Annotated in this window: 43 protein-coding genes; 33 read left to right on the top strand and 10 right to left on the bottom strand. The window is 40.6% G+C overall.

Features of this window, described 5'->3' with window-relative positions:
* The first annotated feature begins 679 nt into the window (after positions 1 to 679).
* The 27 genes from V7K45_RS03275 to V7K45_RS03405 all read left to right on the top strand — a co-directional run bounded on the left by V7K45_RS03275 (position 680) and on the right by V7K45_RS03405 (position 40,562).
* Positions 680 to 9,364: an amino acid adenylation domain-containing protein gene (locus V7K45_RS03275; RefSeq protein WP_335000335.1), complete on the top strand. Its 8,685-nt coding sequence runs from the start codon at positions 680 to 682 to the stop codon at positions 9,362 to 9,364.
* A gap of 252 nt (positions 9,365 to 9,616) precedes the next feature.
* On the top strand, positions 9,617 to 10,279 hold the full coding sequence (locus V7K45_RS03280) for a hypothetical protein (RefSeq protein ID WP_335000337.1): 663 nt from the start codon (positions 9,617 to 9,619) through the stop codon (positions 10,277 to 10,279).
* Between the two features lie 195 nt (positions 10,280 to 10,474).
* Positions 10,475 to 11,053: an adenylyl-sulfate kinase gene (cysC, locus tag V7K45_RS03285; protein ID WP_335000339.1), complete on the top strand. Its 579-nt coding sequence runs from the start codon at positions 10,475 to 10,477 to the stop codon at positions 11,051 to 11,053.
* 22 nt (positions 11,054 to 11,075) lie between these two features.
* Positions 11,076 to 13,238, top strand: coding sequence for a Rieske 2Fe-2S domain-containing protein (locus V7K45_RS03290; RefSeq protein ID WP_335000341.1), 2,163 nt, complete (start codon positions 11,076 to 11,078; stop codon positions 13,236 to 13,238).
* Positions 13,235 to 14,290, top strand: a complete 1,056-nt coding sequence (fni, locus tag V7K45_RS03295; protein WP_335000343.1) for a type 2 isopentenyl-diphosphate Delta-isomerase — start codon at positions 13,235 to 13,237, stop codon at positions 14,288 to 14,290. Before V7K45_RS03290 ends, fni begins: the two co-directional genes overlap by 4 nt.
* Before the next feature lie 23 nt (positions 14,291 to 14,313).
* Positions 14,314 to 15,222: a DMT family transporter gene (locus V7K45_RS03300; protein ID WP_335000345.1), complete on the top strand. Its 909-nt coding sequence runs from the start codon at positions 14,314 to 14,316 to the stop codon at positions 15,220 to 15,222.
* A gap of 52 nt (positions 15,223 to 15,274) precedes the next feature.
* On the top strand, positions 15,275 to 15,883 hold the full coding sequence (locus tag V7K45_RS03305; RefSeq protein WP_335000347.1) for a LysR family transcriptional regulator: 609 nt from the start codon (positions 15,275 to 15,277) through the stop codon (positions 15,881 to 15,883).
* A complete protein-coding gene (locus V7K45_RS03310; RefSeq protein ID WP_335000349.1) occupies positions 15,876 to 16,583 on the top strand; it encodes a cupin domain-containing protein in 708 nt (235 codons plus the stop codon). The genes V7K45_RS03305 and V7K45_RS03310 overlap by 8 nt, the downstream gene beginning before the upstream one ends.
* 13 nt (positions 16,584 to 16,596) lie before the next feature.
* Positions 16,597 to 17,391 carry an SDR family oxidoreductase gene (locus V7K45_RS03315; protein WP_335000351.1) on the top strand — a complete coding sequence of 265 codons (795 nt, stop codon included), beginning with the start codon at positions 16,597 to 16,599 and terminating at the stop codon, positions 17,389 to 17,391.
* 74 nt (positions 17,392 to 17,465) lie between these two features.
* Positions 17,466 to 22,406, top strand: a complete 4,941-nt coding sequence (locus V7K45_RS03320; RefSeq protein WP_335000353.1) for an amino acid adenylation domain-containing protein — start codon at positions 17,466 to 17,468, stop codon at positions 22,404 to 22,406.
* Positions 22,407 to 22,518: 112 nt separating this feature from the next.
* Positions 22,519 to 23,295 carry an SDR family NAD(P)-dependent oxidoreductase gene (locus tag V7K45_RS03325; protein ID WP_335000355.1) on the top strand — a complete coding sequence of 259 codons (777 nt, stop codon included), beginning with the start codon at positions 22,519 to 22,521 and terminating at the stop codon, positions 23,293 to 23,295.
* A gap of 32 nt (positions 23,296 to 23,327) precedes the next feature.
* On the top strand, positions 23,328 to 25,157 hold the full coding sequence (locus V7K45_RS03330; RefSeq protein WP_335000357.1) for an ABC transporter substrate-binding protein: 1,830 nt from the start codon (positions 23,328 to 23,330) through the stop codon (positions 25,155 to 25,157).
* 121 nt (positions 25,158 to 25,278) lie between these two features.
* Positions 25,279 to 26,259: an isopenicillin N synthase family dioxygenase gene (locus V7K45_RS03335; protein ID WP_335000359.1), complete on the top strand. Its 981-nt coding sequence runs from the start codon at positions 25,279 to 25,281 to the stop codon at positions 26,257 to 26,259.
* A gap of 37 nt (positions 26,260 to 26,296) precedes the next feature.
* Entirely contained in the window at positions 26,297 to 27,283 is a 987-nt protein-coding gene (locus V7K45_RS03340; protein WP_335000361.1) for an isopenicillin N synthase family dioxygenase, read from the top strand.
* 64 nt (positions 27,284 to 27,347) lie between these two features.
* The gene (locus V7K45_RS03345) at positions 27,348 to 28,529 is read left to right on the top strand and encodes a hypothetical protein (RefSeq protein ID WP_335000363.1); all 1,182 of its coding nucleotides are present in this window, start codon (positions 27,348 to 27,350) and stop codon (positions 28,527 to 28,529) included.
* Positions 28,530 to 28,588: 59 nt separating this feature from the next.
* Positions 28,589 to 30,097 (top strand): MBOAT family O-acyltransferase, encoded by a 1,509-nt coding sequence (locus V7K45_RS03350; protein ID WP_335000365.1) that lies wholly within the window; start codon positions 28,589 to 28,591, stop codon positions 30,095 to 30,097.
* Positions 30,098 to 30,127: 30 nt separating this feature from the next.
* Positions 30,128 to 30,850, top strand: a complete 723-nt coding sequence (locus V7K45_RS03355) for a class I SAM-dependent methyltransferase (RefSeq protein ID WP_335000367.1) — start codon at positions 30,128 to 30,130, stop codon at positions 30,848 to 30,850.
* 23 nt (positions 30,851 to 30,873) lie between these two features.
* Positions 30,874 to 32,712 (top strand): carbamoyltransferase family protein, encoded by a 1,839-nt coding sequence (locus tag V7K45_RS03360; RefSeq protein WP_335000369.1) that lies wholly within the window; start codon positions 30,874 to 30,876, stop codon positions 32,710 to 32,712.
* Between the two features lie 5 nt (positions 32,713 to 32,717).
* Positions 32,718 to 33,125 carry an SxtJ family membrane protein gene (locus V7K45_RS03365; RefSeq protein ID WP_335000371.1) on the top strand — a complete coding sequence of 136 codons (408 nt, stop codon included), beginning with the start codon at positions 32,718 to 32,720 and terminating at the stop codon, positions 33,123 to 33,125.
* Positions 33,125 to 33,289 carry a DUF5989 family protein gene (locus V7K45_RS03370; protein WP_190233927.1) on the top strand — a complete coding sequence of 55 codons (165 nt, stop codon included), beginning with the start codon at positions 33,125 to 33,127 and terminating at the stop codon, positions 33,287 to 33,289. Before V7K45_RS03365 ends, V7K45_RS03370 begins: the two co-directional genes overlap by 1 nt.
* Positions 33,290 to 33,299: 10 nt before the next feature.
* Positions 33,300 to 34,589 (top strand): SGNH/GDSL hydrolase family protein, encoded by a 1,290-nt coding sequence (locus tag V7K45_RS03375; protein WP_335000375.1) that lies wholly within the window; start codon positions 33,300 to 33,302, stop codon positions 34,587 to 34,589.
* A 25-nt stretch (positions 34,590 to 34,614) separates the two neighbouring features.
* A complete protein-coding gene (locus V7K45_RS03380) occupies positions 34,615 to 35,703 on the top strand; it encodes an SGNH/GDSL hydrolase family protein (RefSeq protein ID WP_335000377.1) in 1,089 nt (362 codons plus the stop codon).
* Between the two features lie 38 nt (positions 35,704 to 35,741).
* On the top strand, positions 35,742 to 36,701 hold the full coding sequence (locus V7K45_RS03385; protein WP_335000379.1) for a hypothetical protein: 960 nt from the start codon (positions 35,742 to 35,744) through the stop codon (positions 36,699 to 36,701).
* Between the two features lie 69 nt (positions 36,702 to 36,770).
* On the top strand, positions 36,771 to 37,697 hold the full coding sequence (locus tag V7K45_RS03390; RefSeq protein WP_335000381.1) for a hypothetical protein: 927 nt from the start codon (positions 36,771 to 36,773) through the stop codon (positions 37,695 to 37,697).
* 27 nt (positions 37,698 to 37,724) lie between these two features.
* The gene (locus tag V7K45_RS03395) at positions 37,725 to 38,408 is read left to right on the top strand and encodes a radical SAM protein (RefSeq protein ID WP_335000383.1); all 684 of its coding nucleotides are present in this window, start codon (positions 37,725 to 37,727) and stop codon (positions 38,406 to 38,408) included.
* A gap of 76 nt (positions 38,409 to 38,484) precedes the next feature.
* Complete coding sequence (locus V7K45_RS03400) at positions 38,485 to 39,492, top strand: isopenicillin N synthase family dioxygenase (protein WP_335000385.1); 1,008 nt, start codon at positions 38,485 to 38,487, stop codon at positions 39,490 to 39,492.
* Between the two features lie 116 nt (positions 39,493 to 39,608).
* The gene (locus tag V7K45_RS03405; RefSeq protein ID WP_335000387.1) at positions 39,609 to 40,562 is read left to right on the top strand and encodes an isopenicillin N synthase family dioxygenase; all 954 of its coding nucleotides are present in this window, start codon (positions 39,609 to 39,611) and stop codon (positions 40,560 to 40,562) included.
* 27 nt (positions 40,563 to 40,589) lie between these two features.
* Here the strand turns inward: V7K45_RS03405 and V7K45_RS03410 are convergent, their stop codons facing one another.
* A complete protein-coding gene (locus tag V7K45_RS03410) occupies positions 40,590 to 41,423 on the bottom strand; it encodes an aldo/keto reductase (protein ID WP_335000390.1) in 834 nt (277 codons plus the stop codon).
* Between the two features lie 201 nt (positions 41,424 to 41,624).
* Between V7K45_RS03410 and V7K45_RS03415 the strand changes: the two genes are divergently transcribed.
* The 3 genes from V7K45_RS03415 (at position 41,625) to V7K45_RS03425 (ending at position 46,447) form a co-directional block, all read left to right on the top strand.
* Complete coding sequence (locus V7K45_RS03415) at positions 41,625 to 42,899, top strand: glycosyltransferase family 4 protein (protein ID WP_335000392.1); 1,275 nt, start codon at positions 41,625 to 41,627, stop codon at positions 42,897 to 42,899.
* A 2-nt stretch (positions 42,900 to 42,901) separates the two neighbouring features.
* Positions 42,902 to 44,263 carry an MFS transporter gene (locus tag V7K45_RS03420; protein WP_335000394.1) on the top strand — a complete coding sequence of 454 codons (1,362 nt, stop codon included), beginning with the start codon at positions 42,902 to 42,904 and terminating at the stop codon, positions 44,261 to 44,263.
* Between the two features lie 183 nt (positions 44,264 to 44,446).
* The gene (locus tag V7K45_RS03425; RefSeq protein WP_335000396.1) at positions 44,447 to 46,447 is read left to right on the top strand and encodes an ABC transporter ATP-binding protein/permease; all 2,001 of its coding nucleotides are present in this window, start codon (positions 44,447 to 44,449) and stop codon (positions 46,445 to 46,447) included.
* A 132-nt stretch (positions 46,448 to 46,579) separates the two neighbouring features.
* Here the strand turns inward: V7K45_RS03425 and V7K45_RS03430 are convergent, their stop codons facing one another.
* The 4 genes from V7K45_RS03430 to V7K45_RS03445 form a co-directional block, all read right to left on the bottom strand.
* The gene (locus V7K45_RS03430) at positions 46,580 to 47,254 is read right to left on the bottom strand and encodes a response regulator transcription factor (RefSeq protein WP_335000398.1); all 675 of its coding nucleotides are present in this window, start codon (positions 47,252 to 47,254) and stop codon (positions 46,580 to 46,582) included.
* Positions 47,255 to 47,307: 53 nt separating this feature from the next.
* Entirely contained in the window at positions 47,308 to 48,726 is a 1,419-nt protein-coding gene (locus V7K45_RS03435) for a sensor histidine kinase (RefSeq protein WP_335000400.1), read from the bottom strand.
* A gap of 40 nt (positions 48,727 to 48,766) precedes the next feature.
* The gene (locus V7K45_RS03440; RefSeq protein ID WP_335000402.1) at positions 48,767 to 49,501 is read right to left on the bottom strand and encodes a DUF4079 domain-containing protein; all 735 of its coding nucleotides are present in this window, start codon (positions 49,499 to 49,501) and stop codon (positions 48,767 to 48,769) included.
* A gap of 188 nt (positions 49,502 to 49,689) precedes the next feature.
* Positions 49,690 to 50,070: a hypothetical protein gene (locus V7K45_RS03445; protein WP_335000404.1), complete on the bottom strand. Its 381-nt coding sequence runs from the start codon at positions 50,068 to 50,070 to the stop codon at positions 49,690 to 49,692.
* 252 nt (positions 50,071 to 50,322) lie between these two features.
* Between V7K45_RS03445 and V7K45_RS03450 the strand changes: the two genes are divergently transcribed.
* A complete protein-coding gene (locus tag V7K45_RS03450) occupies positions 50,323 to 51,351 on the top strand; it encodes a DMT family transporter (RefSeq protein WP_335000406.1) in 1,029 nt (342 codons plus the stop codon).
* 227 nt (positions 51,352 to 51,578) lie between these two features.
* Here V7K45_RS03450 and V7K45_RS03455 read toward each other — a convergent pair whose 3' ends face one another.
* A complete protein-coding gene (locus V7K45_RS03455) occupies positions 51,579 to 51,716 on the bottom strand; it encodes a hypothetical protein (RefSeq protein WP_335000408.1) in 138 nt (45 codons plus the stop codon).
* Between the two features lie 3 nt (positions 51,717 to 51,719).
* The gene (locus V7K45_RS03460) at positions 51,720 to 53,057 is read right to left on the bottom strand and encodes a hemolysin family protein (RefSeq protein ID WP_335000410.1); all 1,338 of its coding nucleotides are present in this window, start codon (positions 53,055 to 53,057) and stop codon (positions 51,720 to 51,722) included.
* Positions 53,058 to 53,396: 339 nt separating this feature from the next.
* Between V7K45_RS03460 and V7K45_RS03465 the strand changes: the two genes are divergently transcribed.
* Positions 53,397 to 53,693 (top strand): hypothetical protein, encoded by a 297-nt coding sequence (locus V7K45_RS03465; RefSeq protein ID WP_335000412.1) that lies wholly within the window; start codon positions 53,397 to 53,399, stop codon positions 53,691 to 53,693.
* Positions 53,694 to 53,727: 34 nt separating this feature from the next.
* Here the strand turns inward: V7K45_RS03465 and dinB are convergent, their stop codons facing one another.
* A complete protein-coding gene (gene dinB / locus V7K45_RS03470) occupies positions 53,728 to 54,870 on the bottom strand; it encodes a DNA polymerase IV (RefSeq protein WP_335000414.1) in 1,143 nt (380 codons plus the stop codon).
* A 156-nt stretch (positions 54,871 to 55,026) separates the two neighbouring features.
* Here dinB and V7K45_RS03475 point away from each other — a divergent pair, with 156 nt between their 5' ends.
* Positions 55,027 to 55,959: a GIY-YIG nuclease family protein gene (locus V7K45_RS03475; RefSeq protein WP_335000416.1), complete on the top strand. Its 933-nt coding sequence runs from the start codon at positions 55,027 to 55,029 to the stop codon at positions 55,957 to 55,959.
* Between the two features lie 228 nt (positions 55,960 to 56,187).
* Here the strand turns inward: V7K45_RS03475 and V7K45_RS03480 are convergent, their stop codons facing one another.
* Both V7K45_RS03480 and V7K45_RS03485 read right to left on the bottom strand, forming a co-directional pair.
* Positions 56,188 to 56,796 (bottom strand): TetR/AcrR family transcriptional regulator, encoded by a 609-nt coding sequence (locus tag V7K45_RS03480; RefSeq protein WP_335000418.1) that lies wholly within the window; start codon positions 56,794 to 56,796, stop codon positions 56,188 to 56,190.
* A gap of 113 nt (positions 56,797 to 56,909) precedes the next feature.
* Entirely contained in the window at positions 56,910 to 57,413 is a 504-nt protein-coding gene (locus V7K45_RS03485; RefSeq protein WP_335000420.1) for a GNAT family N-acetyltransferase, read from the bottom strand.
* Between the last annotated feature and the right edge of the window lie 258 nt (positions 57,414 to 57,671).

The raw sequence follows: 57,671 nt of genomic DNA on the forward strand, positions 1-57,671 counted from the left end.
AGAGTTAGGCATAGCATAGTTTACTGCCACAGGCATCTCAACTACGCTCCTGGCGTAACCAGGAACAAACTTCATTAGCGATCGCAATACTTCATCAAGAATAATCGCCTGCCCCGTTCCGACAATGTTTAATAGCTTTAAAATCTGTAGCGCTTATACTGTATGGCTTAGAGCTTTTCTTAGTGCCATTCCCTTATAAGCACTGGGTGTACCCTCCCAAACACATCGGTTTGAGGCCAAACGCAGCAACAAGTCTACCTCATCTTCATGTTCATGACTATAGCTATATCTACTTAACTTTCTTAACTTTCTTAACTTTCTTAACTGTTTTATTGAATGTCTTCTTAAGTGTCTTAACTGGTATTGCGTTTTATTTAAAAAACTGGGATGATCTGTTTATCAATAACTGCAAAAAAAGTTAATAAAACTTGTAATCTCCAATTCTACTAAAGATATTTAACTCTACCTATAAATGTATAGTTTTTAACTAAATATCAGTACAGTGCTTGAAAACTTTTTGGTATTAAAAAAATGAATTGTGGTCATGTTAAATCGATGCTTTACGATCTGGCTAAAAGCATAAATCGATTTTTTAATTCCTTGTTTTAAGACTGATTAACCTGCTTTTGTTATCAAATAATTTCTTTTAATGTAGAAGTAATTACTGAGAATCAGTTTTATGGCTCGACAAAATTTATTAAAACATATACCTGAAAAGAAAATTGTTATTACGGCGACGTTTACAAGTGAACCAATTGAGGATTTGTTATCATATTGGTTTCAAGAGATAGGAATTAGTTATTTAATAGAGTTTGCTCCTTACAATCAGGTATTTCAAGAACTTCTCAATCCAGCCAGCCTTCTGACTAACAATCAAAATGGAGTCAATGTAGTTTTGGTTAGGTTTGAGGATTGGGAAGGAACCAAGAATCGTCTGCAATTAAGAGTTGACGATTATCTAAAAGAACAAATTTTTGGCGATCGCTTACGCCACAACTTACCAAATCACTTAGAAATAGCTCACCTTAACCAGTACGAAACCGAGTATCTGTATCAAGAAATTTTTGGCGATCGCGTCTATTTAAAGCATGGAATTGTCTTCAATGAAGACGACTGTATAATCGATGTCGGAGCAAATATTGGTCTATTTACCTTATTTGCCCAGCAAAAATCCCCAAAAGGGACTATTTATGCTTTTGAACCTGCACCCCATGCCTTTGACAAGCTACAGACTAATGCAAAGCTTTACTGTCAAAATACCCATCTTTTTAACTGCGGATTAGGTGGCGAGTCCAGAGAAGAAACCTTTACTTTTTACCCTCGCTCCTCAGTTTTTTCAAGTTTTGCAGCTGATACAGAGCAAGATGAAAAGGCTATTCGCTCAGTCATTATTAATATGCTGCAACGCGATAATTCTCTAGATGAAGAGTCGTTAGAACGCCTAGCTGATCAATTTCTCAAGGATAGACTAGAGCGAGAAACTTATCAGGCTCAACTGCGAACTCTATCAGAAATTATCGAAGAATACAAGATTGAAAAGATTGATTTGCTGAAACTAGATGCTGAAAAAAGCGAGTTAGCAATTCTCCAAGGTATTCAAGACAATCACTGGCCACTGATTAAACAGATAGTCATGGAAGTACATGACCAAGAAGGCAGTACGCTTAAACAGGTCATGCGTTTGCTTGAAGACAAAGGCTTTAAATTTGTTGTAGATGAAGAGTCTCTGTTGCACGGTTCAGGACTCTTTAATATTTATGCTACTCGCCTCAACCAGAACCACAACCCAGGATCGCAGCAATTCGGAAAAGACTTAGCTCAAATAGAGCAAACTGTTAAGGATTTTGGCAGTGCTTTGAAAACTGCAACGACGCGATCGCGAATTCCTTACTTGGTCTGTATATGTCCTCCCTCTCTAACAAAAGATGCAGCAGATAACACTTTACATGAGAGAATGCAGGAACTGTTAGCAGATGATCTCAAAGATGTTAGTGGTATGTATCTGATAAAAAGTCAAGAATTGACCAGTACTTACCCAGTAAAAGAGTACTATGACCCTTATGGTGACGAACTAGGACATATTCCTTACACGCCGACCTTTTTCTGTGCATTGGGGACAATGCTGGCGCGGAAAATCTTTGCTTTGAAAAGCTCTCCTTACAAGGTGATTGCTCTTGACTGCGACTACACCCTATGGAGTGGTGTTTGTGGGGAGGATGGAGTTTCTGGAGTAAAAATTGATCCACAATTTCGAAGGCTACAAGAATTTATCGTCGCACAGCAAGCAGCAGGAAAGTTGATTTGTTTGTGTAGTAAGAATCAAGAAGAGGATGTATTCGCAGTTTTTGACCAGCATCAAGATATGGTGCTTAAGCGCCATCATCTCGTCAATTGGCGCATTAACTGGCAATCGAAATCGGAGAATTTGAAAGCTTTAGCTGACGAACTGCAACTGAGTTTAGATAGCTTCATCTTCATTGATGACAATCCAGTTGAGTGTGCTGAAGTTAGAGCAAACTGTCCAGAAGTCTTGACATTACAACTTCCTCAAGAGTGCGAGACGCAAAGCTATCAGCCTTCGGCTGTACGTATTCCGCAATTTTTACAGCATATTTGGGCTTTCGACCAACTCCAAACTACTCAAGAAGACCAACAAAGAACTAATCTCTATCAACAGAATGTCCAACGCCAGCGTTTGCAACAGGATTCTCTTTCCTTTACTGATTTCTTAGCCCAACTGAACTTAGAAATTGAGATTTCGCCAATGCAAAACGAGCAACTTTCGCGGGTTGCTCAACTTACCCAACGTACCAATCAGTTTAACCTCACAACAATCCGACGGTCTGAGGTTGAAATTCAACAACTTTGTAATTTAGGAAGGTTAGAGTGTCGGGTGGTCAAGGTAAAAGACCGCTTTGGAGATTATGGCTTAGTCGGTCTGCTCTTGTTTGAATCTCAAGAAAATGCACTATCTGTAGACACATTTTTGCTTAGTTGTCGGGTGCTTGGTCGGGGTGTGGAGCATAAAATGCTTGCCTATTTGGGAAATCTTGCTCAAGAAAGAGGATTAGAACGAGTCGAGCTTTTCTATACACCTACGGAGAAGAATCAACCAGCTTGGAATTTTCTGGTTAGTGTTGGTAGAAAATTTCAGCAGGAGAAAGATGGTGGTTGGTTATTCGAGTTTCCATCTCAAACCGCATCCGAAAGCAATTTATTACTTATATCCGATGTAGATACCGTAGTTAAAGAAGCTGATGAGAGTCTAGTAAAAGTAGCCTCGTCCAAATCCAATAAAGTACTAATATCCGATGTTGATACAGTAGATAACAAGTTAGAGCAAGAAGCAAAATCTGGATCTGATAGCTCGGTAAAAATAGCCTCCTTTGCAGACTTCTTTGAGCGCATTGCTCGGAATCTTTACAGTCCCGAACTCATCCTCAAAGAGATTGCATCCCGACAACAGCGCCAACGTCCTCAGTTAGATATAGAATTTGTTGCTCCTCGCACTCCTATAGAGAAGGCGATCGCACATTTATTCGCAGAAGCCCTCAAACTAGACAGAGTGGGTATTGATGATAACTTCTTTGAACTAGGTGGCGATTCGATTCGGGGAGCGATTCTGATTAATAAACTGCAAGCACAACTAAATGAGATTATTCATTTTGTTGTTCTATTTGATACCAAGACAGTTGCTAAACTAGCAGCTTACATAGAAGAACACTACCCACAAACAGCAGCAAAACTCCTGGGTAAGGAAATAACTGCAATTAATGAGTCACCACAAGAGCGCATCGATGAAGCTAAAGTTTTGCAAATGCGATCGTTGATTCCCTCCATTGCTCCCCCAATAGATGACGACGCAATCAAAAACCCGCCAGCTATCTTTATCCTCTCGCCTCATCGCAGTGGTTCTACCTTACTCCGCGTCATCCTGGGGGGAAATCCCCAATTGTTCGCGCCTCCAGAATTGGAACTGCTGACGTTCAACACACTTGGGGAACGAAAAGCAGCATTCTCTGGACGTTACAGCTTTTGGGCGGAAGGGACAATTCGGACAATTATGCAAATCCGTGGGTGTAGTCCAGAAGAGGCGATCGCACTTATGGAAGAATTAGAAGCGAAAAATATCACCACAAAGCAGTTCTACCAACTTATACAGCAATGGCTGGGCGATAAAATCTTGGTAGATAAAACCCCCTCCTACTCCATAGATTTAGAAACCCTCAAACGAGCGGAAATAAACTTCCAAAACCCACTCTACATACACCTTGTGCGTCATCCTTATGCAACGATGCGCTCTTATGAAGAAGCTAGAGTAGAGCAAACATTTCCATATCAACATCCCTTCAATAGACGAGAACTCGCTGAACTCGTTTGGTTAATTAGCCATCAAAATATTCTCGAATTCTTGCAACAAGTTCCCCAAGAACGCCAGTATCAAGTCAAATTTGAAGACATAGTTAGCCAGCCACAGACAAGTGTTGAGGGCTTATGTCAATTTTTAGGGGTGGAATTCCATCCTGATATGCTGCAACCATACAAAGAGAAAAAGCAGCGCATGACCGATGGGATCTATACCCAATCTAGAATGGTGGGGGATGTGAAATTTCACGAACATCAGGGCATTAATGCTAGCACCGCAGATAGTTGGAAGCAGTATTACACCAGCGACTTTTTAGGCGATGCGACTTGGCAAGTAGCAGAGTCTTTGGGATATCAAAGAAATAACCGTGCTATTGCGAAAGTTCGTCGGGGAAATCAAACAGAATCTCAAACATTCCCGCTTTCTTTCGCCCAACAGCGCCTATGGGTTTTAGCGCAATTAGAGCCGGACAGTCCTTTCTACAATATGTTTAAAGCTGTTCGTCTTAACGGGCGTATAGATATAGAAGTTTTAGAACGCAGCCTCAACGAAATTATCCGCCGCCACGAAATTCTACGCACCACTTTTAGCGCGGTGGAAGGAACACCTGTACAAGTAATTGCTCCCCAGGCAACGATGAAACTCTTGGTTGTAAACTTGCAACAATTGTCAGGACAAGAACAGTCAGAACAATTGCAACTTTTAGCAACCCAAGATCAATTACAACCCTTTGACCTCACTAAAGGACTGTTGCTGCGAGTCACCCTAGTACAACTCAAGTCAGAGTCTTATGCTTTGTTATTGACCATGCACCACATCATTGGTGATGGTTGGTCAATGGGAGTATTCATCAAAGAATTGTCGAGTTTGTATCAAGGTTTCTTGGTTGGCAAACCTTCTCCCCTCCCACAACTACCGATTCAATACGCAGATTTTACGATTTGGCAACGCCAATGGTTGCAAGGGAAAGCACTAGAAACTTCAATCAATTACTGGACGCGACAATTAGCAGACGCACCACCTCTTTTGGAACTACCTACTGATAGGGCCCGTCCTTCCGTGCAAACTTTCCGAGGATGGTGTTTTTCCTTCCAGCTAGATGCAAAACTGACGGCATCGCTAAAAGAACTCAGCCACAAGTCAGGAACCACCCTGTTTATGACTTTGATGGCAGCTTACGCTACTCTACTATTCCGTTACAGTGGTCAGCAAGATATTCTGCTAGGAACACCGATCGCTAGCCGCAACCATCAAGACATAGAAGGGTTAATTGGCTTTTTTGTCAATACCTTGGTGATGCGAACTCGACTAGAAGATAATCCGAGTTTCTCAAAACTACTAACGCAAGTACGTTCTACTTGCATGGATGCTTACGCTAACCAAGACGTACCCTTTGAACAAATTGTCGAAGCTTTGCAAATAGAGCGTAGTCTCAGCCATAGTCCCCTATTTCAGGTGATGTTTGCATTGCAGAATGCTTCAATGGAGCAATTAGAAACGCCTGAATTAGCGATCGCTCCTCTACATCTAGATAACGTCAACGCGAAGTTTGACCTCACATTACAAATGTGGGAAACAAACACAGACGAAGGAAACTCTTTAGAAGGGTTTTGGCAATACAACACCGATTTATTTGATGAAGATAGAATCGCCCGGATGACTGCTCATTTCCAGACATTATTAGCAGGAATTGTGGCGAATCCTCAAGCATCAGTAGGTACATTGCCATTGCTAACTGAGCGTGAACGTCATCAATTGCTAGTGGAATGGAATGATACTTATAGACCATATCCCGATACTAAATGTATCCATCAAGTGTTTGAGGAACAGGTAGAACAAACACCAGATGCGATCGCTGTGGTGTATGAGGACGAGTCGCTGACATACCAAGAGTTGAACGCTCGCGCCAATCAATTAGCGCATTATCTGCAAAGCTTGGGAGTCGGAACAGAAATATTAGTGGGAATTTGCGTCGAGCGCTCCCCACAGATGATTATCGGAATGCTGGCAATACTCAAAGTGGGTGGTGCTTATGTTCCTTTAGACTCCAGCTATCCTGAAGAACGCTTGGTTTATATGCTGAATGATTCTCAGGTATCAATACTACTGACTCAAGAACAGTTATCAGCACAGATGCCGAAAACTAACGCTAAAGTAGTATATTTAGATACTGATTGGGATGATTTAATTAGCAAATATAGCCATGAAAATCCCACCAGCAAGGCATTGAATCATAACCTAGCTTATGTAATTTATACCTCTGGTTCTACAGGAAAGCCTAAAGGCATAACTGTTACTCATCAAGCTGTGAATCGGTTAGTTTGTAACACTAACTACGTGAAGTTAACAGCTAATCACCGAGTTGCTCAAGCCTCGAATGCAGCTTTCGATGCTGCTACCTTTGAAATTTGGGGAGCTTTACTTAATGGAGCTAGGCTAGTAGGTATTACTAAAGAAGTCCTGCTTTCGCCGCCGCAACTTGCTACAGAACTGCAAGACCAGCAGATTGACTTTTTGTTCGTCACAACAGCTTTATTCAATCAGTTGGTAAGTCAAGTACCAGGAATCTTTAAAACTCTAGAAACCGTTCTATTTGGTGGAGAAGCGGTTGAGCCAAACTGGGTAAGAACATTATTGCAAAATCAGCCTCCAAAGCGACTGCTGCACGTTTATGGCCCAACAGAAAATACTACTTTCTCTTCCTGGTACTTAGTGCAGGAAGTACCAGAACGTGCAACAAACTTGCCAATTGGGAAACCAATTGCTAATACGCAAATCTATATTCTGGATCGTCATCTCCAACCTGTACCGATTGGCGTTCCTGGTGAACTATGTATTGGAGGTGATGGTTTAGCCAGAGGTTATCTCAATCGCCCAGATTTAACTGAGGAAAAGTTTATCTCAAATCCCATTGCTGAAGCACAATTAACTTCTAGCAAAAAGTTGTACAGAACAGGAGACTTAGCTCGTTACTTACCTGATGGAAATATTGAGTTTATTGGTCGTATTGACAACCAAATAAAAATACGTGGCTTCCGAATTGAACTTGCAGAAATTGAGGTTGTTTTAACTCAACATCCCCAGGTAGGAGATGCCATTGTGATTGCTAGGGAAGATAAGCCTGGTATTAAGAGTTTGGCAGCTTACGTTGTTTCAGAAGGAAAACAGCCTAGCAGTAGCGAGTTGCGATCGTTCCTCAAGGAAAAGCTTCCCGACTATATGATGCCTGCATCTTTCACAGTTCTAGAAGCTTTTCCGATTACACCCAATGGCAAAGTAGACCGCCGTGCTTTACCAGTACCATTTGAGTTTGATAACTCGACTGGCTTTGTCTCTCCCCGCACCCATGCCGAAAAAATCTTGGTAAAAATTTGGCAAGATGTTTTACGATTAAAACAAGTTTGTATTCACGACAACTTTTTTGAATTGGGTGGCGATTCCATTATTGGAATCCAAATTATCGCCAAAGCAAATCTTGCTGGATTAAAACTAACTCCAAAACAGCTATTTCAGCACCAAACTATTGCTGAGTTAGCTGCTGTAGCTGTGACAACTACCTCTAAGGAGGCAGAACAGGGCTTAGTTAAGGGCATTGTTCCCTTAACACCGATTCAGCATTGGTTCTTTGAGCGAAATTTACCCGAACCCCATCACTTTAACCAATCTGTTCTGCTAGAAGTTCCGCCAAATATCCAACCGGAATTACTAGAGGAGGCATTACAAAAGTTACTGTACCATCACGATGCTTTACGGCTGCGGTTTGTGCAGCAAGCAGCGCGATGGCAACAGTACAACAGTGATGTGTGCGATGCAGTATCTTTAGCAATTGCTGATTTATCCAACCTTTCTCAAGCAGAACAATCAAAGGCAATTGAGTTAAAGGCAGATGAAATACAGCGATCGCTAAATTTAACAGGTGGGCCGTTGCTGCGGGTTGTACTATTTAACTTAGGCAAATCTTCCCCTGGACGGTTGCTCATCGTCATCCATCACTTGGCTGTAGATGGGATTTCCTGGCGGATTTTGCTAGAAGATTTAGCTGAGGCATACAAACAGTTAGATAGTGGGAACAACATCAAACTCCCTGCAAAAACAACTTCCTTCAAAGATTGGGCAATCCGATTGCAGGATTATGCAGGCGCTCAAGGACTGCACTCAGAGCTAGATTACTGGCTGCACTCAAGGTTATTCGCAGTTGCTCCTTTACCGTTAGATTATCCTGCTGTTGCCTCAGCAAACACTGTCGGTTCAAGTCAGATTGTCTCTATATCCCTGAGTGTAGAACAGACTTGCACCCTTTTACAGGATGTTCCTGGAGCCTACAACACTCAGATTAACGATGTACTCTTGACTGCACTAGTGCAAAGTTTTGCTGGATGGACAGGCTATGACTCCCTACTGATTGAATTAGAAGGTCACGGACGGGAGGACTTATTTGAGGATATAGACTTATCCCGTACAGTAGGCTGGTTTACCAGTTTATTCCCCGTTTGCTTAAAACTCGGAAGCCTTCACCATCCTGGAGAGGCTCTCAAGTCGGTCAAAGAGCAACTGCGACGCATCCCCAACCGAGGTATTGGCTATGGCATTCTGCGGTATCTTAACCCAGACATAAGCAAGCAACTTGAGCTACTCCCTCAAGCTCAAGTGAGCTTCAACTACTTGGGTCAATTCGACCAAACGCATCTAGCACCCCTTGGTTGGAAATATGCCCAAGAGTCTAGCGGTTCTATTCACAGTTCCAAAGGACAGCGCCGCCATTTGTTGAATGTGAATGGATTAGTCATTGAAGGTAGATTGCAGATGGAGTGGAAATATAGCGAAGCTTTCCATCACCAGGCTACTGTAGAAAATTTGGCTAACAACTATATGAAAGTCTTAGAAGCTATTATTGACCACTGCTTATCCCCAGAAGCAGGAGGTTATACCCCTTCAGATTTCCCAGAAGTTGGTTTAAGCCAAGAAGCGTTGGACGAACTGCTAGCAGAAATTGAATGAAGTTATTGACAACTTATCTCTATTAAGAGAAGACGTGCCCTTACTTTGTTCTTTGTTTTAATTTTTCCACACCAACCATATTCATTATTTATGACAATCTCGAAAGCTACACTCACAACCGCGCGTGATTCAGGAGTTTTAGTTAATAAGCTTGCTTCCAAAATCTCCTGCATTTCTTATCAGAGTATGCGTCGGTCTAGCAGAGTATTGAGAGAATTTGTACTTTATTATTTTCCCATTTATAATCTCTCAATGAATGATTTTTTTCGATTTTATCCAGTTTTAGGATTTATTGAAGCTCTGGTTTATCAAACTGATGATGAAGTTGAAAAAATTCAAAGTGAAGGCTATGAAAAGCTCCAACATTCTCCTTGGCATTCCAAGCAAGAAATGATCTTGGCTGTTTTAGAAGAGCATAATCTCAAGCATTGCAAGGTTGAATCATATATGCAAAAGCTGGGAGAATATTTTGACTTAGAGACTAAGCTATTAGCTAGCTCTCATGTTACTCATGCAATGATTAAAAAGGCGGCAGAATTACGTTCTTCTGACTATCGAGTTTTACATTGTACTTTGCTCAAAATGTTAGGTCTAAATTACCAAGAAGATGAGTTGAGTGAAGAATTAAAACTGATGTGGCCTCTAGAAGTTTTAAATGATATTGAAGATGATCTGATGTTTTATTCAGATGATGTAGCAGCTAAACATTATAATACCTACAGAATGTTTGTGAAAGTTTATGGAGAAAAAGCGCCTTATTTCTTAAAGAAAGAGTTAGACTTTTATGAAAGTCTATTTCATAAACAGTTAGGGCGATTTTCTGGCATGAAGCGAGATTCTTTTCTCAAACCTTGGAATGCTTATCGTCTCGACCATCCAGTACCAGTAATCCCTGAGCCGATTCTGGAAAATTAACATTAACTATTGCTAATGGCTAATAGTTAATTGCTAATTATTAATTTATCTATACTATTAGTTATTAGCAGTTTCTTCAGGACGCTTGCTAAAGAGATGAGCTTATTATTGATGTATACTGTTTTGAAAAAGGAAGATTAAAACTCAAAAAATATACTTTTTTAGGTCAGCAGTTTAGTAAAATGTCAGGGTAGAATGGTGGAAAAACAGCGTGGTGTAACAATATGGTTAACTGGTTTGAGTGGTGCTGGCAAAACCACCATTTGCCAATTTTTGGAAACAGAATTGCGACGCACAGGATATAAGATTGAAGTACTAGACGGCGATGTAGTTCGCCAAAACTTAAGTAAGGGGTTAACTTTCAGCAAGGAGGATCGAGACGAAAATATTCGGCGAATTGGTTTTGTAGCTCAACTGCTAACTAGAAATAATGTGATTGTATTGGTTTCGGCGATCTCGCCATATCGAGCAATTCGGGAAGAAGTCAAAGAACGGATTGGAGATTTTATTGAAGTATACGTTAATGCACCATTAGAAGTTTGCGAACAGCGAGATGTCAAAGGTCTATATAAAAAAGCCAGGGCTGGCGAAATCAAAAATTTCACTGGAATTGATGATTTATATGAAATACCTCTTGAACCTGATATTGAATGCAAAACTAATGAAGAAAGTATTTCCCAAAGCGCAAATAAAATTTTGACTAAATTAGAAGAGTTAGGGTACACCAATTCCCTATTGTTGCCACAATTCCATAACAATTACTCGCGAATATGATGATTGAGTAGGAAAAAATGAAATGACTTTAGTGAAAGAAAAGGAACTGTGTAAACTTTTTGTTGAAGTTGGACAACAACAATATTCCCTTGTTGCTACAGGGACTAGTTTTGCTAAAAATAATGAGCTAGCATGGAATAGTTTTATCACCAATTTATTATCAGCAAAAGGTAATCCTACTATTGAAAACATTTATAAAGATTTAGTAAATGGAGTTGCTAAATATAACCAACAAAATCAGTCAGAAGTTAATATTAAAACTGTTTATAATTACTTTGCCGCTAAAATTATTCGTTCAATCTTTGTTGAACCATCGGAACTAGAGAAAAACTGGTATTTTATTTGTGGCGCGGCAGAAATTCCCAAGCCTGGAGATTTTACTACTGTTCAGGTTTTTCAGGAACCGTTAGTGGCTGTACGCCAAGCAGACGGAAGGATTCGCGTTTTCCTCAATGTCTGCACTCATCGCCAAGCACCAGTCTTTGAAGGTCACGGTTGTGTAAATGTAGATAAATCGGCTCTTTGTCCTTATCATGGATGGGCTTATGGTACAGATGGTCATTGCAAGAATGCACCAGGGGCAAATAGAGGAGAGTTTGGTGCTGATTTTGATTTGAGAAACTACAGTTTGCAGGAGTTTGAGGTCAAAATTGATGAAAATCAGGGGATTTTTGCCAAGCTTTCAGAAAATAGTCATCTCAAGCAAGAATCACAACCTGAAAGCCATCAAAATATCGGGGTAGAAATTATAAATCTGCTTAATTCTGTGAGTCCAGGCTATGCAGATGGGGAAACCGCTACACTTCCAGAACAAATCCGCCTCTGGTTAAGAATTGGTTATTTAGAAGAGAATATAAAACAGCTAATTGCAGAGATTACCTCAGAAGGAAGAAGCGATCGCCACCAATTAATATTAGAGTCATTGATTGGGGAACTCAAACACCTTATCCTGACTGTTGATAGTGATGGGTCAACCCCAGAACTGGATGAAGTGCTGCAACGAGTTTACAGCAATGACGATCAACAGCAAATCATTGGAAAGTCTATTGAGTATTCCAAAATTGATGCTGATGACATAGAATATCCCGAATCATCTGAAAGAAGGCAAGCATTGCCAATCTGGATTTATGGCGATGCAGCATTGTTTGCTCTCGAAGTTGAGCATTTAATTAAACCAACTTGGCAATTTGTTTGCCATATCAACGAAGTTCCGCAACTGGGTAACTTCACTTGGCTGGATATTGTCGGTGAAAGAGCCTACGTCATTCGTACTGCAAGCGGTGAATTGTTCGCTGGCAAACTTCAGGATGTCACACAACGGGGAAGCTATCCAAAATTTGGTTTACCTAATTACGGTTTAGAACCCATCGATATTGACATTTTTTATGGATTTATTTTCATTCGCTTTAGTTGGGAAGGCTCAAGATTAGCCGATAGTTGGTATCTACCTGGGTTATTAGAACCCTACCAACTCCAAGATATGCAACCCATTGGTGGAGTCGGTCGGTATGACATTAATGTTGAGGTGGATTACAAACTGTTGTGGGAAAACTTTTTAGAAGATTATCACTTTCCCATGATGCACAAAGGTTTAACCCGTCGGTTTGGAGTGTCGAGTGATTGTGAAGGCATTAACGGCATGATTATTCCGATGCGCGATCCGGCTTCACCCGGATTAACCCCAATCGAGCGACAATATTATGATTGTGCTAAAGCGATCGCTCGACATTCTTGGGAGCGTGAACAGGAATTACAAGATTTTGCTGCTGAAAACGATTCTCTGCCCGAAACGCTGTGTTACTCAGCTTTCTGCTCAATGTCAGCGCAAGAAGAAATCCCAATGCCTTTTTCTTTGAGCGTATTTCCCGAACACGTCCAAACTTTTTCCTTAGTTCCCGCCGGGCCAAGAGAGTGCCGTTTTCACGTTCGCAGTTATGGTCATGTTCTTGACCCAAACGATCCTCACACTAAAGTCATTGAAGAGGCGCGGCTAGCGAACATTCAACTGCTTTTGGAATCGTTACATGAGGATATTCGCGTTAACTACATCTGTCAAGACAGCGTTTCCTCGCGGCTGTTCGATAAAACAGGAGTATTTAGTATTGCCGAATTTGATGTTGCTAAGTTTCAGGAGGCTATTTACACCAAGCTACCAATAACCCGTCGTCAACGGAAACCATTATGACTACCACTATCCCATCAGTCAATGCTGTAACTGAAATTGAGACTCGCAAAGCCGACCACCTACGTGTCTGCTTAGAAGAAGATGTCCAGTTTCAGCAGGTAACTAGTGGATTTGAGTGCTATCGCTTTATTCATGATTGTCTTCCTGAAATCAACCGCAGCGATATCAATCTACAAACAACCTTCCTGGGTAAAAATCTCGGCGCTCCCCTACTAATTTCTTCCATGACAGGAGGAACTGAATTGGCGCAGCTAGTCAATACTCGTTTAGCAATTGTTGCTCAACGCTACCGATTAGCAATGGGAGTTGGTTCGCAACGAATTGTGATTGAACAACCTCATTTAGCTTCTACCTTTGCCGTGCGCTCTTTTGCTCCTGACATTTTGTTGTTAGCGAACTTAGGGGCTGTGCAACTCAATTACGGATGTGGACTTGATGATTGCTTGCGGCTTGTAGATTCTCTGGAAGCAGATGCACTAATTTTGCATCTTAACCCCCTGCAAGAATGTGTGCAATCAAAAGGAGATACAAATTTTCGGGGGCTGTTGGATAAAATTGCCCAACTTTGTCAGCAACTACCTGTTCCGGTTGTTGTCAAAGAAGTGGGAAATGGAATTTCTGCGGCGATCGCACAAAAGTTAATTGATGCGGGAGTGACAGCCATTGATGTCGCTGGCGCAGGTGGAACTTCCTGGGCAAAAGTGGAAAGCCAACGCGCAAAAGACAACAAGCAGCGCCGTTTGGGACAAACTTTTGCAGATTGGGGTTTACCAACCGCCGAGTGCATAAATTCTATCCGGGGGAACGCGCCGACAATTCCCTTGATTGCTTCCGGCGGGTTAATCAATGGATTGGATATAGCCAAAGCGATCGCTTTAGGAGCCGATTTAGCAGGTTTAGCCCGACCTTTTTTAGAAGCAGCCGTCAAATCGGAAGCCGCCGTTGATGAGTTGGTCGAAGTTCTGATTGCTGAACTCGAAACAGCTTTATTTTGTACTGGCAATGCCACCTTAGCAGAACTCAGAAGTTCTGGGGCATTGCAACGTGTCTAAATGAAATGAGTAGCATATATAAAATGAAACTAAATGACTGCAATCAATCCACGCAAAATGCCCTCCACGTTCGGGGCATAATTGCGATCGCGATCGTCAGTCTAATATGGGCAACAACCTTCCCACTGACTAAAGATGCAGTCACTAGCTTTTCACCAGCTGTACTCACCGCCAGCCGTTTTACAGTTGCAGCCGCAATATTTACCCCATACTTACGCTCTTTAAACGTTCAAATATTACGCGATGGCATAGTTTTAGGACTTCTACTTTTCGCCTGCTTCGCCTTCCAAGCGATCGGGCTAGAAACTGCCAATGCCAACCGGGGAGGATTCATTTTCAGCCTCAATGCGATCATTGTACCTTTGCTGGGGGCGTTATTAGGTCAGCCCTTGCTACTTAAAACTGTACTCGCCGCCGGAGTTGCCCTCACAGGCATCGGCATTATGTGCTGGGAAAATGGCTCTTTAGGCATGGGTGACTTGCTGTTGTTTGGCGACACCTTCATTTACGGGGTTTATATGCTGGTACTTCAGCAAACGGCACAACGCCACTCAACCCTATCCTTGACTGCCATCCAACTGTGGATTGTAGCAGTGTTAAGTACCATTTGGGCAGTGCCGGATTTAAGCGTCGGGCAATTTGAGACTCTGAGCAATAACTATGGTGTTATTCTTTACCTCGGTCTGATAGGGACTGCTGGTACTACCTGGTTAGAAACAATAGGTCAACAATGGATTTCAGCTTCCGAGGCGGCGCTATTGTGTACCCTCGACCCGGTACTCACGTCCGTTTTTTCCTTTTGGCTACTCGGTGAGAAGTTTGGAGTACGCGGTTTGATTGGTACGGCTTTGGTACTAACTGCATTGATTTTGAGTCAGAGTAAGTCTCAATATATAGATCGAAAATTAATATTTGGTACAGAAAATGTTTAAAAATTAGTAATTTTAACTTGATTTTTTCTACTATACGACCTTGATTAAAACGATGCTAAAGTTTTCGATTGAATTTCGACCTCCTATTCCTCATACAAAAAATTTGATTATCGGTACATTGGGGCCTAGCGGTACTAGTAGTGACTATGCTTCTAGCTATATAATCAAACAATTAGAGTCAGAAGAATTAACTGGAGAAATTCAGTTATTTGATGGTTTTCCAGAGGTCAAAGAAGCTTTATTGCAAGACAAGATTGATCTAGCTCTGGTTCCTCATGCTTACCAAATGATTAATGAGTTTTATATGGAGCCAAGTTTTGATTTAGGCTTCATTTTTATCTATCCGACTCCAGTTTATGGATTAGCTAAGAAGAAAAATACAGAGGTAGTTTTTAAAGGAGCTAGACTTGTTACTCATCCTGCGCCTTTACCTTTGTTGTCAAGACTTTTACCAGACTCCCAAGACCAATCAGAAATTCAGGTTGATTTGTCTCCTTCTACTAGCGATGCAGCAATTCAAGTACAACAGGGTTTAGCTACTCTAGCTATTACTAATAAAAATGCTGTTGACGCTTATGATTTGGAGTTTATTTCCACTTATGGAAAAATCCCTATGAGTTGGTCAATTTTTTACAAAAAATTAGCAGAAAGTCATGTCTAAATTTTTCCCAACTCCCAAAATTACAAAACTTGGTTCAGATGTAGAATTAATAGCTTATGAATGTCAAGACACACTTGTTCAACTAGTGTATCTTGCTCCTGGAGCTAATTTTGCCCTACACGAACATCTAGAAAGTCAGATGGGGATGATAATTTCTGGTCGTTTAGAAATGAACGTCAACGGAACCAAAGAAATTATCGAACCACTACAACAAGCTTATATTGCCAATGCTTATGTTCCTCACGGTTCTGTAAATATTTTTCCAGAAACAGCAATAGTATTCGATGTAAAACGGATCGTAACTTCTTTACCATCAGAAAAAACTGACGAAGTGTTTCTCAAGGTATCGCCTAAAAAAGATGAAGTTACTGGCTTTTTATGCCAATCTGTTGTTGCTTCTTGGTTTGAGATTGTAATTACTGAAGTTCCCCCTGGAGGAATCATCCCAATGGAACAATCTTCTAGCGAACAAATGGGAATAATCCTGAATGGACAGTTGATGATGTCTGTGGAAGATGAACAGCAGCGACTAGAATATGGTAGTATTTATTATGCTCCAGTTGATATGTTTTGTGGAGGATATAATTCCTCTAATGAAGCAGTATCTTTGATTAAAATTTTGATTCCGCCTCGCTCTCGTTTATCTTACAAAGAAGCTGATTTTAGTGAAATAACTGCGCGATCGCTAACTGCAACCTAGAGGACTATCGATCATGGATTTAGGACTATCAGGGAAAGTAGCTTTAGTGACAGGAGCTAGTGCTGGTATTGGTTATGCTATATCTCAAAAACTAGCATCAGAAGGCTGTAATTTAATAATTTGTGGGAGAAATGCCGAACGATTAGAACAAGCCTATCAAAATTTGGTTAATTCTCCAGGAAAAATTATCACCTGCTGTGCTGATGTTCACAAAGCAATTGATTCTGAAAAATTAGTCCAGTCGGTTCTCAATCAGTTTGGTAAAATTGATATCTTGGTAAATAATTCTGATGGAGCTAAGTTTTCTAGCGTTGCTGTAGAAAACCTATCTGATGAAGATTGGGTAAGTGTTTTTGAAGGCAAGCTAATGGGTTATATTCGCATGACAAATCTGGTTTTACCTACTATGAAAAATCAGAGATGGGGACGAATTATCAATATTATTGGCACGTCAGGAAAAGAACCTTCCCCTCGTTTAATCAAATCAGGAGTAGCGAATGCAGCATTAATCAACTTTACCAAGTCTGTAGCTACGCAAGCTGCAAAGTGGAATGTATTAGTTAACTCTGTCAACCCTGGCATTATTGATACACCGAGACATAGAGAATATCTAGAAGTATTTGCCCAAAAAGAAGACCGAAATATTGAGGCGATCGCACAAGGTATAGATAATACAATTCCTATAGGTCGTCGTGGTCTTTCTAATGAAGTTGCTAATTTAGTTGCTTTTCTCAGTTCAGAATGCGCCAGTTATATCACTGGTGTAACTATTCCAGTCGATGGCGGGTTATCTACAGCAGCTTTTTAAGTAATTTAATTGCATTTCTCTCTCTGCGCTCTCTGCGGTTAATTAAAAATATATATTTTCTAAAAAGTATAACAATGGTAGCTATACAAAATCAAAATAAAACAAAAGATATCGAAGCCATCTATCCCCTTTCGCCAATGCAGCAGGGGATGCTATTTCATACTCTCTATCAGCCAGAATCAAGAATATACTTTGAGCAGTTTCGCTTTACTCTTCGTGGCGATTTAAACAAGAGTGCGTTTGAGCAAGCTTGGCAACAAGTGGTACAGAGACACGCAGCTTTACGAACTCTTTTTGTTTGGAAGAACCGCAAACAGCCAGTCCAAGTAGTGCGTAAACAGGTTAATTTAACTTGGATTAACAAAGACTTACGTTTACTATCAACTGAGGAACAGCAAACACAAATTATTTCTTTCTTAAACATAGATAGAGAGCAAAGTTTTGAACTTGACAAAGCTCCCTTGATGCGGTTTGTTTTATTTCGGTTAGCAGACGAGACTTATCATTTTGTCTGGAGCTTTCATCATATATTGCTTGATGGTTGGAGTTGGCCGATTCTCTTTAAAGAAATCTTTGCTTTTTACGAGTCCATTACCAATAATCAACCATTATATTTAGCTCCAACTCGTTCTTACCGAGATTATATTAATTGGTTGCAGCAGCAAGACTTATCTAGTGCAGAGGAATTTTGGCGGCGAACTCTTGATGGTTTTACTACTCCTACCCCTTTGGTTGTGGAACAAGCTGTAGGGCAGATTGCTCACCAGCAAACCAGTTATATTCGACACCAACATTTATCAGCCGAGGCAACTGCTAATTTAAAATCTTTTGCCCAACAACATCATCTTACCCTTTCTACTTTGATACAGGCAGCTTGGGCGTTGTTACTTAGTCGCTACAGTGGTGAGTCTGATGTGGTGTTTGGGGCCACAGTGTCTGGTCGTCCTCATAATTTATCTGGTGTAGAGTCGATGGTGGGGTTATTTATTAATACCCTACCTGTACGGGTAAAAATCCCTGAAACAACTGATTTATTGCCTTGGTTAGTGCAATTGCAACAAGAACATATCGAACGGGAGCAGTATTCCTACACCTCACTGGTAGATATTCAAGGCGTGAGTGAGATTCCGAGGAATCAACCTTTGTTTGAAAGCATTGTTGTATTTGAGAACTATCCTGTCAACTTAACCTTGCAAGCACTTCCAGGGAATTTAAAAATAGCCGATCGCCAAGCCCTCGGAGAAACGAATTATCCCTTAACGGTGGTGGCAATTCCCAGCGATGAACTGGTAATCAAAATCAACTACGATCGCGATCGCTTTGACGCAGATACAATTGACCGGATGATTGGTCATTTGCTCACGCTGTTGCAGGGAATTGTTACTAATTCTCATCGCAGTGCAGCCGAATTACCGCTACTCACACCAGCAGAGCAAGATTTACTGCTAGTACAGTGGAACGCTACCCAAGCAGCCCAACCCATCAATTATTGCATCCATCAATTATTTGAACAGCAAGTTGAAAAAACACCCGAATCTGTGGCGGTGGTGTATGACAATCAACAACTGACCTACCAACAGTTAAATCAACGCGCTAATCAACTAGCGCAACATCTGCAACGTTTGGGTGTCAAGCCAGATGTACCTGTGGGCATTTGTCTGGAACGCTCTCTAGACGCAGCAGTTGCTATATTAGCAATCCTGAAAGCTGGGGGCGCTTGTGTTCCCCTTGACCCTACCTATCCCCCAGAGCGTTTAGCATTTATGCTGGCGGATACTGGTGCAAGCGTTGTCTTAACCCAAGCTAGCTTAAAAGGCATTGGGGATTGGGGATTAGGGACTAGGGAGCAGGAAAATTTGGTGAGGGATTCTGATCCGTTACCCAGTCCCCAGTCCCCAGTCCCCAGTCCCCAAATGATTTTGTTAGATGAGGGATGGGATGAGATCGCCAAAGAATCTGATATCAATCTTCAGACAGATACAGAAGCAGATAATTTAGCGTACATAATTTATACTTCTGGGTCTACAGGAACTCCTAAAGGTACTCTTGTCCCCCATCGCTCGCTAACCAATTTAATAAAACACCATCAAGCGAAGATGACAACAGGTGTGGGTGTGCTTCAGTTTGCCTCCCTGAGTTTTGATGTCAGCTATCACGAAATGTTTGCGGCATGGGGTTTGGGTGGCACACTGTATATGATTCCTGAAAGCGATCGCAAGGATTTAGATAAATTAATTCAGTTACTTGCATTTGAACCAATCGCCAAAGTGTTCCTTCCCGTCACCTTATGGCAACAATTAGCAGAAATATACGGACAGGAAGAACATTTATTTAAGAACATTAGAGAAGCGATCGCCTGTGGCGAACAACTCCAGATTACTCAACCAATGATTAAGCTGTTTCAGCGTCTGGAGAATTGTAGACTCTATAATTTATACGGGCCCACAGAAGCAGATTTAGTTACAGCTTATACTTTTAGCGAAAACCCACAAGAGTGGCCAATTTATCCACCAATTGGTAAGCCTGCGGTCAACGTGCAAGTTTATCTATTAGACCGCAATCTCCAACCCGTGCCGATTGGCGTTCCTGGGGAACTCTACGTCAGTGGTGATGGTTTGGCTCGTGGCTACCTTAACCGCCCAGATTTGACAAACCAAAAATTTGTCCCAAATCCGTTTGAGAAGGCAGGAGGCAGGAGGCTATACAAAACTGGCGACTTAGCTAAATATTTACCAGATGGCAACATCGAATTTTTAGGAAGGATAGACGATTTAGTAAAAGTCCGGGGTTTTCGGGTTGAACTTGGCGAAATTGAAGCGGTTTTGAGCAAACATCCCCAAATCAACCAAGCAGTGGCTAAGGTGTTTGGGCAAAGTGCTAGAGAAAAATATTTAGTCGCTTACTTTGTACCAATTCAAGGACAGACTCTCACCCTCGAACAGTTGCGTACTTTTCTCCAAGATCAGTTGCCAGACTACATGATTCCATCAGCTTTTGTGCAGATGGAGTCCTTCCCCTTGACCCCCAACGGTAAAGTTAACCGTCGCGCTTTGAGCGAACCGACGACCAGCAGACCGGAATTAGCTCAAACTTTTGTTGCACCCCGAACTCCCACCGAAGAAATTTTGGCGGGTATTTGGAGGGATGTTTTGGGGTTAGAACAAGTTGGAATTTACGACAACTTCTTTAATTTAGGAGGACATTCATTACTTGCTACTCAGGTTATCTCTCTGACACGTAAAGCATTTAAGGTAGAATTATCTCTGCGAAGTTTATTTGAATCTCCAGCGATCGCAACTTTAGCTAGAACAGTTGAGACAGCTAGTCAACAAAAACTTTCGCCAGAAATCATCCCATTTAAACCTGTGCGTTTACCGGATGCAATAGTGCCAATCTCCTTAACTCAGCTAGAGTTTTGGTTTTTCGAGCAATTCTATCCTGGTAATCCTGTTTACAATCTGCCGCTAGTCTATCGCGTCACAGGTTCGCTGGATGTGAAAGCGTTAGAAGAAAGTTTAAGAGAAATTGTCCGACGACACGAAACGTTGCGAACTACCTTTAAGGTGGAAAACGGACAAGTGGTGTATGCAATTTCCCCCGAACCTGTATTTGATTTTGTGGTCATAGACGTACAAAACATATCGGAAGCGAAACGACAAGCTGAGAAAGAGATTAAGCAGCCTTTCGATTTGGCGCGGGGGCCGTTATTGCGGAGTAAGCTTTGGCGTTTGAGTGAAACCGAGCATTTGCTTGTTGTCACTACACACCATATTGTTGCTGATGGTTGGTCTTTTAGTGTGTTAACCCAAGAAATGGCAACCCTTTACGAAGCTTTTTCTCAAGGTAAACCCTCCCCCCTGACCGAGCTACCCATTCAATATGCAGACTTTGCTCATTGGCAAAGACAATTATTGCAGGGGCAAACCTTAGAATCACAAATGCAATTCTGGAAACAACATCTAGGTGTTCATCCTCCAGTCTTGAAACTACCAACCGATTATCCACGCCCAGCCGTGCGAACCTTCACAGGTGCGCGTCAACCTTTGGTAATTTCTCCAGATTTAACCAAAGCACTCAAAACCTTGAGTCAGCAGGAAGGCGTAACCTTATTTATGACCTTGTTAGCAGCACTCAAAACATTACTTTTCTGCTACACAGGACAACCAGACATCATTGTGAGTAGTACAGTTGCCAATCGTACCCGTCCCGAAACAGAAGGACTGATTGGTTTCTTTGTCCATTTACTGCCATTCTGCACCAACTTAGAAGGCAATCCCAGCTTCCGCGAACTATTGCGGCGAGTGCGAGAAGTGTCTTTAGGAGTGTATGCACATCAAGAGATGCCCTTCATCAAACTAGTAGAACAAGTGCAACCGATGAGAGACTCTAGTCACACACTACTAGCGCAGGTGATGTTTGTTTTCCAAAACACTCCAGAAGATGATTTAAAACTAGCAAATTTGACTTTAAAGGAGGAATTTATTGCCACAGATACCAAAGATACAGCCGAATTTGATTTAAATCTCACACTCCAAGAAACAACAGAGGGTATTGAAGGCGCTTTAGTCTACAGAACGGATTTGTTTACACCTGCTACTATCGCCCGAATGGTAACAGTCTTTCAAAACTTACTTGAATTTCTAGTTACTAATCCTGACCAACGTCTTAGAGAACTTCCCTTTTTAAATGAAGGTGAAAATTTACCAATTCAAAATAACAAATTACCAATACCGAATAACTTTCAAAATGAATTTACTGAACCCAGTAACTCTATTGAAGAAACCATATTAGCTATTTGGAAAGAAGTTTTAGGGTTAGAACATATTAGTACACAAGATAACTTCTTTGACCTTGGAGGACATTCTTCACTAGTTCTACAACTTACATACAAATTACAGAAAGCTTGGCAAATAGAGCTAACCTTAATTTCTCTATTTGAAAAATCTACCATTGTGCAGCAGGCAGAAACTATCCAAAATTTAATAAAACGAACCGCAGAGACACAGAGAAAATGAGTAACTGAATAACCCAACGGAATATCGATAATTAATCCTTTCTCAATCTCTTTGCTTTGCGCCTCTGTGGTTCGTATTATTCCATTTTAAAATACCACTCCAACAAAAAACCGTGAAACCCTCCCTTTTTGACCTAACAGGAAAAGTCGCCATTATCACCGGATCTGCAAGAGGTATCGGCAAATCCATAGCTCAAGGATTAGCATCTGTAGGCACAAAGGTTGTAGTTGCTGATATTAAAGCAACCGAAGCAGAAAAAACCGCACAAATAATTCAGGAGGCTGGAGGCGAAGCGATCGCAATTCCCACCGATGTCAGAAATCGCCAAGATTGTTTACAGCTAATTGAGCAAACTGTGGCGCACTATCACAGGCTTGACATCATGGTGTGTAATGCCGGCATTGACATCATCAAGTCGGCGGCTGACTTAGAAGAATTAGAGTGGGATAACATCATCAACGTCAATTTGAAGGGATACTTCCACTGCGCTCAACTAGCTGCAAAACACATGATCGAACAAGGGACAGGCGGCTCAATTATCATGAACTCTTCTATTGGCGGTGTAGTGGGAATCAGTGGTTCGGCGGCTTATACAGCATCGAAAGGAGGGGTAAATTTACTAGTGCGATCGCTAGCACTGGAATGGGCAAATCACCAGATTCGAGTTAATGCTTTTGCGCCTGGTTATATCGACAACATTATGGAAGGTACTGAAACATTTCGGCGATCGCCACAGGAAGATCGGCAACATCTAAGTGCTGTGATTCCTATGCAGCGACGCGGTAAACCAGAGGAACTCATCGGTCCAGTCATATTTCTTGCGTCTGAAGCAGCTTCTTATGTGACGGGGGAAATTTTGATGGTGGATGGGGGATACAGCGCAATGTAGGGTAGGTACAAGAAGTTTCTGAGAGTACAGCTATGCGAAGATCGATCGCACTTACTACTATCCACCGTCGGCGTTGGCATAGCCCGCCGCAGGCTACGCCAGTTCTACTAGGATTTATCATCCTGGCGTTTGTCCTAGTTAGTTGCGTCCAAACTAACTTGATCAATAAAGCAGTAGCTGGATCTCAAATCATTCTTAGTAGTTCTGCCGAACCCAATACCTTTAACCCTCAGTTGATGGAGCAGGGAGTAGGAATTTTGACTTTTCTTTATGAAGGACTGATTCGTGAAAATGGTCGAGGAGAAATTAAACCAGCATTAGCGCGATCGTGGGAAACTTCTGAAGACCAAAAGCGCATTATTTTTACACTGAGGAAAGGACTGAAATGGTCAGATGGTAAACCGCTAACTGCTGATGATGTGGTGTTTACTTATAAAGATATTTACACAAATCCTGCTATTCCTTCTTATGCCAAAGATTTTTTACAAATAGGCAAAACTCGCACTTTTCCTACAGTGAAAAAATTAGATAATTGGCGCGTTGAATTTACCCTTCCAGAACCTTTTGCTCCCTTTCTTCGCACAACAAAACTAGAAATTTTACCTGCTCACATTCTGCGCTCCAGCATCACCACAAAAGACTCCGCAGGTAGACCGCTATTTCTCTCAATCTGGGGAACAGATACTCCACCCAATCAAATTGTGAGCAACGGTGCATACAAATTAGAATCATACGTTCCAAGTGAGCGGATAACTTTTCGCAAAAATCCCTATTACTGGCGTAAAGATACTCAAAGTCATACTCAGCCATATATCGATCGCATTGTTCTAAATACGGTTAGCAATAATGATACAGCATTAATTCAATTTCGTTCTGGAGGACTTGATTTTATTGATGTAAATCCTAACTATTTTTCATTATTGAAACGAGAAGAAAAAAGAGGAAAATTCACAATTTATAACGGTGGTTCTCAAACAGGAACCACAGCGATGATGTTTAATTTAAATACAGGAATTAGAAATGGTCAGCCTTTAGTTAATCCAATTAAATCTCGCTGGTTCAATACAGTAGCATTCCGCCAAGCCGTTGCTTATAGCATCAATCGCCCGCGTATGGTCAACAACCTATTTGCAGGCGTAGGAGCGCTACAAAATTCACCTATTGCAGTGCAAAGTCCTTACTATCTTTCTCAGCAAGCAGGTTTACCAGTCTACAACTATAACCAAGACAAGGCAAAAGCATTACTTCTCAAAGCAGGTTTTCGATACAACAATCAAGGTGAGTTATTCGATAGCAATGGGAATCGAGTTCGGTTTACGCTCACCGCTAATGTTGGTAATAAGGTGTTGCAAAACATGGCTCCTTTAATTCAAGACGATTTGAGCCAGATAGGAATTCAGGTAGATTTGAATTTGATTGGAGTGGGATTGGTTGTAGACAAATTAGCAAATCGTTTGGATTGGGATTGTCAAATTATTGATGGTTTCCCAATGACAGTAGAACCCAACGAAGCAATAAATATTTGGTCTACTAAAGGAAACTGGCATTTTTTCAACCGCCACCCCCAAGCCGGACAAATACCGATTACTGGACAGCAGATAGCAGATTGGGAACAAAAAATTGATAATCTCTACATTCAAGGTGCAGCAGCAAATGAAGCACAACGAAAACAAATTTATGCAGAAACTCAAATGTTGAGTCAAGAATATTTGCCGTTTATTTATCTAGTCAACTCCTTATCAATGGTGTCTATGCGAAATCGCATTCAGGGCGTAAAACACTCGGCTTTACAAGGAACATTTTGGAATATTTATGAACTGAAAAGCAATCCTATAATTAACAAATTTGGAGCAAATTCTTAAAACCTCTGCGCTACTTTGCGACCCTCTGCGTTTCAAAACATTACGATTTTACGCAAAATTTAGAAAAACAAATTAAATCTAATTTTCAAAATTACAGATTACCAAGAGGAATTTTTAACCAATGAACCCAATCAAAGAACGTGAATCCCAAGTAATTGTTTCCACACAGATTCCTGTAATTGATTTCCATCCATTTATGGTTGGTGATATTGCTGCTAAAGAAACAGTTGCCAATCAAATCTCGTGTGCTATTCAAGAAATTGGATGTTTTTACCTCGAAAATTGTGTACCTCAGACCTTAGTTGAGCAAGTTTTCGCTCAAGCGCAGACTTTTTTCGCATTACCACAGGAGAAGAAAAATCAAGTAAAACTTGCTCCAGGAGCTAGTCGAGGCTATGTTGTGCGTGGTAAAGAGAGGGTATTGCTGGAAGCATTCAATTTTGGTTTAGATGTTGCGCCAGCAGAAGCGGGTGTAACTCCTCAGCAGTTTGGTGAACCGAATCAATGGCCTGAAGACCAAATAGAGTTTCGCCAACTGCTATTAGAATTTTTTACAACTTGTCGTGATGCGTCTTTTAGTATTTTACAGGCACTGGCGATCGCCTTAAAACTACCAGAGTCCTACTTTACCGATTTCCATCTAGAACGCAACTTCAACACCTCTATAAATCACTATCCATCTCTACAGCAATCTCCTTCCCTCGGTGAGACGCGGTTTGCTGAACATACAGATTACGGTAGTATCACCTTAATATTTCAAGATGAGACGGCTGGATTAGAAGTTTGCAACGATGCTGGAGAATGGATTGCAGCCCCCTTCGCCCCTGGAAAAGTTCTAGTTATCCTTGCAGATTTAATGCAGCGCTGGACAAACGATAAATTTCCCGCCACCAAACATAGAGTTCCTCTACCTTCCAAATTCCCTAGTAATCCCAGGTACTCGATTATCTATTTTGAGTCTCCCGATTACGATGCTGAAATTACTTGCTTAGAAAATTGCGTCAAGGCAAACGCAATTCCCAACTATCCACCAATTCGCACTCATGAATATATTAATCAAGTCGCTACAGGAAGTTATACATCGGAAAGCATAAAATCGTAACGTTTTGAAACGCAAAGGTACGCAGAGTTTTTTAACGATGATCTCAATCAATGAACGTTCAAAAGAATCTATTGTTTCAATGCCGATTCCTGTCATTGACTTCCGTCTATTTTTGTTGGATGACACGGTTGCTAAAGAATTAATTGCCAATCAAATCGCCAGTGCTTTACAGGAAATGGGATATTTCTACCTGAAAAATCATGATATTTCCACGACTCTAATTACTCAAACCTTTGCTCAAGCCAAGCGTTTTTTTGCACTGCCGTTAGAAGAAAAAAAACAGATAGCTTTAACAGAAAACTGTCACCGAGGATATATTCCTATGGGTAAGTCAAGCATACTTAGTGAACAATTTTACTTTGGTAGAGAAATGAATCCAGAGGAATTGGATAAGCTAGATCATCCTTTTCACCAACCGAACCAATGGCTACAAAATCAACCAGAGTTTCGGGAAAGAATGTTGCAATTTTTCACAGCTTGCCACACAAGTACGCTGAAAGTTCTTGAAGCCCTAGCCATTGCTTTGAAACTGCCAGAGTCCTATTTTGCCGAGTTACATTCTGAACAAAATCATGCTATGGGTTTGCATCACTATCCTGGTGCATCTGAACTTCCGCAATCCCAAAATATTCGCCTGGGAGAACATACAGATGGAAATACTATCACCTACGTATTTCAGCATGAAGTAGAGGGCTTAGAAATTTGCACAAAAACTGGAGAGCGAGTTCCAGTCCCTTTAATTCCTGATACGGTTGTCGTCATGGCAGGAGAAATTTTGCAACGATGGACGAACGATAAAGTGTATGCCACAAAACACCAAGTTGCAATACCCTATGTATCCCGACACATCCAACCAAGATATTCATTTGCTTTTTTTGCGTCTCCTAATAACGATGCCGAAATTGCCTGTCCTGAAAATTGTTTAGGTGCAAATGAAACTGCAAAATATCCACCCATTCTCACAAGCGATTTTTATATCCAAAGAAATAATAATACATCAATTTTAACTTCCTCTAAAAATTAGACATCCTTCTCTCTGCGACTTTGTGTCTCTGCGTGAATTAAAATAATTTCTTCAAAAACCGACAATGAATATAGATATTCTGAAAAAAGTAGTACCAAAACCAGTAGTTATGTTTTTTTATAGCATAATCTTTCTGCTTGCTTTGATTTTGACCTCTGGATTCATCAATACCGTTTTACCCTCTTCTGTTACTCCTCAAAATCTTGGTGATATTAGTACTAAGTTTCAATATTTTGCTGAACACAAAGATGATTATGATGTTATTTTTTTGGGCCCAAGTACTACATATCAAGGAGTTATCCCCAAAGTATTTGATGAAACAATGACATCTAATGGTAAGAGTATTAAGTCTTTCAACTTTGGAATCATGGCAGCCAATGCAGTTGAGATGGATTTTTATTTGCAAAAGATTTTAGCTTTAAAGCCAGCAAACTTAAAATGGATATTTTTAGATTGTTTAGTTGACTTTTTTATGGAGGAAGCACCGACTGCGGCTAAAAATGTTTACTGGCATACCCCTGTTAAAACAATAGAAAATTTTCAACTAATTTCTGAATCAACCTCTACTTTAAAAGAGAAGATTAGCGGTTTTTACGCAAATTCAGTAAGCTTTCTATATCGATCCCTAGGTATTGGTTATTTCTCTAATTTTTGGCAGCAAAAATCTGAAGTATTACCAAAAGGAATATCTGCTGAAAAATTAATACAGGAAGCTGGATATTATGCAATGGACTGGTTGGAAAATAGTGCAAAACGGAGAGAAATTTTTATATCAAATTACTTAGAAAGTTATGAAGAACAACTAAAGCAATCAAAATCAGGAGCTTTTTTTAGAGGAAATATATCTACATATCCACTTAATTCCTCTATAATTAAAATTATTCAAAAAATAGCCTCTAGAATTGAGAGCCAAGAGGAAATAGGTCAAATTAAAGTTAAACCTATTTTCTTAATTCCTCCAGTCCTAAATACTGATTTTAATAATTCTGCTATTACAACAGCTTACAATATAGGATATATTTCGACTTTATTTGCTTTTAATAAACCTAATACTTTCACCACTTTATATGAAGTCAATCGCCGAGCCGATGGGAGGCATTTAAATCAACAAGGCGCTCAAGAATTCACCCGTATTTTGGCAGCAGAGTTTGCTAAATATCTGAATTCATCTTCAAACGATCTATATAATCAATCCCTTGTATCTAAAAGCCAGCTAATCACAGAAAAATCCTACAACCAAACATGAAACAAATATCCTCTACTCTTTAGTTTCTGTTTTTAGTTAATTCACATCTGAGAATCAATATGGTTTTTACAGAATTTCGTTTTATCTTTTTCTTTATTATTATTTTTTGTGTCTACTGGGCTTTACAGAAACACAATCATCGTAAATCATGGTTGCTAGTCTGTAGTTATATTTTCTATGGTGCTTGGGATTGGCGCTTTCTTTCCTTGCTTTTACTTTCGACAGTCGTTGATTACTTTGTCGGTTTGATGCTGTCTAGACCACAATCCGAGGGTTCAATAGTAGGACAAGAAATTCAAACAAGCGAGGTAGTACAACACAGATTTTCTTGGGATGTACTGCTGAATAAACCAATGAATCAGCAGCAGCGCCAAGGATGGTTGGCACTCAGTTTAATTGTAAATTTAGGTTTATTAGGATTTTTTAAGTACTATAACTTCTTTGCTGACTCTGCCTCAAATGTATTAAGTTTTTTGGGGCTGCCTATTAGTATTAACACCCTTAAAATTATTCTTCCAGCAGGCATTAGCTTTTACACGTTTCAAACTCTGAGCTATTCAATTGATGCGTATCTAGGTAAAGTCAAACCTGTTAGAAGTTTTTGGGATTTTTCTCTATTTGTATCTTTTTTCCCTCAATTGGTTGCAGGGCCCATTGTCCGCGCATCTACTTTTTTGCCTCAACTACTAACTCCAAAAAGTTTAAACAAGGTTGATTTTCAGGGATGTTTAACGCTTTTTCTGGTGGGATATTTCAAGAAAGCTTGTATTTCGGATAATCTTTCTCCCTTGGTAGACCAGTATTTCACAAATCCACAGATTTATACAGCTTTAAGTTGTTGGATTGCCGTAATTTCTTTCGCTATACAAATATACTGCGACTTTTCTGGCTATTCAGATATGGCGATCGCCTGTGCAGGTTTACTTGGATATAAGCTACCTCTCAACTTTAATTTTCCCTACTTTTCTGCAAATGTCACTCAGTTGTGGCAACGTTGGCACATTACGCTTTTCACCTGGCTGCGAGACTATATTTATAGCCCTTTGATGAAAATGCGGCCAAAAGAAGAACGCACAAAAACCTTTAGTTCTAGAAATATTCTGATTCTGATGCTTACCTCTGGATTCTGGCATGGTGCAGCTTGGCATTTTGTCGTTTGGGGGGGATTGAATGGCATTGCTTTAATTGTTCATAAAGAATGGTCATCCTGGATTGCTCCCTATAAGCGATTCCAGACACTTAGAAATATCTTAGGTATCCCCCTCACGTTTTACTGGTTTTGTGCTTCTGCAATCTTCTTTCGGAGTAACAATATCATCAGTGCTGTGCAAGTGGAGAAAAGCTTTTTATTCTTTAATTCTTCTGGATCTCAAAACCTAAACATTCAAGTTGGATGGGTTTTTATACCTTTAGTTATTATGCACTGGGCAGCTTATAAAGGTTGGTTCGCAGACTGGTGGCAGAAAATTCCTAAATGGAGCTTTGCGGTTTTCTATGGAGTGTTAGTTTCAACCATACTTCGGTTTGCAGCAATCAATCCTCAACCCTTTGTCTACTTCCAATTTTAGTAACCTTTAGCATTTTTCCTATTAAAAACTATGAGCAAGAATACTATTTTACATCCCATAAAATCTTTTTTTGATTATGTGTCATTTAATTTGCAATATGAATTAATGCTTTTATCGTATCGAGGTAAAAACAGAAAAGAAGTTTTTAATGATATATATTATCGTAATAGGTGGGGTGATCGCGAATCTATTTCTGGCAGAGGATCTAATCTTCAGCAAACATCGGTCATCATAAAAAAAATACCAGTTTTACTAGAGAAACTTAATGTCAAAACAATGCTCGATGCTCCTTGTGGAGATTTTTATTGGCTAAAAGAAGCACAACTGAATATAGATAAATATATTGGATGTGATATTGTTGCCGATTTAATTACCGACAATCAACGTTGTTATGGCAATGAAGCCAGAGAATTTATTAATCTTGATTTAGCAATAGATCCACTGCCAAAAGTCGATTTGATTTTCTGTAGAGATTGTCTAGTACATCTTTCATTTAAAGATGCTATTGCTGTAGTTAAAAATTTTAAAAAAAGCAATTCTACATATCTTTTAACTACAACTTATCCGGCAATACTTGAAAACAAAGATATTGTTACGGGTGATTGGCGAGCAATCGATTTACAATTACCCCCTTACAACTTTCCTGATATGCTCGAAATCATTGATGAAAAAACGACTGAAAGAAAAGACTATCCACAGAAGAGTTTGGGTTTGTGGAAATTGAGCGATATAGAGTTAGGGAATAGGGAATAAATAATAGGAGTTTTATATAAAAAATGCGTATTCTGGGAATTTCAGCTTATTATCACGATAGTGCCGCCGCCTTAGTTGTGGATGGTGATATTGTTGCCGCCGCACAAGAGGAGCGTTTTTCCCGCAAAAAACATGATGCGAGATTTCCTAAAGGTGCGATCGCCTATTGTCTCAAACAAGCAGGTATTGGATTATCAGAAGTAGACCAAATCGTTTTCTACGATAAGCCATTGGTCAAATTTGAGCGACTTCTGGAAACCTATCTCGCCTACGCACCCAAGGGATTAGGTTCCTTTATTGCAGCAATGCCAGTTTGGTTAAAGGAAAAGCTTTATCTCAAAACGCTATTAAAAAAAGAACTGGCGACCCTGGGAAATTGCAAAAAAACGCAATTACCCCAACTTTTATTTACTGAACATCACCAAGCGCACGCCGCTTCTGCCTTTTTTCCCAGTCCCTTTGACCGGGCGGCGGTGCTGTGCCTCGATGGAGTCGGAGAATGGGCAACCACCTCGGTTTGGTTAGGAGAAGACCACCAACTAACTCCCCAATGGGAAATTGATTTTCCCCACTCTTTAGGGCTGCTTTATTCTGCCTTCACCTATTACACAGGTTTCAAGGTCAACTCTGGGGAATACAAACTCATGGGTTTAGCGCCCTACGGTGAACCCAAATATGTAGACCATATCCTCAACCACCTTTTGGATCTTAAAGAAGATGGCACATTCCGGTTGAATATGGACTACTTCAACTACACCACGGGGCTAACCATGACTACCCCGAAATTTCATCAATTGTTTGGTGGTGAACCACGCCAAAGCGAGGGAAAACTCACCCAGCGAGAAATGGATATAGCTTGTTCCATCCAACACGTTACCGAGGAAGTCGTTTTGCGTTTGGCAAGAACGGTTAAGAAAGAACTGAATACAGACTATCTCTGTTTAGCTGGTGGTGTCGCCCTAAATTGTGTCGCCAATGGACGCATTTTGCGAGAAACAGATTTTCGAGATATTTGGATTCAGCCAGCAGCCGGAGACGCAGGGGGAGCAGTTGGGGCAGCATTAGCTATTTGGCATCAGTATCATGAAAAGCCGCGCATTCCTCACGATGGGGATGCCATGCGGGGAGGCTATTTAGGCCCTTGTTATGGGGAAACAGAGATTCGAGACTATCTCCAGTCTGTGAATGCACCCTACCAATATCTAGAAGATGACAAACTCATGCCTGAACTTGCTGAAATTCTAGAGCAAGGGAACGTTGTGGGTTGGTTCTCTGGCAGGATGGAGTTTGGCCCGCGAGCTTTGGGAGGTCGTTCGATCATTGGCGATCCTCGTAATCCCAAGATGCAATCGGTGATGAACCTGAAAATTAAATACCGCGAATCCTTCCGTCCCTTTGCCCCTTCTGTTTTAGCAGAACAGGTTTCCAACTACTTTGAGCTTGACCGACCCAGCCCTTATATGCTTTTGGTTGCACCAATCAACAGCGAACTGCGGATTTCTATGACACCAGAACAGGAGGAGTTATTTGGCATTGATAAGTTAAACGTGAAGCGATCGCAAATTCCCGCCATCACTCATGTAGATTATTCCGCTCGGATTCAAACGGTTCATCAACAAACTAATCCTCGCTACTATGAACTGCTGCGACATTTTCAGGCAAAAACGGGCTGTGCAGTTTTGGTAAACACATCATTTAATGTCCGGGGTGAACCAATTGTGTGTACCCCAGAAGATGCCTATCGCTGTTTTATGAGAACGGAGATGGACTACTTGGTATTAGAGAACTTTCTCATCGTCAAATCGAACCAACCCCAGGGACAAAAAGATGAGTCTTGGAAAACAGAATTTGAATTAGATTAACGCCGATGAACGAAATACAACAACTCGATCGGAAAGGACTACGAGATTTTGGACTGCTTGGCGGTGCGATCGCGGCAGGATTATTCGGTAGTGTGCTGCCCTTGCTCCATCACGAACCCTTACCGATTTTACCTTGGGTAATTGCTAGCATCCTTTGGGTTTGGGCGCTGATTGCCCCCGCTACACTCAATGGTGTTTACCAAATTTGGATGAGAATTGGACTAATTTTAGGTTGGATTAATACGCGGATAATCCTCAGTATTATTTTCTATACCTTAATTACGCCAATCGGTCTAGTGATGCGAGGTGTGTTTCATCATGATGCGATGGCCAGAAAGCTAGATGCTGACGTAAAAACTTATCGCATTATCAATCAAGTTAAACCTATAAACAAAATGGAGAAACCCTTCTAATGCTTGAAACAACACAAGACTTGCTGAAAGATTTATGGGGATTGCTGAAAGAACGCCGCAAATTCTTCCTGCTACCACTCATCGTCACACTATTACTCTTAGGTATCTTGATTGTGTTCGCACAGTCATCCGTGCTTGCACCATTTATTTACACACTATTTTGAGGAATGTGAGGTGGTAACATCGGCATTATCATTAAAGCGGTGGGTAGCGGTGATGCTGACCCTAGTTTTATTGCTAGGCGGAATTGTCTTAGGGCTGGCGGTCGTAGAAATTGGCTTACGCATTGCTGGCGTTGAATACAAGACATTTTATACCTTTGATGAACATAGAGGTTGGGCAGGACGACCTTATGCGGCTGGGTGGGTGCATGACGAAGGGGAAGCTTATATCCAATACAACAGTGAGGGTTTTCACGACCGAGAACATTCCCCAGTTAAGCCAGAGAATACCATCCGTATTGCCTTGTTGGGAGATTCTTTTACAGAAGCACGCCAACTGCCACAAACACAAGGAGTCGCCGCCGTCATCGAACGTGAACTGAAAAATTGTCCCACTCTAGCAGGTCGTGACGTAGAAGTGATGAACTTCGGAGTCAATGGTTATGGAACCGATCAAGAACTAATCACCTTACAGGAAAAGGTCTGGAATTATTCACCGGATCTCATACTCCTGAATTTTTATCCTGGCAATGATTTGATCAACAACTTCCGCCCTCTCACCGAAAAAATGGTGAGTCAGACTGCTATGGATAATAGCGCCCTTATGAAACCCTATTTTGTCGATCGAGATGGTGATTGGGTAGTTGATGACTCGTTTGTGAATATGGATATTTATCGCTCACAAAAGTCATGGTGGCATCAGGCTTATCTCCAATTTCAAGACCGTTTACGGATTTTGCAGCTTCTCAAACAAGCAAAATACGCTTTACCACTTCCTCATCAAGATAATAAAAAACAAGACCTCCAATTAGCAAGCAAGCCTGTAACACTGTCTCCGTTCACTGACCCTGAATGGCAGAATTTCTTGAAGCAAACAGAATGGCTGATATATAACACCGCAACTGATTCTGAATGGCAACAAGCATGGCAACAAACAGAAAGACTAATTAGTTTAATACATAATGAAACAATTGCTAAAAAAGCGAATTTTGCTGTAGTAACGCTAACAACTCCCCTGCAAGTTAATCCCGATCCTATCGTGCGCGATCGTCAGGAAGTGTCAGGGTTAACAGATTGGTTTTACCCAGAAAAGCGGATTGCAGCATTAGGAGAACATGAAGGTTTTACTACTATTAATCTAGGAGAATATTTTCAGGCTTATGCCCAGCAGAATAATGTCTGCTTACATGGATTTGATAATACTTTTCATTGCGACGGGCATTGGAACGCTTTGGGACATCAGTTAGCAGGGGAGATTGTGGCTAAAACACTGTGTAAACAATTCGTAATTCGTAATTCGTAATTCGTAATTATAAGAGTAAGAATTGATGCAAAAAATAAAGCCTTGGCTACAAAATTTATTGCTCATGCTGGCTGGAGTTATGGTTGGGCTGTTAATCATCGAAACTTTTGCCATTACTACTGGAGTTGCTGCCCCACAAAAGTCCAAGGCGCAAATTTTTTATCAATTCATTCAACCGGATGCTCAATTAGGCTACAAACCTAAATCAAACCTGAAGGACTTCAAAACTGTTTGGCAAGAAGCAAAAGTTACAGAAGTTGCTAATACAGATAGTCATGGATTTCGCAATATAGGGAGAGATTACACAAAATCTAACTTGTATTTTATTGGAGATTCATTTACATGGGGTCAATGGGTCAGTGAGGAAAAAATATTTCCCAGACTTGTAGAATCAGAATTGCAGCAGCCAGCAATTAATTTAGGTGTTCCCGGTTATTCTTTTGCTCAATATGAAACATTATTTAATGAATGGATCGCCAAATATAAACCTCAGAAAGTAATTTTATCTATAGTTGCTAATGATTTAACTAATTATTCATCTGACATTGGTCAAAGGATATATAATACTCTTAAAGAAAGAAGTTTTTCGCCTTGGTATGAAAAAACATTTCTGTACCAGTTTGTTTTGAAAAACAACAAAAAAAGCTTGCAAGCATCAATCGGAAATCCTATCTCTAAAGAAGCAAAAAATGGTTTAACTCTATTTAATTTATCGCTGGCAGCGCCTGAGTCAGGAGTTGGTGTAGATAGTGATTATTTGATATCTGATGGTGTTATCAAAGTAGAAGCAGCATTATCACGAATCATTAAATTGACCAAAGAAAATCAAGTTAAGCTGTTTGTTTTTCTTGTACCTTCAAAAGAATCAGCCTATATCAAAGATTATGTCCAGTTATTTCCTGAGAATGTAGGTTTACTCAAAAATGAAGAGATTGGCTATCAGCGTTTATGTGATATTGCAGAATCACAAGATGTAACTTGTGTCAATCTAACTGATGATTTTAGAAAAAATAGCACGCCAGAAAAGCTTTACTTTGATATTGATGGTCATTGGAATTCTGCGGGACATAAATTAGCTGCCAAAGTAATTTTAAAGACTTTAGATAATTCGTAGTTTGTAATTCGTAATTCGTAATTCGTAATTAAATGACAATGAGCCAAACAACCACAGAGGAAATACCTAACGATATGCCACCGCTTGAAATGGAAATTCAAGACGCTTCTGTACGTATGCCCTATCCTCCACCAACCCCATACCCGATGATGGGGGCTGCTTCGTTAGGAGATATGCCATCCTTTGCGATGGATGGCGAAAATCTTGGAGGGTACTCTCAGTATGGTGTTGCTGCCACTTCGGGGGCAGAAAATCGGCTGGATGTCTTTAGCGTTGGCAAAGATAGCGCTATTTACCAGAAACAATGGAATGGCTCAGTCTGGAGTGATTGGGAAAGACTGGGGGGCTACTGTGTTTCTGCACCAACTGCGATCGCCAGAGGAGAGAATCGGATTGATACCTTTGTGATTGGAGGCGATCGCTCTGTCTATCATAAAAGCTGGGATGGTTCAAACTGGAGCGATTGGCTAAATCTTGGTGGATATTCTCAGTATGGTGTCGCGGCTGCTTCTTGGGGAGATCGGCTGGATTTGTTTATCGTCAACTGGGATGGAGCTATATACCAAAAGTCTTGGGATGGCTCAACTTGGAGCGATTGGGAAAGGCTGGGGGGCTACTGTATTTCAACACCAGCTGCGGTTTCTTGGGGATTAAACCGGATTGACACTTTTGCTTTGGGTAGCGATCGCGCCATCTATCAAAAGTATTGGGATGGTTCAAGCTGGAGTGGTTGGGAAAAACTTGGTGGCTATTCCCAGTATGGTGTTGCGGCTGCTTCTGGAATTGAAAATCGCCTAGATATTTACATCATTGCTCGTAATGGTGCTGTGTACCAGAAGTACTGGGGCGGTTCTAATTGGGTTGGGTGGAATAATCTCGGCGGCTACTCTATTGCTGCGCCGGCTGCGGTTGCTTCGGCTCCAAACCGCGTTGATACTTTTGTGTTGGGTAGCGATCGCGCAGTCTATCACAAGTGGTATGCAATAAGGGTCAGTTAAGGCTTAACTCTTTGTCAAAGTCAGTTTTTTTAACGAACCGCAAAGAACGCAAAGGAAGAAAAGAGGCCAATGACAACCAGTTTTCCAACTACAGCAGCAATTTCTCAGGATCGGGGTATGCCATTTCCGGCGATGAGTCCCGCCTCTAAAGAAGATATGCCAATATTTTCTACGGATGGGGAATATTTAGACGGATACTGCCAATATGGTGTTACAGCCACTTCTTGGTCAGAGAATCGGCTGGATGTTTTACTCACAGCCAGTATTGGCCCTTTATGGCATAAGTGGTGGGATGGCTCAACTTGGAGCGATTGGCAAAGACTTGGAGGATACTGTATTTCCTCGCCAGCTGCGGTTTCTTGGGGATTAAACCGCATTGATACTTTTGTTTTAGGTAGCGATCGCGCTACTTACCGGACATGGTGGGATGGTTCAAAATGGAGTCGTTGGGAAAACCTTGGCGGGTATTCCCACTATGGTGTCGCGGCTGCTTCCGTTGGTGAGAATCGGCTAGATATTTTTGCCATTGGGATTGATGGTGCGCTGTACCACAAGCGATGGAATGGTTCAACCTGGGATGAGTGGGAAAATCTCGGAGGGTACTGTGTTTCTGCACCAGCTGCGGTTTCTCACGGGATAAACTGCATTGATACCTTTGTTTTAGGTGGAGATGGTGCGATTTATCATAAGCAGTGGAATGGCTCAACTTGGAGTGGTTGGGAAAACTTGGGAGGGTATTGCCAGTATGGTGTCGCTGCTACTTCTGTTGCTGCAAATCGGCTAGATATCTTTACTGTTGGCTGTGATGGTGCAATGTACCGCAAGAGTTGGGATGGTTCAGTCTGGAGTGATTGGCAGCATCTTGGTGGTTACTGTACTTCTGCACCGGCTGCGGTTTCTCGCGGGAGAGACTGTATAGATACCTTTGTTGCAGGTGGCGATCGCGCCGTATACCACAAAGCACTCCGGTTAGAAATCAGCGATCGTGTTGAATAACTGTTGATATTTTAGGAGTTCAAAACGATGTATATTTATCAAGTTGAAATTTCCAATTTTTGTAATTTAACTTGCTCTTACTGTCCTCATCCATCTCAAAGTAGAGCAAAAGGAAATATGTCATTTTCTACATTTGTAGATGTTGTGGAATTAGCAATACAGTGTGGACAAAAAGATTTATTTCTTAATAATTTTGGAGAACCCTTACTTCATCCAGAATTATTCGATTTTATCTCTTATGCGAAAACGAAAGGAATTGAATGTAATTTTATCACCAACGGTATACTCCTTGATGAGGAAAAGGCATGGCGCTTGTCTGAATTAGGTGTGCGTGACATTTATCTGTCAGAACATCTTGCTGGGCAGAAAGAGCGTATTCAAGAAATGTTTCAGGAAAAGTCTATTCCTTTGTCTATCGTCTATACCTATAATCCTCATCAGCAAGAAAAACATGATTGGGCTGGACAAGTTAGTTCTAAAACTACATCAGGTCGAAGCTTAACTAGTACGATAGAAAAGTATAAACCTTGCATTTTTGAAGCGAAAAAGCGAGTTGTAGTTTTATGGGATGGAAGCATCAATACCTGTTGTATAGATGTAAACGGAACAGGTATTGTTGGTTTTGTTAAAGATTATCTTGGTAAAACAGATGAATATGAATTTAATGCAATTCCACTATGCAGCACTTGTGATTTAATGCGTGAAGAATAATTGACTTGTTTTAGAAAACAGAAACGTTATCAATAACCCAAGAAAAAATCATCAACTTTCTAGGAATTTTATAATTATGACCTCAATCAATGAACTTACAAAGCAAACAACTGCTACATCACAGATTCCCATTATTGATTTTTATCCATTTGTTACAGGTGACAGCAAGGCTAAAGCAGCAGTTGCAAACCAAATTTCTCGTGCTATTCAAGAGATGGGCTGCTTCTATTTAAAAAATGGAGTTTCCCAAACTTTAATTGATCAAGCCTTTACCCAAGCCGAAGGATTTTTTACACTCCCATTAGCAGAAAAAGAAAAAGTAGCCTCAGCAGTGACTGGGCGTAGTCGAGGTTACATACCCTTTGAGAAAATGTTCATTGGCGATCAACCAGGACAATTACACGAATCCTTTAGTTTTGCCAATGAACTCGATCTAAACAAAGCTGGGGATGAAAGTTATACAGAGGCTTTGGATGTCCCTAATCAATGGCCAGAAAATCCGCCAGAATTTCGTCAAGTTTTGCAGCAATTCTTCCAAGCTAGCCAAGAATGTGCTTTGAATGTGTTAGAAGCATTTGCGATCGCCCTGCAATTACCACATTCCTACTTTACCGATTTACATTCTCAGCAAAACCACGCCGGAGTTTTCAATTACTATCCCAACATCTCTCAAGCCCCAAAAACAGGACAAACTCGCTTTTTTGAACACACTGATTTAGGCAGTATCACCTTGCTATTTCAAGATCGAGGAGGAGGACTAGAAGTGTACACACCTCAAAGAGAGTGGATTACCACCACTTCAGTTCCTAACACCGTTTTAGTCATGGCGGCAGATATGATGTCACGATGGACAAACGATAAATTTTGCGCCACACCTCACCGAGTTTCCGTACCGACTGATTTTCAGAAAGTAAAAGAAAGGTACTCATTTAGCTTTTTTGTAATTCCTAATTACGAAGTAGAAGTCACTTGTCTACAAAATTGCTTAAAGGCAGATGAATCTCCCAAATATCCCCCAACTTTCGTAGGCGATCATCTCCTAAAAAGAACCAACGATCGAGCCAAAAAATATGGGCGTAGTTAATTATAATTCGTAATTTATCATCCCAGAAATCCCGATCCGAAATTTCATTAACTCCTAGCAAATACTCGGCGTACCTTTGCGCTTACTTTGCGTTCCTCTGCATTTAAAAATAACCTATGATCTCCATTAAAAACCTTGAACAACAACCTGCAATTTCAACACAAATTCCCATCCTTGACTTCCACCAGCTTACTGCCGAGCAAGTCTTACAGGCCATTCAAGAAGTTGGCTGCTTTTACCTGAAAAATTGTGTTTCCCAAAATGCAATTGATCGAGCCTTCGGTAATGCTAATGGCTTCTTTGCGCTACCAGAGGCAGAAAAAAGACAGCTTGCTTGGAAAGACGGCGCAGCTCTTGGATACTTTTACACTAAATATAACGGTGACTTTCGAGAGGCTTTTGTCTTTGGCGAAGCTGTTTTAACAGAACACATCGATACAGATTCCCCTGTGGCGCAGCAGGTTCATCATCACCTGGGACAGCATCCTGCTTTTCGTGATGCTGTGCAGGAATTATTCACAGCTTGTCATGATGCTGGTAATCGTATTCTCAAAGCGATCGCCATTGCCCTAAACTTACCAGAATCTTACTTTAGCGATCGCCATCCTCAACAAGCCGACTATGGGCTGTTGCATCGCTACTATGAAGTATCCGAACCTCCCCAACCCGGAGAAGCCCGCTTCGAGGAACATACAGATTGGGGCAGTCTCTCCTTACTGTTTCAGGATGAAAATGGCGGACTAGAGGTTTGCACCAATGCTGGAGAATGGATTGCTGCGCCCCCACTCCCTAACACAGCGATAGTCTTTATCGCAGATGTCATGCAACGATGGACAAACGATAAACTCCCTGCTACCAAACATCGGGTACTAATGCCAGCCAATGCCCGTAGTCTTCCAGAAAGATACTCCTTAGCTTTCTTTCTCTCTCCTGGTGATGATACAGAAATTGCCTGTATTGAAAATTGCTTAGATGCAGGCGAATCTCCTAAATATCCCCCAATTATTACAAAAGAATATTACAAGCAGAAAACTGAAGATTTGGCAAAAAGATTTAATGGTTCTAAATGAAAGGGAATAGGGAATGGGGAATAGAAATTACCAATTCTCAAGCAGGGCAATAGGTGCAGATGGTGGAGGAAAAGCAACGTCCAAAGCACTCAGTTCTTCTTTCGTTAACTGCAAATCGAGGGCAGCACGATTCTGTTCAACATGGGTGATACTGCTGGCTTTGGGAAAGACTATCACCTCTTGATGCAACAACCAAGCGATCGCCACCTGTGCAACTTTGACCCCGCGCTGTTGGGCAATTGATTGCAATTTGGGATGTTTGAGTAGTTCACCTTGTAGCAAAGGCGAATGCGCCATGATCGGGATTTCTCTTTGCCGACACCAGGATAACAACTTCCATTCACCATTGCGATGCTGCAAATTGTAGGGGATTTGATTTGTAGCAATGGCTTCACCTCCGGGTAAAGCACTGGCTTGTTCCATATCCTCAACATCAAAATTGCCAACGCCATAATCTCGAATCTTTCCAGATTGCTTCAATGTCTCAAATGCTGCCAAAGTTTCTGATAACTCTACAGGCCCCCGCCAATGCAACAAATAAAGGTCGAGATAATCCGTCTGCAACCGCCGTAAACTGTTTTCGCAAGCTGCGATCGCCCCTTGCCCAATTGCATTACGAGGCGCAACCTTACTAACAAGAAAGACTGATGAACGACAATTAGCGATCGCTTCGCCAATTAACGTTTCCGCCCTACCCTCACCATAAATCTCTGCCGTATCAATCAACGTCATCCCTAAATCGATTCCGCGACGCAAAGCAGCAATCTCATTGTTACGCTGGGCGATCGCTTCACCCAGTCCCGCAGTCCCCATTCCCAATACTGGCATCAATCGACCGGATGGTAAACAAATAGTTTTCATTAGCAACTTCTTAACTTAAAACTTACAAACTAGCTTTACTTGTATTCAAATATTTTTGCACAATCAAACACAATCATTTAACTTCTTGATTAAAAAAAGCTATTTTGTTTACGCCTTTTAGTGATAAAAATATTAATGCAAAATACGCAAATAGTAACTAATTTTATTTAGCTTTTACCTAAAATAAACATCTAGTTAATTATGAAAATCGCCTTCTTCGATTATCCTGTCACCCTAGCCGAACCACCTAAAAATGGAGGAATCCGCTTAGTATCTTATGCCTTGGCGCGACGTTTAGCTCGTGCTGGTCATGAAGTTTTATTCTATGGCTCAAAAGGTCACTATCAAGAATTAGAATATCACGAAGATGGCATTACCTATCGCCGTATTCCCGAATCATGGCTTGATAAAATATTAGAACCATTAAACTTTCTTGATATCTGGAACATATCTCATCCTCAACGACCTTTCTATGCATCTAGATTATTTTATTGTGAATTCTATCGACAAGTCGCCAAAGATATTCAAGAACAACAATGTGATGTAATACACATGAACATTGTTTTTCAATTTGTTCCCCTAATGCGTGCCTATAACCCTCAAGCAAAAATTGTCTTACATATACATAGTGATTTTCTCCCATTGTTCGATCCAATAATGGTTGAAAAGCACCTGAAGTCAGTGGATTTAGTAATTGGATGCAGTGATTATCTAAAAAATCAGGTTCGTAAATATTTGCCTCACGTTAACAGCCAAACTTTATATAACGGTGCAGATACTCGTCACTTCGCCGTCCCTAATCATCACAATAGAGAAGCTAAGAAAAAAGATATTAAACAAATCCTTTTTGTGGGCAGAATTTCACCAGAGAAGGGTATACACGTTTTAATTGATGCCTTTAATAAAGTAGTATCTCGTTATCCCCAAGTACAGCTAAAACTTGTCGGCTCAGAAACCGCATTAGTACCGTGGTACACACTTGATAGAAAAGATCCGCAAATTCAGAATATTCATTCTTATTACCAAGGTAGCTATCGAGAGCAATTGCAAGAGCAAATTGCTTCTAACGCCGCCAATTCGGTTTTTTTTCTGGGCAAAGTTCCCCATTTCGAGCTATTTGAGTATTATCAGCAAGCAGATATATTTATTTTTCCATCTGTTTGGAATGAGGCATTTGGGATGCCGATTATCGAAGCAATGTCGATGGGATTGCCTGTTATTGCTACCCGTGGGGGTGCTTTCCCTGAACTGATAGAGGATGGCAAAACAGGGTTATTGGTCGAACGCGGGGATGTGGATGCTTTAGCCGACGCAATACTGCGCCTGCTTTTAGATGACAATCTCAGAATTGCAATGGGAGAACTTGGACAGCAACAAGCAGTTGAAAAGTTTGATTGGGATCATCAGGCGCAAAAGCTATTGCACCAATATCAAGCAATGATGAAAAGTTTGAATATGCATACACTTAGGAGTTGATTGTGTTGGCAAGTATAGAAAAAACGCCACTGACTATTTTCCGTGAGATGAAACTGTTTATTATTGTTTGGGTGGGACAGCTGATTGCATCTATTGGTAGCAGCATCACCGCATTTGCTTTGGATGTTTGGGTTTACGAACATACAGGTTCTGTCACCCAATTTGCTCTGATTACCCTTTCCAATACTTTACCTCTGATCTTACTTGCACCTGTAGCTGGGTTATTAGTGGATCGCTGGGATCGTAGATGGACAATGATTCTCAGCGATTTATTTGCAACTTTAGCAACAGTGGCGATCGCTGCTTTATTTATCATCGGTCGATTGGAAGTATGGCATATTTACTTAGCCAATACCTTCAGTGCTATCTTCATGGCTTTTCAGATACCCGCTTTCATCGCTTCCATAACCCTATTAGTACCAAAACAGCACCTTGGTCGTGCTAATGGAATGCTGAGTTTCATGAATGGTACAGCGCGGCTTGTGGCACCACCTTTAGGAGGTATTTTGTTAGGGATGATTTCTCTGCAAGGGATTATCGTGCTGCATTTAACTACCGTATTTTTGAGTATTACTCTTTTGTTGCTGGTTCAGTTTCCTAAATCCAGCACTCCTGCTGTTGCAATTGAGGAAAGTTCTTTTCTCAAAGAAACAACTTATGGATTGACCTATTTATTGGCTCGACCAGGACTACTAGGAGTGTTAATCATTTCAGCTTATAGCCTTTTTCTTGTAGGATGTGTTCAGGTTATCACTATACCTCTGGTGTTATCTTTTGCTCCCGTAACAGTTTTAGGGACTATTCTTTCACTCTTTGGTGTTGCTATTTTAGCGGGGGGTTTACTGATTGGTATCTGGGGAGGTCTAGAGCGTAACATGAATACGATATATAGCTGTATGTTGCTCACGGGTGTGTTTCTTGTTGTTGCCGGTTTGCAAGCTTCTATTTTTGTCTTCATTGTCGGCATCTTCTTATTCTTTTTGATCAGACCAATAATTGCTAGTTCAACACAAGCTATTTTTCAGGCGAAAGTAGAACCATTAGTGCAGGGTAGAGTCTTTTCTATTAAAGGAGCGATCGAAGCCGTAGGTTTACCTCTAGGCTATATTACGATAGGGCCTTTGGCAGAAAAGGTATTTGAACCCTTAATGGCTACTGATGGTTTGTTGGCAGGTAGTATCGGACAAATTATTGGTGTCGGTACAGGTCGTGGTATGGGACTTCTGTGCGTCATCATGGGAATTTTGACTATTTCAGCAACTTGTATTACCTACTTCTACCCTCGCCTACGATTTGTGGAAGATGAACTACCTGATGTGATTGATGAAGTTGCGGTGGCTGGGCCCACCTCACATATTCTCTAAGTTCTGAGAGGATGTATTACTCAAACTATTATTTTTTAGTTAACTAAAAGTAAACTAGGTAAGTAAAGATGATTTCCAAAAAAGCAATAGCTAAAAAGCTTATTTTGTCAAACTTTCCAGCTATATTTGCCTTTACTTCAGTTATACACTCATAGAAAATTTTCGACGTACTGATTATAAAATATGCAAGCTCAAGTTCTTCGCAATCAAACCTTAAAAGATACTACTTCTCCATTGTCGGCTTTTAATCGATTTTGGGAGAATGTTAGAGCGATCGCAGGGCCTTATTGGTATCCAACAGAGTCAGGAGAAAGAGCATTTTCAGACGTGATTCGCGCATGGGCGATGCTCGTTCTCTTGATCTTATTAATAATCGCGCTCGTGGGCGTAGCTGCCTTCAATACATTCATTAGTAACTATTTAGTCAATGTCATTATTGAAGAGAAAGATATTACTAAGTTTACTCAAACCTTGTCAATTTACGGCGTTAGCCTGATCTGCGTAACCTTCTTGGTAGGATTTTCTAAATTTGTCAGAAAAAAAATTGCTCTTGATTGGTACAAATGGCTAAATAATCGCACATTATCAAAATATTTGAGTAAGCGTGCTTATTATAGAATCAATTTTAAATCTGATGTTGATAACCCAGATCAACGTATAGCTCAAGAAATTGAACCCGTTACCAGTAATGCTCTCTCATTTTCAGCTACTTTCTTAGAAAAAGTGCTGGAAATGACGGCTTTTTTAGCAATTGTTTGGTCAATTTCCCAACAGATTGCTATTGTTATGCTTGTTTATACGGTCATAGGAAATTTGATTGCTATTTATTTAACTCAAGAATTAAATAAGATTAATCAAGAGGAACTTGAACTTAAAGCTGAATATAATTATTCCCTAACTCATGTTCGTAATCACGCTGAATCGATAGCTTTTTTTCAAGGAGAAAAGCAAGAATCAAATATAATTCAGCGCCGATTCAGTAATCTCCTAAAAAATATTGAACGCAAGATTAATTGGGAGAGAGGTAAGGAAATTTTTAACAGAGGATACCAGGCTATTATCCAAATATTTCCGTTTCTAGTACTTGGGCCATTATATATTAATGGTGAAATTGATTTTGGACAAGTTGGCCAAGCCAGTTTAGCTACTGGTTTGTTTGCTAACGCTATGGCAGATTTAATTAATGAATTTGGAACTTCAGGAAGATTTTCTAGCTATGTTGAGCGTTTATCTGACTTTTCAGATGCTTTAGAAGAAGTAACTAAGCAACCCGAAAATGTCAGTACTATTAAAATAATAGAAGAAAATCATCTGGCATTTGAAAATGTCACCTTACAAACGCCCAATTATGAACAGGTAATTGTTGAAGATTTATCGTTGTCTGTTCAACCAGGAGAAGGTTTATTGATTGTCGGCCCTAGTGGTCGAGGTAAAAGTTCTCTATTGAGAGCGATCGCTGGTTTGTGGAACGCTGGGACTGGCCGTTTAGTGCGACCTCCATTAGAAGAAGTTTTATTTTTACCCCAACGTCCTTACATAATTTTGGGAACTTTGCGCGAACAGTTACTCTATCCTAATACCAGTCGTCAAATGACCGACGCAGAACTCAAAGAAGTTTTGCAACAGGTCAACCTACAAAACTTACTGAGTCGAGTCGATGGCTTTGATACAGAAGTTCCTTGGGAAAATATATTATCGATAGGAGAACAACAACGTCTTGCTTTCGCACGACTATTAGTTACTCATCCTAGCTTTACTATATTGGATGAAGCAACAAGTGCTTTAGATTTAAAAAATGAAGGAAGTTTATATCAACAGTTACAATCAACGAAAACAACATTTATCAGTGTTGGGCATCGAGAAAGCCTATTTGATTATCATCAATGGGTTTTAGAACTTGCACAAGATTCCAGTTGGCAACTTGTAACTGTGCAAGATTATCGAAATCAAAAAACAAGGAATATTCAAAGCACGCCTAATAATGAATCGCAAAATCAATCTCAAATATTGACGGAAACAATCACAAGTGAAAGGCTTTCTCATAAGGAAATAAGTGACTTAACTAACTATTCCATTAGCACTATTAGAAGTAAGGCAAGCAAAGGAGATTCTATTACTACTAGGGATGGCTTGACGTACCGTTATGACAAAAACTCAAGTGTGTTGAAATGGCTGAGAGTTTAGCGGCTTGATAATTAAGCCGGTATGGGAAATTCATAGAATTGCCTGAAAGCTTGCTATTCTCAATTTATTCAAGCGTTGTAGCCCAACAACTGATAGGACAGCTTACTAAGCAAGTTTATTACATTGGTATAACTATTCACGAAGTACGTAGCCCACACCACGTACCGTATGAATTAAGCGTTTTTCATTATTTTCCTCTAATTTTAGGCGCAAGTAGCGGATGTATACTTCGATGATATTGGAATTACCCATAAAGTCGTAACCCCAAACTTTTTGTAGAATTTGGTCTTTCGTAAATACCTGACGAGGATGCGAGAGTATATATTCCAACAAGTCAAACTCTTTAGCTGTTAACTCAATCGCCCGCTTACCCCGGAAAACTTGGCGGGTACGGTGATTTAAACTCAAGTCTTCAAACTGAAAAATATCCTGATCTGTTTCTTGAGTGCGGCGGAGATGAGCACGGATTCTAGCAAGCAGTTCCTCAATACTAAATGGTTTGACTACATAATCATCAGCTCCTGCATCCAAACCTGCCACGCGATCGTTAACTTCATCTTTTGCTGTTAATAAAATTACTGGTACGGAAATACTAGTTGCCCGCAACCGACGACAGATTTCCAAGCCTGACAGCCCAGGGAGCATCCAATCAAGAATGACTAAATCTGGTAATAGCTCCCGTGCTAACGTTAAACCAGCGATGCCATCATGGGCGACGTTTATATTGTAACCTTCGCTACTTAGTTCTAGTTCGACAAATCGCGCCAGTTTAACTTCATCTTCAACCAAAAGTATATTTGCTGTCATATTTGTTTGTGATTTTAATATCAAAGTGCTACTTTAACCTGACTTTAGACTAGCTATGTAAGTAGAGTTATGGTAAACACACTGCCTTCTCCTAATTTTGATTGCACACATACACTACCACCCATACCCTCTACAAGTGTCTTGACAATGGATAAACCCAAACCACAACCGCCAGTCGCATGAGAGCGGGATTCATCTATGCGGTAAAATCGCTCAAAAATACGTGTTTGGTGTTGTAAAGGAATACCATAACCTTTGTCACAAACTTCAATAATTGCTTTGTCATGAAACTGATTTAACTTTAAAATTATAGGTGTGCTAGCTTCAGAATACTTAATAGCGTTATCAATCAAATTGAGCAATATTTGTTTAAAACGGCTGTAGTCTATTTTAACTTCGATGGGGTAAGCTGTTGACTCGATTGTAATTAAGCGATCGCTATATTTTTTAGCCATCACCACGACTTCTTCAACTAAGTCATTCAATACATAAGATTTCATCTGAAAATTCAAATGCCCACCATCTGCTCGTGCTAAATCAAGTAAATCTTGTAGCAAGCGAATGGTACGTTCGGCTTCTGAGGCAGCAGTTTCTAAAGCTTCTTGTTGAATTTCTGTTAAGTTATTCTGCCGTCGCAAAACGCTTTGTAAGTAACCATGTACAATCGTCAATGGCGTGCGTAACTCGTGAGAAACGTTGCTCACAAATTCTCTTTCTTGCTCCCAAGATTGCGAGAGGCGCGATAACAACATGGTTAAAGTTTGAGCTAATTCTTTGACTTCACTGGGTGCATTATCAACATATATTTGTGCTTGTCCTAAATCTTCTATAGAAATGACAGAAGTCATCTGACTTAGCTGGCGTAGTGGTTGCAGAGAATGCCGAATATAGAATACACTTATCGTTATTATGACAATAATTGCCAAAATACTGCTAATATTCGAATTCCGCAGCATTGCCATAAACATTTTCTGTTCGCGAGTAATATTATATACTACAAATAGCTTACCCAGAGACTTGCCCTGCACTTGCAAATAACTACTACTTATAATAAAGTAGCTTTGATTAACTTTGTAAATTTGTGCTTTAATCTGCATATTACTAAGGGACATTAACTCAGTCACCGTAGAGCCAGATAACAAATCTAAATTAGCAGATTTTATCAAAATTTTATTATCAGGACTTTTTAACCATAAAAGTATATTCGTATTTGCCAAGTTATTAATAGCCTTTTGCAATCCAGTTTCAGGTTGCATCATTTCACTATAAATTTGCACATCGTGCGGCAAACGTTTAGCGATTTGTTCTATATCATGCTTACGACTATCAATCAAAATTTGCTGCATTCTCCAATTAATCCATGCAGCAAAACTACCTAATATTAAAGTTGAAAATGTAGCAATACCAATGGTTAGCCGTAACTGCAATGAGAAAGGATCGAGATTTATCCAAATCTTTGGGGGTTGCTTCACTTTTTAATTTTGTCTAGGTAATTTAAAAATATTGCTAGTTCTATTGACTTTTGGGTAAATAAATTGGCTGGATTTTACAAGATTTAGTATCACATTTTTGCTCATAAAGCATATTAATATAGGGTTCTTGCCAAGTGAGTGGAACTTCTAACAATGAGCGTGTTCCTGTTATTCCCTGCCCGATAAATAGTAAAAGAGCAAGGGAGCTAACAATAATGTGAACCTTGCGCCAGCGATTAGTTTTATCTTTATAAATGTCTGGCAAAATGGAGAGTGAAAAAATCATCAGCAGAGCCGCAGTTAGCCCATAATAATAGTGGGAGATATACCATTGTTCAGTTTTGCGGTAAATACCATCTTGGCATCCAAGCACCACTAATGCGATTCCTGTGAGGGTTGCAAATATACCACGCCAGTTTTTCTCCTTTGCCTGATAGAGTAAATACAGAGAAGCGATCGCAGCCATAAACAATAACCCGATAAAGACTACCTGAAATGGTGCTTTCATCCAAACTTGATTTTCTAAAATATTACCAAAAATATCGTTGGCAAACGCGATTAAAACAATACCGACAACTGCTCCAGTTAGCCAGCGCCCCAACTGAGTATGCTCTTGTCCTACAGTGGCGGGGATTTTACTCTTACCTGTGGCTAAAGTTTGCAATCGGCGTTGACGGACTTGTAAAGCGCGGTTGACAATGATGCCGATTAAAGGAAAGACTACGAGTACAGCGATCGCTGGATGTAACAACAAGATAACATCTCTAAATTCCATATCTGACCTCCGAGCAAAAGTTACAAATTAGTTTTTTTCAGCAGTGCTTTTGCACTAAATCTGCAATTATTGGCAAATGCTGTAAAATTTTTAGGTAGCGCTTGCCACTACCGATAATTTAAATAAGTAGACATAATTAAACTGAAGATACTTTGATTTATTTATGTCTACCTACTTACAACTAATAATTACTTGACCTCATCAGCCTCAAACTTTGTTACTTTACCTTTTTTAACCGCAACTATTACATCAAAGGTAGAACAGTAAGCAAAGGTGACATTATTAGTTTTATTGTAAAGATTAACTACCATACCTGCACCGCCAGGTTGAACAGCTAGCGGTTCAAGATCGCCAAAAAAGAAACGACGTAGTTCATCACCACCACCAAACTGACCCTTATGCTTGATGACCAAATCAATCTTTTGTTGAGTAGTCAAACCTGTAGCATCTTTCTTTTCTGCGGCTGATGCTTGCACTAGTGAAGGACTCACAATTTTAAGCGGAACATCCCAGACTGTTAGCATACCAACAAGAGCAACACCTGTAAGCAGAGAAGAAGCAATTTTCATTTGTTTTTCCTTGTGTTGAAGTTTCTCGATGAACTAAAGCATCTCATCTGCTACTGAAGTTCAAATGAAACCAATCTAGTAATTGTCTGAATTTATTCCTTGGAAAAACTTAGTTTAGACTCAGCATATTCTCAGAAAATTGTGATATTTTCAATCTCAGCTTATTTTAAGTGTTTTCTCAGATTTATCTCACCTAAAATTACCCAAGTTAGCTGAGTATAGTAAAGAGTATTTCTTTGCAGCGCTATTATTATGAGCAAACCGAGAAGATGGCATACTTTTATTTATAAAATACCTGGTCAAACCTATCTCTGGCTAGCAATTTTGATTTTTGGAGCTTCGAGTGCAGTTACCCGTAAGTTGACAGAAATTGGCGCTCAACATTTCATGGATGGTCGAAATCCGATTTCTTTATGTAATGTTTTATTTGTAGGGAATTTATGTGCGTTGATAGTTATGTTTCCTATTTATCGGCGACAGTGGAACAAAAAGGCTTTGCAGCAACTGTCAAAGAAAGATTGGTTGGCGCTGATAGCCGTAGCTATTTTATCAGGAGCGCTTGTCCCTGGTTTAATTTTCCAGGCATTAGCATTAACAGGGGTCAACAATATTATTTTGGTTGGACGCTTAGAGCCACCTCTGGCTATGGCTTTATCAGTTTGGTTGCTGAGGGAACGGGTAAATCGTTGGGAAGTTGTAGGAGCGATCGCTGCATTTGTCGGCGTTACCCTAACTATTCTTCTGCAACCCTCACAGACGACTACGATCGACATGGGTGCTTTCAGAGTAGGGATTGGGGAATTGTTGGCGGCGATCGCAGCCGTGGCTTCAGTAGTTTCAACGATTATTCTTAAAGGATGGCTTTCCAATATCCCAGTGGGAATCTTGAGTATCTTTCGTACTGCTCTAGGAACTGTAATATTTTTCTTTACAGCTTTAGTTCTCTATGGCCGCGACCACTTTATGGATGTATTTTCACCTTTTTTGTGGCAGTGGATGCTTGTTTATGCTGCTGTGATTGTGGTTGTAGGTCAATCATTTTGGCTCAAAGGCTTGAGAGCTTCTACCGTGTCAGCAACTTCCTTAGCTGGCTCTTTTACTCCAATCATCGGAATCTTAGCTGCTTATTTGGTACTGGGTGAAGTCCCTAACTTAGCTCAATATATCGGTGGTAGCTTGATTTTAGTTGGCATATTCCTGGGTCAAGTTGGTATTCGCTTTCAGATTTCTCGTAAAGTTGCAACTCAAGTAGAACAAGGTATGGGATTTAAGGGGATTTGACCGAACAAGCCAAAAGTTAAAAGTTAAACGCAATTTGTTCTGTCAGTCTGTTAGAACGAGTGTACGTGAAGTCTGCCAAAGCATTCAGTTAAACTATTTTGCAGTAAAGAAGGCAGGAGGCAGAGGGCACTTATGCTGAAGGGAAGAATTTGAACGGGGCAATAAAGCCGCCCAATTCTTGGCCACCTGTGGCAGAGATTATGGTGGGGGACGTAAGAACATGTTCCTTAGCGATCGTAGGCAGAAGGCGAAAACAGTATTCCAACTGAAACTCCAGCAAGAACTGTCCTTTGCCTTTCTTGTTGAGCAATAATAGATATTTTTGTTTTTACTGTAGACTTCAGGGCAAAGACAAAGATATTCATGTCTCACTGATCTTTTTTAGCGTGCATTGGCACAACCAACACTTTATCTATTCGGTTTCCATCCATACTAACTACTTCAAAGCGTAGTCCCGCCCACTCAAAATGTTCAGCCACCAAGGGAATATGCCCTAACTGGTTGACGACAAATCCCCCTAAAGTTTGATAGTTTACCCCTGCCCCTGGTAACAACTTTCTGATATCTAAAATCTCTTTCAACTCATCAATTGGCAACAGTCCATCTAACAACCAAGACCCATCTTCACGTTGCACCACATCAGGATCTGCTAGTTCTTCACTGGTTGGGATATCACCTACTATCGCTTCCACAATATCAGTGATTGTCACCAAGCCTTGTGTCACACCATATTCATCTACGATTAAAGCTAGGTGAGTCCCAGATTTTTTAAATAACTCTAAAAGGTTCAAAGCCTTCATGCTTTCTGGCACATATAAAAGTGACTTTAGTAAAGCTTGCAATTCAATGGCTTGGGTTGGATTTTGGGCTAAAAATTCTTTTGTTTGCACAATACCTAATAAGTTATCAATGCTCTGTTGACCAACTGGGAAGAATGAATGAATACTTTCAATCACTTGGCTGCGGATTTTTGACAATGGTTCATCAATATCAAGCCAAACCATCTCTGTACGTGGTGTCATAAATGCACTGACTTGTCTGTTACCAATATTAAATACTCGCTCTACTACGTCTTGTTCCGCCTCTCCCAACAGACCTGCTTCATGGCTAGCTGCCACTAAAAGTTTCAATTCTTCAGTCGAATGAAGCAATTCTTCGCTACTTCCTGGTTCCAAGCCTATAAGCTTTAGAACGAAATTTCCTAAACTATTCAAAACTTGGACAGCAGGGCGAAATATCACTAAGTATAGTTCTAAGAGATTTATAACTGCGAAGGCTGTTCTTTCCGTGCGCTGGAGCGCTAAACTTTTCGGAGCCAATTCTCCCAAAACGATGTGGAGAGACGTAATGATTGTAAAGGCAATTACTACTGATAAGGTATGGGCGCTAGTTTCCGATAAAGATTTTGGCAGCCAGTGGAAAGCGGGTTCGACCAGTACTGCAATCGCTGGTTCTCCAAGCCAACCTAAGCCTAAAGAAGATATAGTAACACCAAGTTGGGTCGCTGCTAGATAAGCATCCAAGTTATTTACTGCCCGTTGTAAAGCTTTTGCACGGGGATGACCTTGGATGACCAACTGTTCGACACGACTACGGCGAAGCGCAACTAAAGCAAATTCAGCCGCCACAAAAAATCCGTTGGCTAGCACCAAGAAAATCACCGATAGCAATTTGCCCGCAGTAAGCCAAGTCAATGGACTGTTCATAACTATCTATTCTAGCCTTTGCTGCTAATTACTACTGCGATTATTTTGTCAACACTAATTGCTACCTATTTGCCGACCAATGGTCGGCAAATATTCTTTGGATATGCAGGTAGACACATCATAAGTTAGAGCAATGCCGTACCACTTGCCTACGGCACGCGCCGCGAACGTGGAAGCAAGCTTTGCGGAGAGTCTCGTATATAAGGTGGGCTATCCGGTATCACGCTCCGCTCCCGTGCCCAAAAAGCAATCTACACCCATACAACAAATAAGCAAAATGTCTCTGATTCGCTGATAAGTTCCTGTATTCTGGGATATCCGTTCTTTGTGGAAAGCCGAATGATTCCTATAGATATGAAACGACTCATCAAAAAAAACCCTAACCCAGTTCGCAATCAAACAGAAGTAACCCCACCACCGATTGAACCCATTGAGATTCCTGAAAGCCAAAATATTTCTGAACCAATGATTGAACCAAATCCACCTGTGTATATTGAAGGCTACGTTTCCGAATCCGAATGCATTTCTGAACATTATCGCCTCCTACGCTTTGTGGGTAACTCTGGGTGGCAACTGTCTGATGTGTGGCGCGAGTTGAAGGTTGATGATTTCTGTCGTGGGTGGGTCAGTATTTAAACAGCGCGATGCCTGCGGTTCTTGCTAGCCTGCACTAAAATATAATGCCTGCATTTTGAAATAGTGGCAATTGAATTACTTGGGTATGTTTAGCGTTATCCAAATTAGACAAGGAAATCCCCAACAATCTAATACTGCGATTCTCCAGTTCAATTGATAAAAACAGTGCTTTAGCTATCTCAAAAATCGTAGAGAGTTCACTGATGGGAGCAAGCATTGTCTTACTACGGGTTAACTGCTGATAGTCAGAAAACTTGACTTTCAAAGTTAATGTGCGTCCTCGTGTTTCATGCTGCTCTAACCGTTGCTCGACAAAAGAGGCAATCTGTTCGAGTTCTTGCAACATTTCGCTATAATCACTTAAGTCTTGTGCAAACGAGGTTTCTGCACCAATTGACTTACGAACCCGATTCGCCTCAACTGGGCGGTCATCTTCTGCTCTGGCAATCTTATAGTAATACTGACCAGCTTTCCCAAAATGGTGTGTTAACTCCAAGAGCGATCGCCCTTTCAAATCAGCCCCAGTATGAATGCTGAGTGAATGCATCTTCGCCGCCGTCACCTCTCCAATACTGTGAAACTTTTCAATCGGCAGATCCTCTACAAAGGCGATCGCATCCTCCGGTAAAATCACCGTTAGTCCATTCGGCTTGTTCTGCCCTGATGCCATTTTTGCAAGAAACTTGTTAATCGACACACCTGCGGTTGCCGTCAACTGGGTTTCTTGGAAAATCGCAGTTTTGATGTGTCTTGCAATCGTAGAAGCGTAGGTGATATTCTGCTTGTTCTCAGTAACGTCCAAATATGCTTCATCTAGTGCAACTCCTTCCACTAAATCACTGTAGTGTTTGAATATGGCGTGGATTGCTGCGGAAATCTCCCGGTAAACGTCAAATCTTGGTCTGACAAAGATAAGCCCAGGACATTTTGCAAAAGCGGTTACTGACGGCATCGCGGAGTGAATACCAAACTTCCTCGCTTCATAACTGGCGGCTGCAACCACACCTCGCTGATTCGGGCTACCACCGACGACTAACGGTTTACCTCGGTAGCGAGGGTTGTCCCTCTGTTCCACCGATGCATAAAAGGCATCCATGTCTACGTGAACTATCTTCCTGGTTCTAGCAACAGATTCTTGTCCCAAGGTAGCTCCACCACAAGCAGTCTCGCTTTTCACACCATTTTTAAGCAAATTAAATCCTAAATTAGAAATCCTATAGTACACTAGCACTAGTTTGAGCCGAATTTTGCATATCTGCAAATTATTTAAAGCTTGCTTGAACTTTTTACTATCAGTCCCGATTGGTTTTTCTGTTAATGAGTAAGCGTGACAATGTGGCTCAAATTTGGTGTAGCTCCAGATGGACAATTAGTCTGTGTTGAAGATGTTGGTAGTGGTAAAACTGAGCTTTTGTGCCCTTACTGTTACGGTGAGCTAACTGCTAAGAAAGGTAAAGTCAAGCAACATCACTTTGCACATTCTTCAGCAACTTGTTTGCCTGTGGCTAACCGTAATTTCCCGATTTTACCACTCTACGATAATTTCAATATTTACCTATCGCGTAGAGATTTAGCACAGTTAAAATTGCTTTGGAAAGAATACGGCTCAATCAATTATCTTATAATTCCTGGTTTAGTTACTCCAGGGCTTATCAAAGCTGGAATATTCCAAAAAAACGTGTATCTAATCCCTCCAGCTTATGAATTTACTAACTTAGGAAAAATTCCTGTTGGGGCGCTAGAATTCAGTTTATTCAACGAAGTGCAAGAACCTCTGTTGCTCAAAAAGCTACTGAAACTAGAGCTAGCAGCCAAACACGCATTATACAAAAATACGCCAGATAAGTCATATCGGCTTACCGATTTAACAATTTATCGCGCTCAACTTCAACGCATTTTATCTTGTACTCTGTATTTTTTAGAAATTCAAACTAATATTGGTACTTTGCACAAGATAGGAGTTACCGCCAGACCCATCCAACAGCGATTGACAGAAATAGAAACGGATTTACTTATCCCTTATGAAACTGTTGCTATTCAAATACTTGGAACTTGGCCACACAGGGGTAATGTAGAACTATATTTTAAACACCGATATCATAATCACAATTATCGCATTGGTAGTTTAACTGAGTACTTCAAATTTAGTGCTTCCGATGCTAGCGCTGTCCTACATGAGCTACAAGAAATGAAAGAAAAAGTACTTTCTCCAGTCGAGATAGACATTCTTAAGGACAACATTAGCTTATCTCAAGTTGCTATCTAACCTATGCTCATGCGGGAGCAACAGCATTTGTTCCATATTTCTATGCGATCGCCTTTTTCTTTAGAAACAGCCTCTTACCTTTTAAGATTTTCATATATCTTTATGTATATAAATAAGCTGGTATTTATATCGGTTAAACTTAAAGAATAATTCAAAATTCAGAAACAATAATTTGTCTCTAACTGTTTCCCTTTCTCCCTGCTCCCTTGCGGCCTATTTGTATCAACCTTAAAGGGGAGTGGTACTGATACCACGCACAAAAATATCTACACAGGTTTCGATATAGTCTTCACAGCTATAGCTGCTGGAATTGAATTTTGCACTACGGCATAGCATTCCAGCTAACAACATTCCTGTAAACATATCGACAGCCGGAAATGGATCGAGTTCTGCTCTGACAGTACCTCGTTTCTGACTCGATTGCAGGTAAGCTACCAGTTTTTCGGCTAAGGGCTTGGCAGCTTCTTGAATCACTTGTTTGGCTGCCTCTGGATGACGTTTGGCTTCTCCAATGAAGGTACGAATTAAGTCCTCCTGCGTCTCTAGCATAGTATTGTAAAGATGGGCATACTGTTTTAAATCAATTTTGAGATCCTGTGTCCACGCTTCGGGGTGTGCAAGGGCTTCTGTCTGGAGTGCTAAGGCATTTTTCATTACTGCTCCCAGAAGTTGTTCTTTGCTAGCAAAGTGGCGAAATAAAGTCACCTCATTTACACCAGCAACACGAGCTATTTCACGGGTAGTTGCTCCTTGAACACCTAAAGTGGCAAATACCTGCAAGGCGGCTTCTATCAAACGTGTACGGGTGAGAGTTGATGAACGGATAGTTTTATGCATTTATGCTGGCAAGTACTTACTTTTATCATAGATTATGTAGAAAAAGTAGTCGTAATTTGGCGAAAATAGTATTGATGCCAAGATTTTTAAAGTTATTAAAAATATTTACTTTCTCAAATTAATTTTGGTGCAGTAGCTAATGTTTTACTCATTTTAGTAACTGGAACAACTATGCCGCTTCTTAAATAATGAGGTGCTTTTTGGATGGCAGTAAATCCCAGTCGTAAATAAAAGCCTTCAGCATAAAGGCTAGCAGTTGTAATTACCTTATCTATACCTTGCTCAGTTGCTTCGTCGCAAAAATGTTGAACTAAAGCACGGCCAATCCCTTTACCTTGATATTTAGGGTGGACATACAGCCCGATGAGTTCATCAACAATGAAACTAGCAAAACCTATAACAACATCTCCCTCGATCGCAACCCAGAAAGATTCGGTTTTCATACTCTTCAAGATATTTGAACCATCAGGTTTATCGCGGTAATTGCGCCAAGCTAAAAGCTCTTTTTGGGTGTAGAAAGTTGTAGGTAAAGCCTTAATAGCAGCAATATGAATTGCACTCAACGCCCACGCATCTGTTTCTTGGGCAGGTCGAAGAGATATTTCGTTAGCGCTCATAGGTTCAGGGCTGGCATTCAGATTACAAGAGGAGGCAGGGGGCAGGCGGAAAGCAGTATGAATGAAAACTTTAGTTCTGGGCCATTTGCCCAGTTTCAAAAGATGAATTGTTCTATTTATACACTTGTTCAGGAAAATCTCGATCCAATTGCTCCCCCAACTTGCCCAATAGTATAACTCCTGAAATATAATCTACGGTAATTCTATCGTCAAAAAGTATAATAAGCTTTAATCACCACTAATTCTATCGGCGAACCG

This window comes from Nostoc sp. (genome assembly GCF_036917375.1).
GTDB lineage: Bacteria > Cyanobacteriota > Cyanobacteriia > Cyanobacteriales > Nostocaceae > Nostoc.

Bases quoted from the DNA above. Each gene is read 5' to 3' on its own strand.
- V7K45_RS03275 (WP_335000335.1), top strand. From the start codon at position 680: ATGGCTCGACAAAATTTATTAAAACATATACCTGAAAAGAAAATTGTT.
- V7K45_RS03280 (WP_335000337.1), top strand. From the start codon at position 9,617: ATGAATGATTTTTTTCGATTTTATCCAGTTTTAGGATTTATTGAAGCT.
- cysC (WP_335000339.1), top strand. From the start codon at position 10,475: ATGGTGGAAAAACAGCGTGGTGTAACAATATGGTTAACTGGTTTGAGT.
- V7K45_RS03290 (WP_335000341.1), top strand. From the start codon at position 11,076: ATGACTTTAGTGAAAGAAAAGGAACTGTGTAAACTTTTTGTTGAAGTT.
- fni (WP_335000343.1), top strand. From the start codon at position 13,235: ATGACTACCACTATCCCATCAGTCAATGCTGTAACTGAAATTGAGACT.
- V7K45_RS03300 (WP_335000345.1), top strand. From the start codon at position 14,314: ATGAAACTAAATGACTGCAATCAATCCACGCAAAATGCCCTCCACGTT.
- V7K45_RS03305 (WP_335000347.1), top strand. From the start codon at position 15,275: ATGCTAAAGTTTTCGATTGAATTTCGACCTCCTATTCCTCATACAAAA.
- V7K45_RS03310 (WP_335000349.1), top strand. From the start codon at position 15,876: ATGTCTAAATTTTTCCCAACTCCCAAAATTACAAAACTTGGTTCAGAT.
- V7K45_RS03315 (WP_335000351.1), top strand. From the start codon at position 16,597: ATGGATTTAGGACTATCAGGGAAAGTAGCTTTAGTGACAGGAGCTAGT.
- V7K45_RS03320 (WP_335000353.1), top strand. From the start codon at position 17,466: ATGGTAGCTATACAAAATCAAAATAAAACAAAAGATATCGAAGCCATC.
- V7K45_RS03330 (WP_335000357.1), top strand. From the start codon at position 23,328: ATGCGAAGATCGATCGCACTTACTACTATCCACCGTCGGCGTTGGCAT.
- V7K45_RS03335 (WP_335000359.1), top strand. From the start codon at position 25,279: ATGAACCCAATCAAAGAACGTGAATCCCAAGTAATTGTTTCCACACAG.
- V7K45_RS03340 (WP_335000361.1), top strand. From the start codon at position 26,297: ATGATCTCAATCAATGAACGTTCAAAAGAATCTATTGTTTCAATGCCG.
- V7K45_RS03345 (WP_335000363.1), top strand. From the start codon at position 27,348: ATGAATATAGATATTCTGAAAAAAGTAGTACCAAAACCAGTAGTTATG.
- V7K45_RS03350 (WP_335000365.1), top strand. From the start codon at position 28,589: ATGGTTTTTACAGAATTTCGTTTTATCTTTTTCTTTATTATTATTTTT.
- V7K45_RS03355 (WP_335000367.1), top strand. From the start codon at position 30,128: ATGAGCAAGAATACTATTTTACATCCCATAAAATCTTTTTTTGATTAT.
- V7K45_RS03360 (WP_335000369.1), top strand. From the start codon at position 30,874: ATGCGTATTCTGGGAATTTCAGCTTATTATCACGATAGTGCCGCCGCC.
- V7K45_RS03365 (WP_335000371.1), top strand. From the start codon at position 32,718: ATGAACGAAATACAACAACTCGATCGGAAAGGACTACGAGATTTTGGA.
- V7K45_RS03370 (WP_190233927.1), top strand. From the start codon at position 33,125: ATGCTTGAAACAACACAAGACTTGCTGAAAGATTTATGGGGATTGCTG.
- V7K45_RS03380 (WP_335000377.1), top strand. From the start codon at position 34,615: ATGCAAAAAATAAAGCCTTGGCTACAAAATTTATTGCTCATGCTGGCT.
- V7K45_RS03385 (WP_335000379.1), top strand. From the start codon at position 35,742: ATGAGCCAAACAACCACAGAGGAAATACCTAACGATATGCCACCGCTT.
- V7K45_RS03390 (WP_335000381.1), top strand. From the start codon at position 36,771: ATGACAACCAGTTTTCCAACTACAGCAGCAATTTCTCAGGATCGGGGT.
- V7K45_RS03395 (WP_335000383.1), top strand. From the start codon at position 37,725: ATGTATATTTATCAAGTTGAAATTTCCAATTTTTGTAATTTAACTTGC.
- V7K45_RS03400 (WP_335000385.1), top strand. From the start codon at position 38,485: ATGACCTCAATCAATGAACTTACAAAGCAAACAACTGCTACATCACAG.
- V7K45_RS03405 (WP_335000387.1), top strand. From the start codon at position 39,609: ATGATCTCCATTAAAAACCTTGAACAACAACCTGCAATTTCAACACAA.
- V7K45_RS03410 (WP_335000390.1), bottom strand. From the start codon at position 41,423: ATGAAAACTATTTGTTTACCATCCGGTCGATTGATGCCAGTATTGGGA.
- V7K45_RS03415 (WP_335000392.1), top strand. From the start codon at position 41,625: ATGAAAATCGCCTTCTTCGATTATCCTGTCACCCTAGCCGAACCACCT.
- V7K45_RS03425 (WP_335000396.1), top strand. From the start codon at position 44,447: ATGCAAGCTCAAGTTCTTCGCAATCAAACCTTAAAAGATACTACTTCT.
- V7K45_RS03430 (WP_335000398.1), bottom strand. From the start codon at position 47,254: ATGACAGCAAATATACTTTTGGTTGAAGATGAAGTTAAACTGGCGCGA.
- V7K45_RS03440 (WP_335000402.1), bottom strand. From the start codon at position 49,501: ATGGAATTTAGAGATGTTATCTTGTTGTTACATCCAGCGATCGCTGTA.
- V7K45_RS03445 (WP_335000404.1), bottom strand. From the start codon at position 50,070: ATGAAAATTGCTTCTTCTCTGCTTACAGGTGTTGCTCTTGTTGGTATG.
- V7K45_RS03450 (WP_335000406.1), top strand. From the start codon at position 50,323: ATGAGCAAACCGAGAAGATGGCATACTTTTATTTATAAAATACCTGGT.
- V7K45_RS03455 (WP_335000408.1), bottom strand. From the start codon at position 51,716: ATGAATATCTTTGTCTTTGCCCTGAAGTCTACAGTAAAAACAAAAATA.
- V7K45_RS03460 (WP_335000410.1), bottom strand. From the start codon at position 53,057: ATGAACAGTCCATTGACTTGGCTTACTGCGGGCAAATTGCTATCGGTG.
- V7K45_RS03465 (WP_335000412.1), top strand. From the start codon at position 53,397: ATGATTCCTATAGATATGAAACGACTCATCAAAAAAAACCCTAACCCA.
- V7K45_RS03475 (WP_335000416.1), top strand. From the start codon at position 55,027: ATGTGGCTCAAATTTGGTGTAGCTCCAGATGGACAATTAGTCTGTGTT.
- V7K45_RS03480 (WP_335000418.1), bottom strand. From the start codon at position 56,796: ATGCATAAAACTATCCGTTCATCAACTCTCACCCGTACACGTTTGATA.
- V7K45_RS03485 (WP_335000420.1), bottom strand. From the start codon at position 57,413: ATGAGCGCTAACGAAATATCTCTTCGACCTGCCCAAGAAACAGATGCG.